This window comes from Acinetobacter sp. 826659, from assembly GCF_000588515.1.
Lineage (GTDB): Bacteria > Pseudomonadota > Gammaproteobacteria > Pseudomonadales > Moraxellaceae > Acinetobacter > Acinetobacter pittii.
Genome location: NZ_JFYD01000005.1, coordinates 115,344 through 173,014, shown reverse-complemented (window position 1 = coordinate 173,014; position 57,671 = coordinate 115,344). Strand labels below are relative to the sequence as shown.

The window sequence follows — 57,671 nt, the reverse complement described above, 5'->3', positions numbered from 1 at the left end:
TATACATTTGGTGCAACATAATCTTTTTGAGAATCATCTAATGATAATTTTGCGCATAGAAGCCAATTCTCACGATCGAGATCTTTTAGACTAATCAAATTCAAAACCTTTTAGCTATTAATCTATATTCCATAAGCACAAAATATACCGAAAATAAAAAAGCCTCCGAAGAGGCTTTTTTTCAAAACAGGATGAAATTAATCACCTGTATAACCTTTTAACTTCAAACGAGCCGCATGAAGTAAAGGCTCAGTATAACCAGAAGGCTGTTCACAACCTTTGAAGATAAGATCAGAAGCTGCTTGGAAAGCAATATTTGTTTCAAAGTTAGCTGCCATTGGTTTATACAATGGATCATTCGCATTTTGCTCATCAACAATTTTTGCCATACGTTTAAGCACTTCTTCAACTTGTTCACGAGTTACAATACCGTGACGTAACCAGTTCGCAACGTGTTGAGAAGAAATACGTAATGTTGCACGGTCTTCCATTAAGCCCACGTTGTTAATATCAGGAACTTTCGAACAACCCACACCTAAGTCAACCCAACGAACAACATAACCTAAGATACCTTGGCAGTTATTTTCAAGTTCATTGTTGATCTCTTCTGCTGACCAGTTTGTTTCTGGTGCAAACGGCGGGGGTAACAAGTCATCTAATGACAACATTTCTTCAGCTTTTAACTGATCTTGACGTGCTTTTACATTCACTTGATGGTAATGCATGGCGTGAAGTACCGCACCAGTTGGAGATGGAACCCAAGCACATGAAGCACCAGCATTTGGATGTGCAGCTTTAGTTGCTAACATATCTTTCATGCTATCTGGTTTTGGCCACATACCTTTACCAATCTGTGCTTTACCTTGTAAACCGCATTTCAAACCAATTGCAACGTTACGGTTTTCGTAAGCAGCAATCCATTTTTGTGTTTTAACCGCTTCTTTACGAACAACTGGCGCAGCTTCCATAGAGGTATGGATTTCGTCACCCGTACGGTCCATAAAGCCAGTATTAATAAAGATCGTACGGTCTTTTGCAGCAGCAATACAGTTTTTCAAGTTTACAGATGTACGGCGCTCTTCATCCATAATACCGATTTTTAACGATTTAGGTGGTAATCCAATCGCCTGTTCAGCACGTTCAAATAACTCTACAGCAAACGCAACTTCTTCAGGACCATGCATTTTTGGCTTAACAATATACATAGAACCTTTACGAGAGTTTTTATTTTCGTTTGTACTACGGATATCAGCAATTGATAACAATGGAGTTACCAATGCATCCATAATACCTTCAAAAATTTCTTCACCATCTACCAAAATAGCTGGGTTAGTCATTAAGTGACCTACGTTACGAAGTAACATAAGTGAACGACCATGAAGTTTTGTTGTACCACCAATTAAGTTTTTAATTTCGCGATCTTTATTGAGATCACGAAGAATCGTTTTACCATTCTTTTCAATAGATTCTTGAAGTGTACCCTTCATTAAACCTAACCAATTACGGTAACCTTCAACTTTTTCTTCTGCATCAACAGCCGCAACCGAGTCTTCCAAATCTTGAATTGTGGTTACTGCCGCTTCAAATGTTAAATCTTTAACACCCGCTGAATCAGTTTGTCCAATTGGGCTATTTGGATCAATTTCGATAATGACATGAAGACCATTACTTAAAAGTACAACTTCTGAAGGATTTGCTTCTTCACCGTTGAAACCAACGAACTGAGCTTCATGGGCTAAACCTGTTTTTGAACCATCTTTCAAAGTTACAACAAGTTTATTTTGCTCAATTGCATATTTTGTTGCATCTGCATGTGAACCTTGAGCAAGCGGGAAAACTTCATTTAAGAAATTCTTAGCGAACTCAATAACTTTTGCACCACGAACAGGATTATATCCTTTACCCTTTTCAGCTCCACCTTCTTCAGAAATTACATCGAAGCCGTAAAGTGCATCATATAAAGAACCCCAACGGGCATTTGCTGCATTTAAGCAATAACGTGCATTACGTACAGGTACAACTAACTGTGGTCCTGCCAACAAAGCAATTTCTTCGTCTACGTTTTCAGTAGTAATTTGAAAATCTTCAACTTCTGGTAATAAATAACCAATTTCAGTTAAGAACGCTTTATAAGCACCTAATTCAAATTTATTGTTACGGTGCCATTCATCAATTTTTGCTTGTAATTCATCACGCTTAGCCAATAATGCTTTATTTTTTGGGCTAAGATCGACAACAACTTGCTCAAAGTTCTTCCAGTAAGTTTCACTATCTAAACCAGAACCTGGTAAAGCTTCATTTTCGATAAAATCGTAAAGTTCTTTAGCAATCGCTAACTTGCCTTTTTGAATACGTGCAGTCATTGTCTTTCCTGAAGTTGCTACTTTTTATACCAAGAGAATCCTAGTATACCGATTTAAATTAAGCTGAATACTAATATCACATTCCTAAATAGTAAGCATTTTCCATTGCAAAACTATTGACAAAGATAAATTTTTCTATATAGGAAATATTAAAATTCTAACTAGGATTCCCAACAATTTATTCAATATTTAAAGATACCGAAACTAGACTTTTTTGTTAACAGACAAAAAAATTTCACTATCTTGTTTTTCTAAAGCGTATTTAGTTATATCAAACTTTACAGCGTGAAAAAGCACTATTTAACTAAATTTATCAATTTTTGTTGTAAAAAAAGCGCCCAATTTAGAGCGCTTTTCATATCTACTTTCTTAAGAAGTTTTAGTAGCATCAATATGACGATGTTCAGAATGTAAATATTCATCAGATTGCATTTCTAGCAAACGTGAGCGCGTACGTTCAATTTCAAATGCTAATTTTTCACCTTGATAGATATCAATAATACTATCTTGGGACGTTAAAAGTAATTTCACTCCACGATCATAGAATTCATCGACTAGATAAATAAAGCGACGAGTACCTTCTGACAAGAAATCTGTCAAATGAGGAACATTACTGACTAGAACCGTATTATAAATATTTGCAATTTCAATGAAATCTGCTGGGCTACGTGGTTTAAAGCAGAGTTCAGAAAACTCACACCACAACACATCTTCTGTATGCCCCAGAGTCTCGACAACACGATTATTAATCACAATCGGCTCTTGAGAATGAGCTTGTGTATGAGTTAATGCACTAAAACGTTCAGCCATCCAGCTTTGTGCTTCATTCGTTAATGGCGATTTGAATAATTGAGCTTGTTTTAGTACGCGTAAACGATAGTCCACACCTGCATCTACGTTTAAAACAGCACAGTTCTTTTTAACCATTTCGATGGTTGGCAAGAAACGATCACGGTGAATACCGTTTTTATATAAGCCATCTGGTGCAATGTTTGATGTTGCAATTAATGTCACACCACGTACAAACAATTTTTGGAATAAATCGCTCAAAATCATTGCATCTGTTACATTTGATACAAAGAACTCATCGAAACAGATAACGACAGCATCTTTATAGATTTGGTCAGCTACGATTTCAAGTGGATTACGTTGGCCCGAAAGCTTATTTAGCTCTTTATGAACATGTTGCATGAAATGATGAAAATGCATACGCGTTTTACGACGAAATGGCACAGACTCGTAAAATTGATCCATAAGCCAAGTTTTACCACGGCCTACTCCGCCCCACATATATACACCTTTAGGTGAAGTTTGGCGGCGAAAACGACGGAAAGCTTTTTTTGAGGCTTTATAACGGTTTAAAAGTTCTTTCCATACGCGATCTAATTCTTGCACTGCCTGTGCTTGCGCTTCATCTGCCATAAATTGACCTGAAGCTAAAGCCTCAGCATAGCGTTCTGCTGGGGAAGAAGGTGTGAATGCAGTACTATGAGAAGATTTTAAATTTAACATATCGTTTTATTTCAATTTTAACTGATGAGAGTATAGCGAACATTTTGTTCAACCACATTAGCTTTTAGCATCAAGAGTTACGACGATGACTCTTTTGCATATTGTCGAGGACTCTGTCCAAACCATCGTTTAAATGCATGATTAAATGCCGCTGGTTCAGAATAGCCGAGTAATTCGGCAACAACTTCTATTGAGTATTCCCTATATTCCATAAGCTTCAATGCCTTATTCTTGATAATTTGTTCACGAATTTGCTTATAACTCGTATTTAGCTGTTGCAGTTGATGCCTTAATGTCCTTTCAGGCATTTTCAATGCAAAAGCCGTTTCCGCCATGCTCGGGATAATTCCTTGTTGCAGTTCAAGATAATCTTGCACACATTGTATGATATGTGGAGTTTGATGATCTTGTTGATTTAATCTTGTTATTTCTGCAATACATTTTGATTCATAAATACGATGTGTAATGATATCTGCAGAAGGAATCTTGATTTCAAGTACATCCTTACTTAGGCTAAATGCCGCATATTTACCATTAAAATGCACATCTTCGCCATAATATGCAAAATAGCATGACAAAGTATCTATATCAGTAGGCTTTTCAAATGGAAGTTCTATACGCATCGCAGGCATTTGCAATCCCATCATCGTATAAATATCTTGAATAAACTTATAAGTTCCTGAGACTTCACATTGTGCCCGTAACTGCCCAATTTCCGTTTTTAAATCAACAGGCAAATAATTTAAAATGGTCCGCTCATCAGTTTCGTATAAAGCTAAACTACCAAATAAATGCGTAAGCTTTTGATATTTTATACCCTTATTTAAAGCAGTTTGAATATCATTACTTGTGACAAGTAGCATAAGCAATGGGCCGTAACCGGCTAAAGCATAATGCTGTCCAATAAATAAACCCTTTTCAGGCTCTACATTTTTACTAATTATTTGTTGAATGTCCCATTCAAGGCGATCATGAATTGTAGAACTCGGGTCTAAAGCATCAACTTTAATACCTATATCAGCCAAACGTGAGTCGACATCAATGCCAGCATTGCGCATTCCTTGAATTAAATAGATTAAACCAAGTATCGACCGTTTCATTCTTCTATCAATTTCCCTAGACTGAAATGTTTTACTATAAAGAAGCAAGAAAATTAATTGCCGAATCTATCAATTTTCACGTCGTTACAATCATGTTTAAACTGATTAAAAAACGCTAGTCTTGCGAGCAATCCTCTTTTCAGCTTATGCAGGGTTTCCAATGCTAAACACAAAGCAAGATGCTATTCAAAAAACTAAAATCGCTATTATTGGTGCTGGCTTTGGTGGCCTAGCAATGGCAATCCGTTTACTACAAAATCAACAGCAAGATTTTGTTATTTTAGAAAAATCAAACGATGTCGGCGGAACTTGGCGAGAAAATCGTTATCCAGGTGCAGCATGTGATGTTCAATCTCATATGTATTCATTATCTTTTGCACCAAAAACAGATTGGACAAAACGCTATGCTGAGGGGCCAGAGATCTTTAATTATATTCAAGACATTACACAGAAATATAAAATTAAAGATTACTGCAAGTTTAACCATGACGTAACTCATGTCGAATATGATGAAACACGTCATGTGTGGATTCTAGATTTTAAGAACCAACCTTCTATAGAAGCGCAATTTGTAGTTTTTGCATCAGGCCCCCTACACATCCCACAAATTCCTCCTATCAAGGGGATAGAGAAATTCAAAGGAAAAGTATTTCATTCCTCAAAATGGGAACATGACTATGACTTAAACGGAAAGTCAGTTGCATCTATTGGTACAGGTGGTAGCGCAATTCAATATATTCCTGAAATAGCCAAAGATGTTAAACAGCTCTATGTATTTCAAAGAACAGCTGCATGGGTAATACCACGAGATGAGCGTAAATATTCAAGCTTAAGTAAAGCATTATTCAAATCTTCTAATATTTATCGCCAGCTTCATCGTAGTCGACTTTACTGGAGTAATGAATCTCGCGTTGTACCCATTGTTCAACCTCAAATCATGAAGTATGGCCAAAAATTGGCAGAAGCATTCATACGTTTTCAAGTTAAAGATAAAGAGTTAGCAAAAAAACTTACACCTGATTTCGTTATGGGATGTAAACGTATTCTTATCTCAAATAAATACTTTCCTACTTTTAACCGAAAAAATGTTGAGCTAGTAACTGATAGTATTCAAGAGATTAAAGAAAACAGTATTGTTACCAAAGATGGACAAGAACGACCTATTGATTGTTTAATTTACGGTACAGGTTTTATTACTGACCCACGTATTTATTTAAAACATTTCACATGTATCGGACGTAATCAAATCGAGTTAAAACAAGCATGGAAAGATGGTGCTGAAAGCTATTACGGAATTATGACCAAAAATTTTCCCAACCTATTTCAATTGGTAGGTCCTAATACAGTTCTAGGTCATAATTCGATTATTTTTATGATTGAATCTCAAGTAAATTACATTTTACAGCTTATTCAGTTAGTAGAAGAGTCTGGTCAAAAAGCAATTGAGATCAAACCAGATGTTCAAGATGCTTTTAACGAACGTGTTCAAAAGCAGCTTCAAGGAACTGTATGGCAAGCTGGTGGGTGTAGTAGCTGGTATCAATCTGCCGATGGTAGAAACTTTTCACTATGGCCAACTTACACATGGAAGTATTGGTTAGAAACTCGTAAAGTTAAGCCCAATGACTACTTACTTTTAAATAAAAGCTCACAGAGCTATGCAGCTTAAAATGTTCAAGACATAATAGGTAGGTTAATAACAATCTACCTATTATATGCAATCTTTTTATCTCATTATTCAAATCTTTTTAGCACTTGCTTCCGGTTATTTCCTAGCACCCAAACTATCTCTAAATATCCGACACTTTATATTTAAAATACTGCCCTATTTTTCTTATATTCTCTTAGCGAGTGTCGCTTTGGAATTAACCTTGGCACTTGATCAAATCGAGAATCCTTCTGCCATACTTCCACCCGCTATTATCATTGCTCTTACAACATCTTTTGGTTCGTTCTTTACGTGTTTATTGGCTTATACAATTTTTGATAAACAAAGCGTCAAAGGAAAAATCTCCCTACAACTTTTTGTAAATGCTTTAAAGAATATTGCGAAGGCTTTTTTTGCATTAGGTGTCGGTGTTTTATTCGGCGCTATCATTACTCAATACACCTCACATATCGCATTTAATAGCTGGTATTTATTATTACTTTTTATTTTCTTAATTGGTATTGAACTTGCCTTTACCCACTTTAACCGCACTTGGTTAAGCTGGAAGATTTTAATTGTACCGTTAGCTGCTTTTATAGGGTCATGTATAGCGGGCTTTTTGAATTACTATTTACTTCACAAACATTTTACACTTAATGAAACTTTAGCTTTAGCACAAGGTTATGGCTGGGATTCAATGTCAGGGATTTTATTTACACAATTACACTCGGCAGAACTAGGTGGAATTGCCTTATTAACTGACTTATTTAGGGAAATCGTTGCTATTTTTCTAATGTATACGATGGGATGGCGTTTTCCACGCCCTGCTATCTCAAGCGCTGGAGCAACCTCAATGGACGTTACCTTAGCCATGGTAAAACAGTCATGCGGTACACATTATGTACCACATGCCATGATGAGCGGCTTATTATTAAGCCTACTCGCGCCGTTATTAATTAGCTTATTTCTAAATTTTTAGGCAATTGAAGCCAGAATAGATTTCAACATTTCTGTTGGGTTTTCTGCTTTAGTAATCGGTCGACCAATAACCAGATGTGTGGAACCATCAAGCATAGCTTGCTTCGGAGTTACAATACGTTTTTGGTCGTCTGCATTAGAACCCTCTGGACGAATACCAGGTGTTACTAAAGAGAAGTCTTGCCCAATTAATTCACGAAGAATCTTAGCTTCCTGAGCTAAACAAACTACCCCATCCAAGCCACTTTCCTGAGTTAATTTAGCTAAGCGCTTTACATGTTCAACAGGTTCAACATCTAGACCAATATCTCTTAGATCTTCACGGCCCATTGATGTGAGTACTGTCACAGCAATAAGTTGGGTTTGATAGTTACCTACTTTTAAACGCTCCACACAGGTTTCCATCATTTTACGTCCACCTGAAGCATGAACATTTACCATCCATACTCCTAAATCAGCTGCTGCACATACTGCTTGGGCTGTAGTATTAGGAATATCATGAAATTTAAGATCAAGAAAAACTTCAAAATTTTGTTCTTGCAGTTTTTTTACAACAGATGGGCCTTCATGAGTAAAAAGCTCTTTACCCACTTTTACACGACATAAAGCAGGATCAAGCTGTTCAACAATTTTTAAAGCGTCATATTGGCTTTTTGCATCTAACGCAACAATGATACTCAAGAGACTTTCTTCCATCATATAAAATCAGCGTTATTATAATAGACAACTCATGAAGGAATAAAGGAATGTAGAGAGCTGCTTTCTAAAATTAAAGCGATAAGAACAAAAGCGTTTATATTTAGAAGAATAAAAGAAGAGATAAAACTAGAGAGATACTACTCCTTACTCATTAATAAAGAGTAGTATGGGGATTATAGCGGAGTAGAGTTTTTATCTTGCGGATAAATATCTACAACGGTTTTTTCATGTCTTACATTCGCAGCTGCTTCAGCTGCCGCTAATTGAGCACTTTGGATTTGTTCTTTTCTCAAATGGTCAATATCTTTACGCAGGCGCTTAATTTCCCAACTTTTTTGGAATACTCTGAAAACTTGCACACCTAATAAAAGACCAACCACAGTTCCTAGTACTAATGTGAGTAGCAATAATAAGCCTAAACGCATAGCTGGAACTTGGGTAAATAACAAATCAACAGAAAGTTCTGTTGGATTCTGCAAAACAAGTGCTAAAGAATAGCCAAATACAACAATAAGCAATGCAATTAAAATATAACGCATAGGCACCCCGACTTATAAATTTTATTTATTTCCCAGATTCGTTTACTGCATCTCGAAGGGCTTTTCCGGGTTTAAAATGTGGAACAGCTTTAGCTGCAACTTCAACTGATTTTCCTGTTTTAGGATTGCGACCAACTCTTGGATCACGGTGGTGTAAAGCAAAGCTACCAAAACCACGGATTTCAATTCGATTATCAGTTGATAGTGCTTCTATCATCTGATCAATCATAATTTTAACCGCCTCTTCCACCAAAGGTTCAGCTAAGTGTGGGTTTTTTAGCGCAATGCGTTCAATCAAATCAGACTTATTAAGAGCTTCAGTAGTCATCTACGACCTCGTTATTTATTGCTACTCTATGTCGTTCGATAATAACCTGTTTAAATACAAAACGGTAGCGCAGTATGTTGAATACTAGGCTACCGTTTACAGTAATTTGTATAAAAAGTACAATTCCGTTACATGAAACTGTACTTTGTTAACTTATTACTTCATTTGTGCTTTGATCAAGTCACCAATAGTCTTAGGACCATTGTCTTGACTTGTAGTTGCTGTACGCAAGCTAGCAACTGCTTCTTTCTCTTCAGCTTCGTCTTTCGCTTTGATAGACAAGTTGATAGAGCGAGATTTACGATCAACGTTGATGATCTTCGCTTCAACTTCTTGACCAACTTCTAAGAATTTAGTCGCATCTTCTACGCGGTCACGGTTGATTTCAGAAGCTTTAAGAGTTGCTTCAACTTCGTCAGCTAACTTAACAGTTGCGCCACGAGCATCAACTGCAGTTACAGTACCTTTAACTAAAGCACCACGTTCGTTAGCAGCTAAGAAGTCATTAAACGGATCGCTGTTCAATTGCTTGATACCAAGGCTGATACGGTTACCTTCAGCGTCTACAGACAAGATAACAGCTTCAACAGTGTCACCTTTCTTGTAACGACGAATAGCTTCTTCACCTTGCTCGTTCCAAGAAATATCAGACAAGTGTACTAAACCGTCGATACCACCGTTCAAGCCAATGAAGATACCAAAGTCAGTGATAGACTTGATAGTACCAGATACTTTTTCGCCTTTCTCATGAGCTTTAGCAAACTCTTCCCATGGGTTAGCACGAGTTTGTTTGATACCAAGACTAATACGACGACGTTCTTCATCAACTTCAAGAACCATAACATCAACTTCATCACCAATCTGAACAACTTTAGATGGGTGGATGTTTTTGTTAGTGTGGTCCATTTCAGAAACGTGAACTAAACCTTCAACGCCTTCAGCGATTTCAGCGAAACAACCGTAGTCAGTTAAGTTAGTTACGCGAGCTTTAACGATAGAACCTTTAGGGTAACGGCTCATGATCGCTAACCATGGATCTTCGCCTAATTGTTTAAGGCCTAAAGATACGCGGTTACGTTCACGGTCAAATTTAAGTACTTTAACAGTAACTTCTTGACCAACTTCAACAACTTCTGAAGGGTGCTTGATCCGCTCCAAGCCATATCTGTGATATGTAGAAGACCATCAATACCGCCAAGATCAACGAATGCACCGTAATCAGTAAGGTTTTTGATTGTACCTGTAACTGTTTGACCTTCTTCAAGTTGAGCAAGTAATGCTTCACGGTCAGCAGAAGATTCAGCTTCCATAACAGCACGACGAGATACAACAACGTTATTACGTTTAGCATCAAGTTTGATTACTTTGAACTCTAACTCTTTACCTTCAAGGTGAGTAGTGTCACGGATAGGACGAGTGTCAACTAATGAACCTGGTAAGAATGCACGAACAGGACCGATGTCAACAGTGAAACCGCCTTTAACTTTACCAGAGATAACACCAGTAACGATTTCGCCATCTTCAAAGATTTTTTCAAGTTTAGTCCAAGTTTCAGCACGCTTAGCTTTTTCACGTGATAAAACTGTTTGACCCATACCGTTGTCAAGAGCTTCAACAACTACGTCAACAGTATCACCAACCTGAACTTCAAGTTCACGTTGTTCATTTAAAAATTCAGCACGGTCAACAATGCCTTCAGACTTTAGGCCAGTGTCAACAGTTACCCAGTCGCTATCGATGTTTACAACAACACCTTGGATGACTGCACCCTTTTCAACGTTGAGGTTTAATTCACTTTCTTCAAAGAGGGCTGCAAAAGATTCGGTCATGATATACCTGATAAATTCAGCGGTCTTGGATCAGACAAGGCCGGTTTAGTTAAGTATCAACATAGTCTTTATAGACTGATCAAGCTATGCTTCAACTGATAATTCTATTTACTAAATAGTACGGCTATCGACATAATCAACCATTAACTTAAATACCTGATCGATCGTTAATTCCGAACTATCAATGATATAAGCATCTTTGGCTGGCTTGAGCGGAGCAACTTCTCGCTCCATATCTCTTTTGTCTCGTGCCTGTATATTAGCTAAAATGTCGTTTATTTTAGCATCTAGCCCCATACCCTGCAACTGTTTTACTCTTCGCTCAGCGCGCGACTCAGCCGAAGCTGTCAGATAAATTTTGGCATTAGCTTCCGGAAAAATAGATGTTGCCATATCACGGCCATCTGCAACTAAACCAGGGCTTTGCGCAAAAGCTCTTTGTCTTTCAAATAGTGCCTGTCTAAGCTCTGGAACCACTGCAACTTTTGATGCGTACTCACCAACTCGTTCTGTACGGATTGTTTGAGATACATCTTCACCATCCAAGAAGACCAAAATCCCTGAGGTAGACGTTTCAAATTTAATGTCCAGTTGACTTGCATATTGGATGCATTCATCAAGCTGACTATCTAATTTCTCTAATAAATCGTGTTTATGTAATGACAACCCTAATAAACGATATAAGGCACCCGAATCGAGTAAATGATATTGATAATGTGCTGCAAGTTTTGCAGCCAATGTTCCTTTACCCGAACCACTCGGACCATCAATAGTAATAATTTGAACTGTCATTGAACTCTCACTAAGAAGCAAATGCTTTAGCTAATCTCGAAAAGCCTAGTGTAATGGCTAGTTTTAGCTGTGCAAGGATTAATTTACTTACCACTGGCGCTTTTGCCGTTAACTCGATGCGGTATGTAACTAATGTAATGTATGGGGTAATCTCAGAAAACTCGATTCTGCCTAAATGGTGTTTAATCAAAGGATTGTCTATTAATTTATACTCAATACTTTTATTTTCTTCCAACAATGTAATTTCTTCTTTAAGTGGCTTAATTGGACCAAATCCCATACGTCGAATTGAGCCTAAACCATCAGGTCTTTTAGAATCTGCGGAGTCTTTAACACGTACAACTTGTAAAGGGGCAAAAGCAGTATTGTAAGTTGAATGCTTAGAGAGCAAGTTAAATACATCAGTAAGAGGAGCATTAAATTCTTTTTTTACGGTAATTACATTACGCATTGGATCGTCCTTATTACATGGAATCATGGTATTAAAACCGCATTAGTTTGCCATAAGAGTAAGTTGATTTTTAATCATTTAAGGACGTTTTTTGTTGTTTCTCTTGTTTCTTCTGCTCACGTCTTTGTTTAAAAAAATGGCTAAGTTGTTGAGCACATTTTTCTTGTAGACAGCCATTCTGAAATGTAAACCTATGATTATAATAGCCTTGCTGTAATAACTGACGTGCACTCACCAAAGAACCTGCTTTAGGTTCTGGTGTACCAAAAACCACATGTTTAATTCTTGCATGTACGAGTGCACCTACACACATAGTACATGGCTCAAGAGTGACATATAAAGTTGTGTCTTCAGGTAATCGATAGTTTTCTAGAGAGGAACACGCTGCACGGATAGCTTGAATTTCTGCATGTGCAGTTGGATCTAATAAAGTAATTGGAGCATTATAACCAGATCCAATTACTCGATTTTGGCTCACCAGAACCGCTCCAACAGGGATCTCCCCCTGCTGAGCAGCTAATTCAGCTTGCTCGTAAGCAAGCTGCATCCAGTATTCATCACTATAGTCAGTCATTTATTTTAGGTGATCACACCGTGTTGTCTAAGTAAGGCATTCCAGCTATCAATTGAGGTTACTGGTGGACAATCAGCCAATATACCTCTCAAGCTTAGATCGTCACATGGTTTCCACTCAGGTGATAAATCCTTATCAACCAAGCGTGCGCGAACACCTTCCACAAAGTCAGGATGACGTATTTTCCACTCAGAAATCTGAGCCTCTAGATCAAAGACTTCATCCCATGAGTGGATTTGTTTACCCCATTGCCACAGTAACCAAGTAATTGCCGCGGTACTAGGAGATCCTTTTTGCAAATTCTCACTCGCTTGGCGTAACCAATCACTGCTCGCATCACGCAAGCTAACAATAGCTTGATAGTCTTGTTCAAAATTAAAACCACGACAAACACTATGAATTACATCAAGTGAGTTCTGCAATGGGCCTGCCGCAACAGGACGGTGCAAGCTATTTAAAGTATCATCAATTGCTCGGAAATCCCCTGCAGGATAATGAGCCCAATTAATATTTAAGACTTTTTGCAGAACATTATCACGCTGTGCTTCACAAATATGTGTTGCCCAACCGATGCTATATGCTCCAGCAGCAGTCATGATTGAACCAGTTAAACCCGTAAACAAACCAATTGGACCACGATCTGCCAAGAAACGGCTCGCACCAACGTCAGGATATAAACCAATATTAATTTCAGGCATTGCTAAACGTGAATACGGCGTCACTAGACGGAATGGTGCAGCCATAAACAAGCCTAAACCACCACCCATCACATAACCTTCACCCCAGACCACAACCGGTTTAGCATAGTTATGTAAAAGTAGATCTAAAGCATATTCCTGCTGAAAGAACTTATTTGCAGAATCTACTTCTTGATTTATAACAAGTTGGCGTAATTTTCTAACATCACCACCTGCACAAAAAGCTTTTGGTGTAGTTGAGTCTAACCAAATTGCTTTAACTTGTTCATCGTCACGGAAATCTTCAAATACACGCAATAATGCCGTTACGATTGATTCGTCTAAAGCATGTAACGATTTAGGACGATTCAAACGTACTATACGCCAGCCGTTTTTTGCTTCTTCAACCACCAAGTCCGGGTGATAGTTATTTACATTGGGAGAGTTCATCATGCGTCCAATTGCCAGTCTATGGGCTCAATGCCATGTTGTTTCAAATATTGATTTGTTTTTGAAAACACTTTGCATCCAAAAAAACCCCCTCTATTTGCAGCAAGAGGTGATGGATGTGCGGCTGTTAAAACCAAGTGTTTATCTCTATTTATACGTTGTCCTTTGCGCTGTGCATAAGCACCCCACAAAATAAATACTATATGTTGTCTCTGTTCATTTAGAACATCGATAACTTCATCAGTAAAGGCTTCCCAACCCTGCTTTTGATGTGAAGTCGGCTGTCCAGCCTCAACCGTAAGCACACTATTGAGTAAAAGCACGCCTTGTTTAGCCCATTTTGTTAAGTCACCATGGCGAGGAGCCGGAATACCCAAATCTGTATGTAATTCATGAAAAATATTGCGCAAAGATGGTGGTAATGCAATACCTTTTTGAACAGAGAAACTTAATCCATTCGCTTGGTTTGGCCCGTGATATGGGTCTTGCCCTAAAATCACAACTTTCACATCAGCTAGTGGTGTGGTATTTAAAGCATTAAAGATCTGTTTACTAGGCGGATATATTATTTTCTGAGCTTGTTTCTGTTGAAATAAGAAATCGCGCAAACTATCCATCTGAGGACTTAATAGAAAAGGTGCTAAAGATCTTTTCCAACTTTCTTCTAATTGAACTTTACTGAGTTTATCTTGCTGTTGCTCAGTTAATTGCATTAATGTCATCCTAGATCAATTTTCAATTCTACAAATAAAATAAGTAATTCGATTTATACTTCGACTTGCAAATCAACTTGAGGATTATTAAATTTAATCCCTTTTTTCAAGTCTTCATACATTTGTGGATTTGCCCACTCTATCTGAATTTGTTCTGAAAAAACAATTCCATCAAGACTTAAAATACCCATTTGTTCGTTTTGAATATCTTCAATAAAGCTTTGAGCATATCCAGTATCAGTCTCATGAACAATAACAGAATATACTTCAACATCACCTTCCCCATTTTGAGTGACTGTTGATTGTAAAACTTGCTGAGCTAGATAAAAGAAAATACGTGAAAACTGTTCAGCCGACGGTGAAACAGGTAAAGAAATCCAACGAGCACTAAAAGTCTGACATGCATCAATATATTGAGAATCATCTTTTTCCCAAAAACAGATTGCGTGATCAAAGCTGTCGAATAGGTCTTTTATTACTCCTTTTAGGAGTCCAAAATCATAAACCATTTGCCCATGATCTAATTTCGAAGCTTTAAGCAATAACTCAACTTTATAGCTATGTCCATGAATTGATCGCTTACAACGATCCGATGTACAGTTACGTACAACATGTGCATTTTCAAACTTAAATAACTTACGAATTAACATGTGCCAAATCGATCATTCCTTCTAAGAACATTATTATAAAGCAAAAGACGAAAATTTCGCACCACTTTTCAATTAGAAACAATTAGCAAAAAGTATGATAAGACTTATGAAGAAACATTGGAGATACACATATAGAAAGTTTATATTTACTTTAACGCTTAACCTGAGAAAAATTTATAATTACAAACTTCAAAAAACATCCAAAGCAAATAAATCATAAATTTTCAATTAGTTAAATGGTGCCATATTTCTAGAATATACATAAATCTGCTTATCACTCCGCATCAAGGCACTTGTAAACTGTCTTTTTCTATTATTCAACACAACCTCAATTTGTGCTTGAAAAAAGTTCGACTTCACATCTAAAAGGCTACTAACTTCAGTTTTCTTTTGTGGATCAACTGTTGAAAAAGCATTCAATTGCCATAATTCATCAATATTTTGAAAGAACTTTAAATTCTGTTGGCGTAATTGAAGTTCTTTTTCTATAGTCCCTAAATCTAATTTTTGATCAATACTCGCTAATACTAATGGTGCTGCGGTATTAATATTCACTTTTGTATTTTCAGGTAATGCAGAAATGTATGGTGCAATTAAATCATATTTCTTACCTTCAAAACCTCTTACCAATTTCAACTCTTCTATACGATGAAATTTAGCATTTGAAACTAAATAACCAGGATCAAGACCTTCATAATAATTACTTTCTGCCCCCATAGGTCCAGATGGTTCATCATCTGGGTCTTGCCAATCAATAACTGCTTGACTTAACTCTGCTGGCAATCCTACACGCACAAGCAATCGCTCAAACCAATTTTTAGCAGCTTCGTTTACCTTGCCTTCATTGGTCGTTAAATTGTTTAGATTAAATTTTCCTGACTCATCTAGTAAACGCCCCGATACAGCTCCATCTTCTATTGGAAAAGGTGGCATTGGCTGCGCCCAGCTTTCCTTTAAATGATCGATACCACCAGCATTATTTGCATCTTGAATTAATAATTCTGAAAAAAAAGCTTCTGCACTTTTTGCATAAAGTAATGACTGATTTTGACGCATCAAATAACCCGTATTTTCCATTGTATTAGTTTGATGCTTTGCAATAGAGGCAGCTAAAATTGTAGCCAAAGCAACCATTATCAAAATTGTGAGTAACGCTACACCTTGCTGATTTTTTTTATGCAGTAACACTTATTGCACTCCTTGTTTGGAGAGCGATAAGTCGCCTTGGTTTAAGCTATAAATCCACTCATAACTTACACCTGCAACCGTAAGTTGCATTTTTATTCCTTTTGGCAACTTCCTAAACTCATCAGGTTTTGTGGGATCAATATTAACTTCTGGCCACTTTGTCACTTCTTGAGGTGTCAACACCATAATTTGAAATTGTTCAACTTGGCTCAACAGCGTACTGGATAAAGGTTGCTCTCTATTTGAAGTATTTAAGTTACTATATTTAAGACGATAAAGCTTTTTTTGATCAGGATCATATCGATATTCGATACGCTCAAAAGGTGATAATCCTTGCTTTAATGGATCAGTAACACCCGCCTTACTAAAGCGAAGAACTTGATTATCAACTTCTAAAGCTGGACGTAATTGCCCGCCTTGATTGGCTGATAAAGGTATAATTTGCAATGTATCACGCAAAACTTGTTGATAAGCATCTTGTAATTCAAATAGCTGCACTTCATGTTGAGTATTACGATCGCGAACTTTTAATAAATAGTCAAAAACCTTCCAACCCAACAAAGATAAAATAGCAAAAATTGCAATTGAAACTAAAAGCTCAACTAAAGTAAATCCTGAGCGAGGATTAACAAAGCGAAGCTTTGTCTGAGCGCAAGACGAAGAGCTTTGCTCGGAGTAACCCCTCATCATCTGCTCCGATCGTACCGCAAGACGTGAAGCGGTGCTTGGATAGCGAAAACATTTATTCTTTATCATTATTTTGCTTTCATTGGATAATTAAAAAACACCAAGTGAGTAATACCATTTTGAACTTTGCCCTTATCAGAATCATATAAGCTAATTTGCAAATCAACTTTCTGAACATTCGGGCTAATTGTAGATTGTGCAGATTTGTCAATCTGCCATGTTTCGCCTTGAGAAGTAACTTGCTTACTTTGAGTACCTTCAAGCCATTCCTGATTTATCTCCATTAAAGCAATTTCATTCATTGCTACAAACTGAGCTTTGGTTCTAAGAATTGCATTTGAGGTAGATTGAGTATATTGCATGGCTACTTTAGTTAACGCGACAGCCGCTACTGCAAAAATTGCTAAAGCAACCATTACTTCTAATAGAGTAAAGCCTTTAGATTTCATTTATTTTACCCAAATGATCAATTTGTATTTCTGAACCAATTGGTTTTTGTTCAAAGTAAAACTGTATTTTCACAGTTTTAGCTTCACCGTTACCGAACCAGATTAACTGGGGAGCCTGCCCTCCAATTAGATCGGTATTCGTAGCTTTTGAATAGTTTTGCTCATCTAAAGGTTGTATTGTAAACGATACATGTTTAGGCAACTGGCGTGTATTAAACTCAGAATATTTCTGCCAGCGATTTTTTAAATCTTGGACCTGTAATTTACTCTGGTCGTGATACTCATACAATTCATAAGAAAATGGTGAAACATCTGTTTCACTGAGAGTAGATAAAGCTAAAACACGAGACTGATCAAGCGACTCTTTACCAATCTTATGCATATCAAGCAAAAATAACTCTCTTGCTTGCATCGCTTTCTTTTGGTCAACCCCACCTATGTTGAGTACAACTAGAGAGGTCATAATCGTCATAATAACAATCACCACCATCACTTCTATGAGAGTAAAACCTTTTTGGGATTTAAGTGGTGATTGAGATTTCATATCGACCTAAGCATATTGCTCAACAGCTTGTTTAGGTAAGGCTAAAGCCTGATCAATATAAGCCACTCTTAAAGTGTCTCTTGAACCTAAATATCGTTGATAAAAACTTGAATTGAGAATAGCTGCCGCACCATGAGTTAATGACCAAATAGAAGCAAGATAATCTCGTGTAGGCATACTGCTTTGAATAGATTCTAAGTAGTGGTCTGTCATGCGAATGATAATTCGCAATCTCTGTTTACGCACCTGATAAAGTTCGTGAAAAAGATGATGTACGCCTTGAGCAGTGATTGAGAGTTTTTCCTCAATTTGATGGAATAAAACTGTTCGCTCAGGATGATGTAAATGATGCAACATGAAAAAGGCTAAATGTTCCGGAAAGGCTTTTTCAGTATCTTGAACCATTTCAAGTAACATACGCTCATTACGAATGATCAACAGCATGTACAACTCATCTTTACTTTGAAAGTGTTTGTACAAAGTTCCTTTTGCTAGATCAAGCTCAGCAGCCAAGACATCAAGTGTCATTCCGGCTTCGCCATTTTCTAGCAATAATTGTTCCGCAACCTGAAATATTAATACTTCTCTTGCTCGGAACTGAGCCTGACGATCCATCTTCACGCAATTACTCTCTTATATAGTTTCTATAACCTAAATCGCTTTTAGCAAGTTCTCAAAATTTTGTGAGGTGATCATTGCAATTTCCTCAACCGATTTATCATATACATCACTGAGCGCTTTGGCTACATAAGGCACATATTTTGGTTCATTTGTTTTACCACGATATGGGACAGGTGCTAAATACGGGCTATCTGTTTCAATTAAAAGGCGATCTAGTGGGACCTGTTTAGCTACATCGCGCAAATCCTGTGCATTCTTAAATGACACAATACCGGAAAAAGAAATGTAATAACCACAATCAAGCACAGCTTTAGCAGTTTCCCAATCTTCAGTAAAACAATGCAGAATCCCACGTGTTGAGTGTTCAGCACGTATAATATCTACCGTATCATGCTTTGCTGATCGGGTATGAACGACAACTGGTTTTTTTACAATTTTTGAAGCTTGGATATGTCTTGCAAAACATGCTTTTTGCTCTTCAATAAAATCTGTACTGTGATAATAGTCCAGTCCAGTTTCACCTAAAGCCCATACTTTTTCTGATTGAGCCAATTCAACAAAATTTTCAGTTGTTGCAGGAGCCATTGTGTCCACATCCTCACAAGGGTGTACACCTACCGTATAACCAACATCTGCATGTTTCTTTGCAATCTCAGATAGTGCAATATGGTCATCGAGATCAACGGAAATTGCCATAAACTTAGACACTCCTTCTGCTCGCGCCGCTGCAAGCGCAAGGTCCAGATCACCGTTATAAGGCGTTAAATCTAACATCGTTAAATGGCAATGCGTATCAACAAACACTTTTCTTTCCTATTTAATTACATCGTATAACTTGGACGATCTAGAGACATACTACCAGCCAAAACTCGTTCTGCCTCAGTTTTATAGTAAATTCCCTTATCTCCGCTTAACTGAATAGCAAAACCTTGAGGTTTAAATCCACTTTGCTTATGGGAGATCCAGATTACCTTACCTGTTAGAGGAATTTTTTGAGACTGCTCAGGCAAAGTCGCTAAAATGAAAATTTCTTGTCCCATCTTTACCTTTTGTTTTGATGGTACGAATAGGCCTCCACCTTGCACATATCCCATATAGCTTGCTTGCAAAGTAGCTTTATCAGGAATATTTACCTGAATAATCCCCCCCATCTGCGGCTGCATAGTTTTCCCCTTAAATATTCATTAACGTTATAAATAATTGATCAATAATAAGTTGGCTTTGTACATTTTGTTCAACAAGCTTTTTTGCTTGCTGTAATTCACTATAAATATTAAATAAGCTTTCTAAATCATAATATGGGCTTAACTGATCAAAATCTAAATCAGTATTTTTCTGTGGTTGGTTTAGCTTGACATAAATTAAATCACCCAACAAGTATTCAAAAAGCATTATAAAATCATTAAAACTTAATTCCTTTTGCCATTTGCCTGAGAAAAATAAAGGCATATTTTTTTGAGCAACAATTTTAAGCCAATCATTTAAGAAAACTTGCCTTTTCGCAAACCAGTCACTTTGAGCAATTTCTATTGCTTGTAAAGGCATATCATTAGATAAGCCAAGCAGTAAATCAGGCTGCACTTCCGCAAGTTCAGATGAATGCTCATTCAAATAAGAAGTAGCTTGCTCATATGAAATACGATCTAAAGCGAAATGTTGCAATCGGCTACGAATAGTGGCCGGTAATTTAAGATAGTGATCAGCTAATAAAATTAAAACAACACGCTCGCCTGGTTCTTCTAAAGTCTTTAGCAAAGCATTTGAAGATGCCAAATTAAGTGCTTCTGCAGGCTCAATCACAATAACGCGCCAACCTTCTCCCGTTTGTTGTACGAAAGGTAGTAAGTCACGGATCTTTTCTATTTTAATTTTTGCATTCTGTTTTTTATTTTCTTCATCCGTTGTGATATGAACATAATTGGGATGAGTGTCTGATTTTAACCATTGACAACTACTACATTCACCACAAGGGCCCTGCGGCTGCTTATTTAAACAAAGTACCCATGCCAAAAACTGCTTAGCAAAAGCATGTTTTCCACAACCTTGCCTGCCGTAAAATAAGAGACCATGTCCAATATTGGGAAACCTTGTTGTCAAGGTGTCCCATGTTGTTTGCTGCCAAGGATAAACCTTTGAAGTTACATTCGGATTCATTAAAAATTAACGCTTATTCAAAAGATTCAACAGGCATACTATTTAAGCGATCAAGATCAGCTTGAGTATCCACACCTGGTGGCAAATTGGCTTCGGCTACAGCAATTGCAATTTGATGACCATTTTCCAAAACACGTAGTTGTTCAAGGCTCTCTAACTTTTCAAGCTTCCCCATATCCCATGTTACGTATTCTTGTAATAAGTTCACTCGATAAGCATATAAACCTAAATGACGAAATGCTTGTGAATGTAAAGTCGGTTCATCATGCTTAGCCCCATCTCGATCATAAGGAATGGTAGCCCGGCTAAAATATAAAGCTTCATTTTGTTTAGACATTACTACTTTTACAATACTGTCACGCTGGAACTCATCTAAGGTATGAATCGGCTCACACAACGTAGACATTGAACAATTTGGTTTATCAGCCAAAAGTTCTGCAACTTGCTGAACAAGTTGAGCTGGCAATAAAGGTTCATCACCTTGAACATTTACAATAATATCGTCTGCATCCCAACCCTTAATGCGAGCCACCTCACTTAAACGGTCTGTACCCGAAGGATGATCAGCACTGGTAAGAACTACATCAATTCCATCTGCACGGCAGATCTCAGCAATACGTTCGTCATCTGTTGCCACGCACAAATCATCAAAACCTTCGACTTTTTTTGCCTGATCCACTACACGTAAAATCATAGGACGGTTATGAATAAGCAACAATGGTTTACCTGGCAAACGTGAACTTGAGAAGCGTGCTGGAATGACGATGTGTTTCATTTTTTCTTCCTAAGATAATTGAATATCAAGTTCTTGCAATTGCATTTTTAAAACCTGATAACACTGTGTAGACAGGACAGCTTTAACAGGAACTACCCAAATAGATTGTTTAAATTCAGGATGTTTTTCAAGTAATGGTAATAGTTTAACTGCATCTTTTTCAGTTGTAATAAGTGGCAGCTCGTCATTAAAAATTAAATCATTGATTGTGTAATCATGATGATCGCGAAATGCATGCTCTTGGAATTGCTTCAACCCTAGATCTTTAAGTGTTTGATAAAACCGTTGAGGAAAACCAATACCAACTACAGCATGATAATTATTCTCAAGATTAAAGCTTGTTTTAGAATTAGATAAAGGGTTAAGTAAATATGGCTGTCCTGTCTCGAGATGCATGTTTAATTCTGTATCAGGTTTATGAGTATGCTCAATCACTGTTCCTGTTTCTAAACGCTCAACAGGCTCCCGCAGATAGCCTTCAGGTAATAGTTTTTTATTCCCTAAACCACGATTTTCATCCAGTACAATCCACTCGATCTGTCGATCTAATGCCCAATGCTGCAACCCATCATCACTAATAATCAAATCTATTTCTGATGACTCAAGCAATAACTCTATTGCGGCCTGCCTATTAGGACCTACTGCCATTGGTACACTTGTAGCCTGAACAATTAATGCTGGCTCATCCCCAGCTTGAGCTACTTGGCCGCCCGAGGTAACCAGCATTGGAAAAGGACCATTACCCCCATATCCCCGACTAATTACCCCTACTTTTACATTATGCTGCTTTAGATAATTCACTAGTTGTATGAGCAATGGCGTTTTTCCACTTCCACCTACTGTGATATTACCTATAACCATCACAGGTACGGGCGCTTTATAAATTTGCTTAAAACCTGAATTATAAAGATTACGATTTAGTAAAAACCCAGCCCGATACAAACAAGACAATGGACGTAGAGCAATCAACCAACTCGATTGTTTATTCCATGCATTCTGGATCAGCTGGGCTAATGACATGCTTAGTTATCCTCGAAATTACGCTGATGTAATTGATAATAAGCACCATGTTTTGCAAGAAGTTCTTGGTGGGTACCTTGTTCAACAATTTGCCCTTGATCCATTACTACAATACGATCAGCATTTTCAATTGTTGATAAACGATGAGCAATAACAATTGTAGTGCGGTCTTGCATCGCTTCATCAAATGCTTGCTGAATAAAATGTTCAGATTCATTATCAAGAGCACTTGTAGCTTCATCTAAAATTAATATTGGAGCATTCTTTAAAATTGCTCGAGCAATAGCAATTCGCTGACGCTGACCACCGGATAAGTTTAGGCCCTGTGCCCCTAAAACAGTATCATAACCATTTGGTAAATTCATAATGAAGTCATGTGCATATGCAGCTTTTGCAGCAGCATGAATTTCCTCATCTGAAGCACCTTGCAACTGACCATACGCAATGTTTTCACGAACAGTACGGTTAAATAATACAACTTGCTGATTTACCATTGCGATTTGTGTACGCAGACAAGAAAGTTCAATGTCATTAATTGGCAAACCATCTAAGTAAATTTGCCCACTTGATAGTTCTTGGAAACGAACTAACATATTAACCAATGAACTCTTACCAGCGCCTGAACGACCAACTAACGCTACGGTTTGACCTGGAAGAATATCTAAAGAAAAATCTTTAATAGCCTTCACGCCATCAGCATAATTTAATGCCACATGATCAAAACGAATCGCACCATTTAGTTTAGGTTTCAACTGACCGTTATTTTGCTCTTCAGGTAAATCTAATAGTTCAAAAACAGAATGAGCTGCCGCCAAACCACGTTGTAACTTTTCGTTAACATCAGTCAGATTTTTTACTGGTTTTGCTAATAAACCAGCAGCTGTAATATAGGCTACGAACTCACCCGCACTTGTATTACCTAAAATCTGCGGTCGTAAAGCTAACCATACAATAAGGGCCATCGCACAAGCCATCACTACCTGAACCACCGGGCTATTCAGGTTTTGTACAATTACCATTTTTAAACCACGTTTTAAGTTTTCTTCCGATGACTTATAAAATCGTTCTTGTTCGGACGCTTCACCAGCAAAAGTTTTTACTACAGCATTACCATTGATACTCTCTTGAACAACGTGGTTCACATCACCCATCGTATCTTGAACCTGTAATGAGAGTTTTCGCATACGTTTTGAAGCTTTACGTACCAATACACCAATTAAAGGTAAAAATACAAAAATACATAGAGTAAGACGCCAATTGGTATAGAACAGGTAACCCAATAATCCGAGAGTAATCATCCCATCTCTAACAATGGTTCTTAATGACTCAGAAGAAGCGGCTGTTAGCTGCTCAACGTTATACATAATTTTGGCAGTAATATGGCCAGATGAATTATCTAGATAATATTGTGCCGGTAATCTTAAAAGTTTGGCATAAACTTCTTGGCGAATACTAAAAACCAAACTACGTGAAATTACCGCAGTATAGTACCCTCCCATAAAAAGCCCTAAACCGCGAAAAAAAACCAATAAAATAATTAACAAGGGGAACCAATCCAAATCAGCTCTACTACTACTTTGGATTGCATCAATAATAAATTTAATCAGTTTAGCAACAGAAACTTCTGTTGCTGAGTTAATACCGAACCCGATAAGAACTAATAAGGCCACGCCCCAATAAGGTTTTAAATAGGCTATGAGACGTATATAAACCTTAAAATCTTGATTCACTCAGAAAAACCTCTAGAAGGAACTTTGGTACTAATATTGATGTTAACAAAACCGAGTTGTCCTGCTACATCCATAACGCGAATTACATCCTGATGAGACGCTTTGGCATCCGCAGCAATGATGAACATAAAATCACGGCGCTCTTGAGCAACTTGCTTAATCGCAGTACTCAGATCAGCAACCTCTTTAGACGAAAGTGCCTGACCATTTACAGCATAATGACCAGAAGAGTCTATCACGACTTCAATTTTGTGATCGTACTGTTTTAGTGGAACACCTTGTGCATCTGGTAACGTTAAATTGAGGCGACTTGGCTGATTAAAAGTAGTCGATAGTAATAAAAAAACCAAAATGAACAACAAACAGTCAATCATAGGTGTTAAATTGATATGAATGTCTTCAACCTGAGAACGTTTAAATTTCATCTGGCTATTCACCCATCACCCAACACGACGATGTTCTGCTATAGACGAAGAACGTTTATAGAACAATGAGGCATGAAATAAAGTCGATTGCTGTTCTAACTCCGCAACATAATCTTGCACCACTCTTTGGAAATAGCGATATGCGATTAGAGCTGGAATCGCAATTAACATTCCAACAGCTGTGGTAATAAGTGCTTTAGAGATACCTGGAATCATTAAACTTGGGCTACCAGCCGATCCAAAATCAATCACAAGAAATGATTCAATAATCCCGACTACTGTACCAAGCAGCCCTAATAAAGGTGCCACCGCACTCAAAGTTCCTAAGAAATTAATATTTTTCTCTAAATAAGAAATTTCTTGAGAAGCGGCTACTTCCATTTGTGCACGTGCAAATTGCTCACCATGCTCACGATGATCAAAACCTGCTTTTAAAATGTGAGCCAATGCGCTGTTTTGCACTTCTACATTTTGTTCCAAATTTTCCACAATATCTTCAGTTCTTAACGAACTATCATCAATTAATGCTTTGGGTAGAACTTGTGAACGTCTTAACCGAACAAAACGTTCAATGCTGATCGCAACAGTTAAAATTGAGCATAGAATTAAAGGCAGCATCAACCAGCCACCCGCTCTCACAAGTTCCCACATATCTTCTTCCCCAAGAATATAAAATTAGAAATATATGACCCAAATGCAAATTAATCAGGCAAACAAATATTTAAAATGCCATCTAACTCATCTAAGGTATGGTAATGAATAACAAGCTTACCCTTACCTTTTTGATTATGATCAATTTTCACATTAGCACCAAAACGCTCTGATAATTTTTGTGTCAATTGTTCAATATCTGGTGCTACAGGTGCTTTTTCCTTCTCCTGCTTCGGCTCACTTCTATCACGCACCAATTGCTCTGTTTGACGAACAGATAGTCCTTTTTCAATTACGATTTTAGCAACGTCTAATTGATCTTTACCCTTTAACGTCAAGATAGCTCGAGCATGCCCCATATCAAGCTGGCCTTGCTGCATGAAATCTTTAATTTCATCCGCCAAACTCAACAAACGAAGTAAATTACTTACTGTAGTACGTGCTTTCCCTACTGTGTCAGCAATTTCTTGATGGCTCAAACCGAATTCATCATGAAAACGCTGCAAGGCTATAGCCTGATCAATCGGATTTAAATCTTGACGCTGAATATTCTCAATAAGCGCCAGTGCAATAGCAACCTGATCATTTAAATCACGAACAATTGCAGGAATTTCAGTTAAACCCGCAAGTTGCGCTGCACGCCAGCGTCGTTCACCAGCAATGATTTCGTATGGATGTGATTCATCATCAACTGGACGAATTACAATAGGTTGCATCACTCCATGTTTTTCAATAGAAGATGCTAGCTCTTGCAAATCATGCTCATGAATAAAGCGACGTGGTTGATATTCACCACGTTTCAATAAATTTACATCAATTTGTTTCAACTGCCCGTGGTCAAGTGCCTGTGCTTCCAGCTGTAATTTTTCTTTTTGAATTGAACCAAGTAATGCATCTAAACCACGTCCTTTAGCCAATCCGCGTTTTTTGATGCTCATACTTTACTTCCTTTCTTCACTTTACTTTTCTTCAACATCTCAGCTGCAAGATTTAAGTATGCAACTGCACCTTTAGAACTTTTCTCAAAATAGATAACAGGCAAACCATGCGCCGGCGCTTCTGCTAAGCGAACATTACGTGGAACGACAGTATCATAAAGTTTTTTTCCGAAATACTGTTCTAACTCAGCAGATACATCACGTGTTAAAGCATTTCGTGCATCGTACATTGTACGTAATACACCAATAATCTCTAAATCAGGATTTAATGCCTTTTGAATACGATCTATAGTCTGGGTTAAATCAGCTAAACCTTCTAGCGCATAATATTCGCATTGCATTGGAATGATTACACTATCTACAGCTGCCAAAGCATTAACAGTAATCAAGCTCAAGCTTGGCGCACAATCCACAATGATAAAATCAAATGAGTTTCGGATTTCATTCAAAGCATTTTTTAGAATGAATTCACGGCCCTCTTGTTCTGCAATAGCAAGCTCAACACCAGAAAGTTCACGATTAGACCCTAAAACTTTATATCCGACTTCTGCTTTTTGAATGGCCGTTTCAATTGGTACTTCACCAAGTAGAACATCCGTAATGGAATACAAAAGATCGTTCTTTTGAATACCAGACCCCATCGTAGCATTACCTTGTGAATCCATATCTACAAGTAATACACGTTTCTTTAATACAGCTAGAGACGCTGCAAGATTTACTGCAGTCGTTGTTTTACCAACACCACCCTTTTGGTTTGCAATCGCAATAATTTGAGCCATGGTAACCCTAATACTTTTTATTTAAATACGTTGAAGTAAAAGTAAATGACGTTGTTCATCAAGTCTTGGTACGCGCAGCTCAATCACTTTACATGAAAAGTCCTGCTTAAGTTGCTCAATTTCCTCAACTGGCACAACTCCTTTCATTGCTGCAATTATACTGCTTTGATGCAAGTATGGCTGAGCTGCATCCACAAAATCCGTTAAAGAAGCAAAAGCGCGACTTGTAATCACATCAAATTGACCAAGCTCATCAATTGTATCTTGATTTTCAACACGTGTTTGCACGGCTACTACGTTTTTTAACTTAAGGTCAGCAATAAACTGTTTCAAAAAACGAATTTTCTTACCATTTGAATCAAGTAATACACATGAGCGTTCCGGCTGACATAAAGCAATGATCATGCCCGGCATACCACCACCTGTACCTACATCAAGCAAACGGCCTGTTGGCAAATCTTTCAAAATACTTAGGCTATCTAACAAATGCTTCACTAACATTTCTTTCGGATCACGAATCGCTGTTAGATTATAAGCTTTGTTCCAAAGTACCAAAGCATCTTGATACTTCAACAATAATGTCAAAGCTTCATCGCTAAGCGATAAACCTAATTTTTGACTACCCTGTTGTAACTCTTGAAAAAACGGATGCATAAACAGATAACATCTAAGTAAAATTTAAAACAAAGTATACCCATTTATGCATCGTGGAACACTAGTTAACGATTAGGGATTACACACTTAATCGTAGAAGCCTTCACGAATTTGCAAATCTAGCTCCATTAAACGCTCAGGCGTTCCCACATCTACCCATGCACCTTTAAGCTTTTCACCAGATATTTTCTGATTATGCATCGCTTGCTTCAATAGTGGAGCTAAAGGACGCTTACCCGCTTCCAATCCGTCAAAAAGTTTAGGATGAATAACTGATAGACCACTAAAAGTGAGGTTTTCGCCCGTCACATCTTGATCGAATGTAAAAGCGCGCCCATCCAATAATGTAAAGTCGCCTTCAGGATGCTGTTTAGGATTATCAACCAACACAAGATGTGCCAAATCATCATTTAGCTTAATATGGCGCAGACCTTCAAAATCCATTGTGGTCCATACATCCCCATTCACCAGAATAAAAGGATCTGTTCCAAGCAGTGGCAAAGCATTAATAATTCCACCAGCTGTTTCTAGCCCTTCATCCTCTCGTGTCCAACGGATATCCACACCAAATTGAGAGCCATCACCTAAACTACTGATGAGCTTGTCGGCCAACCATGCAGAATTGATGACTATTTCAGTCACACCAATTTTCTTAAGTTTTTCAATATGCCACACAATCAGGGGTTTACCACCCACCTCAAGCAGAGGCTTTGGTGTATATAGCGTAAGTGGACGCATACGATTGCCCAAGCCAGCAGCAAGAATCATTGCTTTCATTATGCTGCTACCTCATAGCTACCATATTTCTCGATAAATTTAGGCATCACGATATTATTTATAAATGCCATAAACTCTTCAAGCTCAGCGTAACCACGGCTTTCTTCGAGCAAATACCACATGACACGTGGTAAATCCTTCAAATAACCTGACTTACCATCACGTTCAAATAAGCGAACAAAAATGCCTAAAATTTTAATATGGCGTTGGATCGCCATTAAATCTGCATCACGTTTAAATTGATCAAAGCTACGGTTTTGTTTAGTCGACGCTGGCAACAGGTCATAAAACACTTTAAACCATTGATAAACACGATCAGCGTTCCATTGAACATATGCATCACGAGTAATCGAAATTAGGTCATATGTATCAGCGCCAATAACAGCATCTTGGAAGTCGATTACCCCTAATTCTTGCTCATCGGTAATTTTCATCAAATTTCGACTATGAAAATCTCGATGTACAATAACTTGCGGTTGGGCTAATGCAGCATGAGCCAAGAAGTCAAATGCATTATCAATCGTTTTTTTCTGTTCAGCAGTCGGCTGAATAGAAAGCGACGGTAACATCCAGTCTGTGAGTAGATGCATTTCCGACATTAATTTTTCGTAAGAATAAGCTGGGAACTGATTAGTCCCATCAATAGACTGCAATTGAATAAGTTGTTTAAAACTTTGTTCGTAGTATTTATCAACAGTTTCATTAGTTAATAATGTCGACAAAAGCACATCACCAAAATCTTCTAACAATAGAAAACCTTGAGCCAGATCTTTCGCGACGATCTGAGGCACACGTACGCCATGGCTCGCAAAAAACTCGTCAATGGTCACAAACGGAACACAGTCTTCTTTTTCTGGAGGGGCATCCATGAGCATATACGTTTTATTTTGTAACTCGATACGCGCATAACGGCGGAAGCTTGCATCACCTGCTAAAAAAGCGATCTTAAATTGATCATTTTCAAGAACAGATGTAAGCCATGTATATATCAATTGTTCACGTTGTGTATTCATTTGCAATAAAATCTAAAACAAGCTGAGATTTTTGAAGGGTTAAGTGTAGCCACTTATAAACTTTTTCTCTATGATGCGACAATAATTAATTGTGAATTAGCATACTTGGTTAATGAGACAATGAAGCATCAGTTTAAATTTAATCCTTTAGCGACAGCTATTTTTACGCTCTTATGTGGCTCCATACAATCAAGTTATGCTGAGTCAACTGATGTTGTCTCCAATATAGACAATAATCAACTTAAAGCGAGCATTAAGGAAGCTTACCCAGGTCAAGAATTCTTTCAGCAATATTATGTTGATAAATCTGCACCTGAAGCTCAACTTCGTGACAATAAATATTTAAGCTCGGCATTTTGCCAAGGCACATGGGTTACACCAATTAACCCTGAAACCAAAGCTTTAGATGCCGACAAAGCGACTTCTGTCGTTACTGCTAACTACGGACATTACAACCCAGCGGGTGATTCTGTTTTAGAAGGTGATGTCGTTATTGATCAGGAAGGACGCACAGTTCGTGCTGACAAAGTAACGATTGATAAGACCCAAACCTTTGCGCATGCACAAGGTCGAGTACAGTTAGCTCAAGGCGGGTTACTTTCACAGAGTGATGAAATTAATTACAACCTAAAAACCCAAACCGGGAATTTAGACAATAGTTTTTATATTTCTGAACAGCAACACGCCCATGGTCATGCAGGAAAAATCGAAAGAACCTCACCAAACGTTATGGTTCTTAATGATGCAACCTATACGACTTGCCCACCAGGCCAAAAACCTGGTTGGAAAATCCAAGCCAATAAAATTGAGTTAAATCAGGAAACAGGACGCGGCGTAACTCGTGGAACAAAATTATATGTTAAGGACGTTCCTGTTCTAGCTGTTCCCTATTTTAACTTCCCGATTGACGACCGCCGTACTACAGGTATTCTTAACCCACAATTTGGTTTCTCAAACGATGGTGGTGTTGAGCTTTCTGTTCCAGTTTATTTAAATCTTGCACCTAACTATGATCTGACACTTACTCCGCGATATTTAGCAGACCGCGGTGCAATGCTAAAAGGTGAGTTTAGATATTTAACCGATGGCTTTGGTGCTGGTGAAATTTGGGGTGGCATCTTGCCATCTGACAAAGGTTATGATGACAAAGATCGTAAAGATTTCCATTTTTTACATAATTGGGATATCAATGATCAGTGGTCTACTAACCTCGAATATAACTATGCATCAGATAAAGATTATTTCTCTGACCTAGATAGTAACCCGAACTCCAAAACAGATCTTAACTTACGTAGAGCTTGGGAACTAAACTATCAACATGGTATTCCTGGTTTAAAAGCACAGCTTAAGGTGGAAGATTTCCAGACACTTGATCCTGAAGTTAAAGATGTCAATAAACCATACGCACGTTTACCACAATTCTTATTAAATTATGTCACTGGTAATCCACTAGGACTACAATACGAATTTAATAACGATACTGCTTACTTTAAGAAATCAATTAATGATGGTTCTGCTCAAGAAAGTAGTGGTACACGTATTTATAACCAGTTTGCAACGCGTTATAACTACCGTACACCAGCAGCATTTGTGATCCCTGAGGTCTCTGTACGTTCTATTCAAACGTTTTATGATAAAGACACTCAGTTAAATAATCCTGGCGGTTCTGAAAATAAATCAGTCGTTGTACCTCAATTCACGTTAGACACTGGACTGAACTTTGAACGTGATGGTAAGTATTTACAAACACTTACACCACGTGCTTTCTACGCTTACGCTCCATACAAAAATCAAGATGGTTATCCTAACTTTGACTCAACCACTGCGTCAGTAAGTTATGATCAATTATTTAACCCTTACCGTTTTTATGGTCATGACCGCCTAGAAGATAATAACTTTTTATCATTAGGTGTGAGCTATAGCCTCTTTGACACAGTAGGTTTAGAACGTTTACGAGCAAGTGTAGGCCAAAGTTACTATTTCGAAGACCGTCGTGTCACCTTACAACGACAACAAGATGAAATTGATACTGAGCGCAACACCGGTCCTGTGGTGAGTCTATCAAGCCAGCTTAACCAAAACTTTACCATTGCTGCCAACTCAGCTTGGATGTCAAATGGTGACAATGCTCAACGTGACTTCCAACTTTACTACACAGGTGATAAAGGAAATCTATATAACCTAGGCTATTTCTATCGTAAAGATATTCTTGGTCGTCAAGATACTTATGACCAAGTTGTTGCATCGTTTATACAACCAATTAAAGACAATTGGCGTATTATGGGCCACGTACAATATGACATGGATAATGATGTTGCCCGTGAACTCTTGCTAGGAGTTAACTATGAGTCATGTTGCTGGGGTATTTCTGTCTATGGCCGTTCATACTATAACGATCTAGACGATCCAAAATCTCCAGATGTTAGTGAAAAGCGCGCGATCATGGCCGAAATTACACTAAAAGGTTTAGGTGGTTTAAACAATAAACTCGCGTCTTTACTTGAAAATCGCGTTTTAGGTTTTAACAAAATTAATCAATCTTGGACACAACGTTAATGAAGACAAAGCATCTTAAACAGTTTTTTAAAGCAACTACACTTGCTGCCCTAATCTCTTCATCAATGCATAGTTTTGCCCAACCCGCTGATGAAGTTGTGGCAATTGTGGACAATAGCGTAATTTTAAAAAGCGATCTTCAACAAGGTATGGCTGAAGCAGCTCATGAACTGCAAGCTCAAAAGAAAGAAGTGCCACCTCAGCAATACTTGCAGTTTCAGGTATTAGATCAATTAATTTTGCGTCAAGCCCAACTTGAACAAGTTAAAAAATATGGCATTAAACCTGATGAAAAGAGCTTAAATGAAGCTGTACTTAAAGTAGCAGGTCAATCTGGCTCTAAAAGTTTAGAAGCTTTCCAGCAGAAGTTGGATGCTATGGCACCAGGAACTTATGAAAGTTTACGTGGCCGAATCGCTGAGGATTTAGCGATTAGCCGTTTGCGCCAACAACAAGTGATGTCTCGTATTAAAATTAGTGATCAAGATGTAGAAAACTTCTTAAAATCACCTCAGGGACAAGCTGCGTTAGGTAATCAAGCACATGTAATTCATATGCGCATTTCTGGTGACAATACACAAGAAGTTCAATCTGTAGCTCAAGAAGTGCGTTCAAAACTTGCGCAAAGTAATGATATAAATGCTTTGAAAAAACTTTCAACTGCAAATGTAAAAGTTGAAGGTGCTGATATGGGTTTCCGCCCACTTTCTGATATTCCTGCTGAACTTGCAGCTCGCATTACTCCATTACAAGATGGTCAAACGACTGACTTAGTTTCAGTACGTGATGGTGTACATGTTTTAAAGCTTCTTGAACGTAAACAAAATGAGCAAAAAGCTTTAGTCCCTCAATTTCAACCCCGCCACATTCTCATTCAACCATCTGAAGTAGTCACTCTTGAGAATGCTAAGCAAATTATTGATAACATCTATAAACGCTTAAAAGCTGGTCAAGATTTTGCAACACTTGCAGCAACCTATTCAAATGACACAGGTTCAGCACGTGATGGGGGAAGTTTGGGTTGGGTAACACCTGGAATGATGGTTCCTGAATTTGATAAAAAAATGCAGGAAATTCCTGTAGGTGAAATTAGCGAACCTTTCCAAACTCAGTTCGGCTGGCATATCTTACAAGTAACGGATAAACGTGAAAAAGATATGACGCATGAATATCAAGAGCGTATGGCACGTCAAATTTTAGGTGAACGCCAATTCAACACTGAAATTGATAGCTGGTTACGTGAAGTACGTGCAAATGCATATGTAGAAATCAAAGATCCAAGTCTAGACAAAAAGAACTTACAAAAGTAACTCTTTTTCTCTTTATTAAAACCTGTGTTTGTCACAGGTTTTTTTATGCATGAAATTTACCTAATAAAAAAACCGGTTATATAAATAACCGGTTCCTATAAATTAAACCCTGACGGGAATTATTTATAGCGATCAACCATTTTCTCTAAAGAAATCGGACGAATCTTGTCAGCATTTCCAGCTGTACCAAACGCTTCATAACGATCAATACAAATTTGCTTCATTGAATCTACAGTTTTAGCAAAGTATTTACGTGGATCGAATTCAGCTGGGTTTTCAGCCATAAACTGACGAATTGCACCAGTAGATGCTAAACGTAAGTCTGTATCGATATTGATCTTACGCACACCATGTTTAATTGCTTCTACAAGCTGTTCAACAGGTACACCATAAGTCTCTTTAATATCACCGCCAAACTCATTGATTACTTTCAACCACTCTTGCGGCACAGAACTTGAACCATGCATAACAAGATGAGTATTTGGTAATGCCGCATGAATTTCTTTAATACGGTCAATTGCCAAGATATCACCTGTAGGTGGACGAGTGAACTTGTAAGCACCATGTGAAGTACCTACAGCAATCGCTAATGCATCTACATTTGTATCGGCAACAAACTGAGTCGCTTCTTCAACAGAAGTAAGAAGTTGTGAGTGATCAAGTACACCTTCTGCCCCACCCCCTTCTTCCCCCCCAGCCATACCAGTTTCAAGGCTACCTAAACAGCCAATCTCACCTTCGACAGAAACACCACATGCATGTGCTAAAGCAACAACATTACGAGTTACATCAACGTTGTATTCGTAAGAAGTAGGTGTTTTACCATCTGTACCTAATGAACCGTCCATCATCACTGAGCTAAAGCCAAGCTGAATTGAACGCTGACAGATATCAGGGCTTGTTCCATGGTCTTGATGCATTACCACTGGAATATGTGGCCATTCTTCAATTGCAGCCAAAATAAGATGGCGTAAGAATGGAGCGCCTGCATATTTGCGAGCTCCAGCTGATGCTTGAACAATTACAGGTGAATTGGTTGCATCCGCGGCAAGCATAATTGCACGCATTTGTTCTAAGTTATTTACGTTAAATGCTGGTACGCCGTAGTTATGTTCAGCAGCGTGATCCAAGAGCTGGCGCATTGAAATGAGTGCCATAATATCCTCCCAGGTAGTGCGGCTTATTCTACCCTGTCATTTATTTCAATTCAGCAACAAATCACAGTATTTCAAAAAAAATCCCTGCATTTGCAGGGATTTTTTAACAAAAAACAACAAATTAATGTGTTTCTGAAGCAGCAGCCTCACTTGGCACACTACCTTCAACCACATCTGTATTCTTTTCATCTAGGACTGGCTTATCAATCGCATCAATTGCTGCTTGTTGCTCAGGGGTTACTTTTTCAGAAACAGCAGTAGATGCAGCTGATTCTTGCCCCGCTTGAGATGCGTCATCTTTCTTAGCACAAGCAGTCAACATCATCGGTACAATTAACATAGCAGCAAATGTAAGCTTTAAATTCATCACTATTTTCCACAGTTGGTGATTTAATACTCGACATTTTATTGCAAATATATGACAGTTTAATGACTTATCAATGAAAAAGGGATTGGTTACCCAATCCCTTCTTATTTTTATATAACAGTATTAAGCACGTTCAAGCAAAACAGCAACTGCTGGCAATGTTTTTCCTTCAACAAACTCAAGGAATGCGCCACCACCTGTAGAAATATAACCAATTTGATCAGCTACGTTATATTTATCAATCGCAGCTAATGTATCTCCACCACCAGCAATCGAGAATCCTTCAGATTGAGCAACCGCAAGAGAAAGCGCTTTAGTACCTTCACCAAATTGATCTACCTCAAATACACCTACTGGACCATTCCAAAGGATTGTTTTTGATGTTGTTAAAATATTAGCAAATGCTTTAGCTGTTTCTGGACCAACGTCTAAAATCATATCATTTGCAGTCACATCTTCTACTTTCTTCACAACAGCTTGAGCTGCTGCTAAAGAACCTAAGAAATCTTCAAAATTAATTTGCGATGCATCAGCAACTACAACATCTGTAGGAAGTGGAACACTTACTTTAGCAGCAATTTGTTTAGCAGTTTCAACCAAGTCAGCTTCATATAATGATTTACCAACGTTAAAACCAGCAGCTGCTAAGAATGTATTTGCAATACCGCCACCAACGATCAGTTGATCACAGATACTAGAAAGTGAGTTTAAAACATCGAGTTTAGTTGAAACTTTAGAACCAGCAACAATTGCAACCATTGGTTTTTCAGGAGTTTGCATTGCACGGCCTAGTGCATCTAACTCAGCAGCCAACAAAGGACCAGCAGCAGCAACTGGAGCGAAACGAGCTACACCTTCAGTAGATGCTTCTGCACGATGAGCAGTACCAAATGCATCCATAACAAATACGTCACATAATGCAGCATATTTTTGAGCGAGCTCTGAATTATTTTTCTTTTCGCCATGGTTAAAGCGTACATTTTCAAGCAATACAACTTGACCAGCTTCAACTTCAACGCCTTCTAAATAATCTGATAATAATTTAACTTCTTGGCCCAATACTTCTGTTAAATAAGCAGCAACTGGTGCAAGTGATTGTTCTGGCTTTGGCTCACCTTCAACAGGACGACCTAGATGTGAACATACCATGACTGCTGCGCCTTTATCTAAAGCAGCTTTAATGGTTGGTAATGCTGCACGTAAGCGAGCATCGCTAGTAATCACACCATTTTTGACAGGAACGTTTAAATCTTCACGAATAAGGACACGTTTGCCTGTTAAGTTAAGGTCAGTCATACGCTGAAAATTCATGTAAAGCTCTCTTTATGATTTTAAAAACGCGCCAATTTTAAATGATTACATCAAAAAAGGTTAGTTTTTTTGCATAAAAGCTGTAGAAAGCCCCAGTTTTGATTATGATAGAGGTAGTTATTTGATATTTCACCCATTATGTCTATTCATCCAGATCCACAAATCAATCGCTTAAATGTTTTAGGGGAACCTTTAGCAAGTTGTTGCTTTGACCCTATTACAGGCTATTTTAGAAATGGTTTCTGCCACACTGCACTAACAGACCTTGGTCAACACACCGTATGTGCACAAATGACCTCTGATTTCTTAAATTTTTCTCAGAAAATTGGTAATGATCTTATTACTCCTTTACCAGAAGTAGGCTTTCCTGGCTTAAAACCGGGTGATTTCTGGTGTATCTGCGTAACTCGCTGGGTAGAGGCTTATCAAGCTGGTGAAGCGCCTCCTATTAAAATACATGCATGTCATCAAGCTGTATTAAGCTATGTACCTTTAGATGTATTAATGGAATTTGCAGTGTGATGGTTCAGCCACAAATTATTTTGGCTTCGAGTAGTCAAACTCGCAAAGACTTAATGGACCGTATTGGAATTAATTATATTTGTATTAGTCCCGATATTGATGAAAGTCCTCGCGATGAAACCCATGCCGATGAACTTGCAAAAAGGCTCGCTTTCACAAAAGCTCAGGTAATTGCTGAACAGAACCCATCAGCCATCGTTATTGGTTCAGATCAAGTTGCTTGGCGAGAACATGCCCCGCATGACTTTATTGGCAAACCGATGACTAGTGAAAATGCTAAAGCACAACTAGCCGAGAATTCTGGTCGAACTGTTTTTTTTAGTACAGCGCTTAGCGTGCAATGGCTCGATAGAAACTTTGAACAAACGCTCGTTGAACATTATCAAGTTAAATTTCGAAACCTGAATCAAGCTGAAATTGAACGTTACGTTTTATTAGATCAGCCACTACATTGCGCAGGTAGCTTTAAGTGCGAAAGTTTAGGAATTAGCTTGTTTGAAAAAATGATAGGCCAAGACCAGACCACACTTATGGGTCTTCCTATGATTCAACTTTGCCATATTTTGAGGCAACTTGATCTACAAATTCCTTAATTCTAGATATTTTATAAATAGGTTATTTCCATGACAGAACCTTTAACAGTTTTAGGCGGCATTACTGCCGAGCAATTTTTAGCAGAGTATTGGCAGAAAAAACCTTTACTGGTGCGTAACGGATTGCCAGAGATTGTAGGTCTTTTACAACCACAGGATGTGCAAGAACTTGCTTTGGAAGAACATGCAAGTGCCAGACTGATTCGCCAAAAAGATAAAAATCCAAATGAATGGCACGTAAAGTCTTCACCTTTAACCAAAGGCGACTTTCAAAAGCTACCAAAATTATGGTCAATTTTAGTACAGGCAGTAGACCACTACTCTTTTGATCTTTCTGAACTTTGGAAAAAATTTCCTTTTATTCCTCAATGGCGCCGCGACGATATTATGGTGTCTTATGCACCTAAGGGTGGTTCAGTTGGGAAACATTTCGATTTTTATGATGTGTTTTTAGTTCAGGGTCATGGTCATCGTCGCTGGCAGCTAGGTCAAATGTGCGATGTAAATACTACATTTGTACCCAATCAACCATTAAAACTTTTGCCAGAAATAGATGTGCAATTTGATGAAGTTTTAGCACCAGGTGATTTACTATATGTTCCACCTGGAATGGCACATTATGGGGTTGCCGAAGATGACTGCTTAACTTTCTCATTTGGCTTTCGCATGCCAAACATTGCAGGAATGATGGAACGCATTAGCGATCAATTTTCAGCCAATACTTTACTTCAAAATCCTGTTATAGACATCGCACGCAAACAAATGAGTCAAATTGGTGAAATTAACTCAACTGAACTAAGCTATCTAAAAGACTTAGTTTTAGCTCAGTTGCAAGACTCTGCAGCACTTGATGCAGCAATCATGTCTTATATGAGCGAATCTAAATATCCAGATAATATTCCAGAACCTGATGAGATCGAAGCCGATGATCTTCAAGAGATCTTACATGAAGGTTATGAAGTTCTATTAGAACCTGCCTCTCGCCTACTTTATACAGAAAATAACGGAATTCTAAACTTCTGGGGAAATGGCGAAGCGCTATGTATAGCTGAAACTTTCGCACCAAAATTAAAAGCTATTGCTGATGGAGAAAGCTTAGCTTTCGATAGCGAATTTAATGAGCTTGAAATCCTTGAAAATGTTGCTTACTTACTCAATGAATCTATTTTGATGCTTTTGCCACCTTCAGAGTAAGAAACTTAATAAAAGTGGACTTTTCAAAGCAACGGGAAGTCCACTTTTAAATTGGCCGACAAACTCAAAAATAAATTTGTTTTTTGTTTACTAATTTTCCTTTTTAAATTTTAAAATCGACTTATCGCAAAAATATTGGAGTTAAAAGATTTTGGAAAAGGAAGTATAATTATTTAAATATATAGCCTAAAACTCTTTACCATTCCCTTAAAAGTAAAACTTCAGCGTTTAAAAAAATAATATCTTTTTTCTATCAATAACAAACAATACCTTGTAAAATTAAATTATCTAGATTCTCATTGATAAAGATCACCGTTCAAGCTAATAGCAATTCATTTGTGAGAGGCTAAAATATGTCGAAAAAAGATGACATTATTAATACCGCATTAAGACTTTTTAACTCGTATAGCTATAATTCTATAGGTGTAGATCGCATCATTAATGAATCTGGCGTTGCAAAAATGACTTTCTATAAGCATTTTCCATCAAAAGAAAAATTAATTGAAGAGTGTCTACTTCTTCGAAATACGCTTCTACAAAACTCTCTTACTTCTGCCTTATCAAAACATGATGAGTTAGACCCTCTTGCGAGAATTAAAGCAGTATTTTTATGGTATTCCGACTGGTTTAATAGCGAAGATTTTAATGGCTGTATGTTTCAAAAAGCTTTGGAAGAGGTTTTAAAACAATATCCTTCAACACATCAACCTGCCACTTTGTATAAAGCTTGGTTGACCCAACTCATGCAAAATCTTCTTAACCAGTATGATGTAAAAGAGCCAGTTCCCCTATCTTTACTACTCGTTAATATTTTGGAAGGTATGACCATACAGGCTCAAGTCGAGCATGGTTCAATAAAAATTAATGATTACTGGACTCGAGTAGAAAAATTAATCGATTTCGAAAGAGCAGCATAAAAATAAAGCGTGATATTCTTCTTCTTATATTTAATGATTCTTCTTATGTATCACGCTGCGTCTGAAAGTCATTTTGGTTCACAATTAGACGTTTTTTTCGACCTTACTGAACCAAAATATACAGACCTGTCTGTACAAAACAGATTATATATTTAAAAAATAAAAACTCAATCCTTTTTTATGATTTGTCTCAAGATAAATTAGATTTAACTATTTATTGGATGCAAATTGGAATTATTTTAGGTTGACTTCGTTTCACTTATACTTAACAATTACACTTATAACACAAAGCAACATTTTAGACACAAAAGAAATACAAATAGTTGTTTTTAATTAGAAAGGCTACTTATTTATCAATTCCCCTTATATTGCTTTTCAACAAAAACAATTGGATTGATTAGTTTTGCTACATTCATTTTCATAAGATCAATCTATACTATGCCCGCTATATTGATATAGGTATAAAGTATGAAAGATGGACTCCAAATTGAAGAAATGAAAAATGCGGCTGATTCAGTCGTTGGAATTCTTAAATCTTTGGCTAATACAGATCGTTTATTAATTTTATGTCACTTAGCTTATGAGGAGTTAAATGTTTCTCAAATTGAAGAGAAGACCCAAATTACCCAGCCCACTCTTTCACAGCAGCTTATGATGCTACGCAAAAGTGACGTTGTATCAACTCGTCGTGATGGCAAGCAAATTTTTTATTCAATTAAGGATGACAATATGCATTCAATTTTAAATACGCTTCATCAGCTGTACTGTGCAAGTAAATAATATTTTTTAAATTATAAATTTATAATAATAGTAGTAACTTCCTGAAATATGCGATTTTTCAGCTTGAAAGCTTAGAGTCCAATCCAAGCACAAAGTTTTGAAAATTCGCGTAGCTTTTCTAAAAAGCTCAACCACATTTAACTTTTTGCCACTCTATTTTCTTTAGCCTATTCCATGCGTTCACAGCTTTTTGATATACCTCGTTTTTTAATGAGCAATTAACAAGCAAAACCACCAACTACAAAATTAAAAATATCAAATTAAGATCAATAAAAACAAATATTTAATATTACCATTAATTATAAATACTTATAGGTGCTATAAAAAAGCTTAAGATTCACATCACTTAAGTATAAAATACTCCGCTTGTTCAACCTTTAGCCATGATTAGGTTAATAAGGCCTTTATATGCTTGCATTCTTTTCTCGATTAAGCTTAGTCACTAAGATTATTATCGCCATTATTCTAGGGATAGGCGTTGCATTACTATTTCCGAACGTTACGCCTTACTTAAGTTTATTTGGTGAGCTTTTCATTAAAGCCTTAAAGTCGGTTGCCCCTATTTTAGTTTTTGTATTGGTGCTTTCTTCTATTGCCAACTTCCAAGTGGGTCATAGCGCCAATTTACGCCCAATCATGATTCTATATGTAGCAGGTATGTTGCTTGCAGCTTTCACAGCGGTGATTGTCAGTCTTTCTTTTCCAAGCACATTATTCCTCAATACAGTTTCACATAATGATTTACAAGCACCTGGTAGTCTCGCAGATATATTAAAAAACTTGCTCTTAAGCTTTATTGCAAACCCTGTTCAAGCAATTAGTGAAGCCAACTTTATTGGTATTTTAGCTTGGGCAATTGGCCTAGGTTTAGCTATGCGTCATAGCTCAGACACCACAAAACAAGTGATGCAGGATGTTTCACATGCTGTAAGTGCTATTATTCATAAAGTAATTGCTTTTGCACCAGTCGGTATTTTCGGATTAGTTGCAGTGACTTTTGCCGATGCCGGTCTTGCAACACTTGAAAGCTATGCACAATTATTAGTGGTATTGTTAGGTACCATGTTCTTTGTTGCTTTAGTTATCAATCCTATTCTAGTTGCCCTTACTATACGTGGAAATCCATACCCTCTCGTATTTAAGTGTCTAAAAGAAAGTGGTATTACAGCTTTCTTTACTCGAAGCTCAGCAGCAAACATTCCAGTTAACTTAGATTTGGCAGAGCGTTTAGGTGTTAACCCATCTACAGCTAGTGTGTCTATTCCTTTAGGTGCAACAGTAAATATGGCAGGGGGAGCAGTCACGATTACTGTACTGACATTAGCTACAGTACATACGCTTGGTATTCATGTTGATTTTGCGACAATGGTTATTTTATCAGTTGTTGCTACTGTTTCAGCTTGTGGTGCTTCTGGTGTTGCTGGTGGTTCTTTACTACTTATTCCTGTAGCTTGTAGTCTATTTGGTATTTCAACAGAAATTGCGATGCAAGTTGTAGCGGTTGGTATGATTATCAGTGTATTGCAAGACTCTACAGAGACAGCCCTTAACTCATCTACAGATGTATTATTTACTGCAGCTGTAGATATTCGCTCTAAACAAACGTCTTAATCAAAATGCCATTTCAACGTCTACCAAACTGGTTCCAACTTGGAGCCTTTTTGCTGGCATTTAATGCCGGAATGATTAATGTCTTAGGGTTAATTACTCTTTTGCATCAATCTATTTCACATATGACTGGCAACGTTAGTATGCTGGCTATGAGTTTGGTAGAGTGGCAACCAGAACATATCATTTTTTTACTTCTGGTGATTATTTGTTATGTTTGCGGTTCATTTTATAGTGGTTTTATTTTAGGTAGCAGTCATTTTCGACTAGGTCGTCGTTATGGCTTACCTTTGAGCCTTGTTGCCTTATTCATTTTCCTTTGCTGGCTATTGCTTCCTTATTTTCCACGCTATGGATTATTATGGGCTTGTACGGCAATGGGGTTACAAAATGCGATGGTAAGCCACTACAAAGGAACAATTATTCGCACTACCCATCTATCTGGTGTGCTGACTGATATTGGTTTAGCACTTGGGTATAAAGCCAGAGGCTTAATTGTAGAAAATCGTCGTATTGTTTTACATTTACTTATTCTTGCTGGCTTCCTGCTGGGTGGAATTCTTGCCGCTTCAGTACATCCATATTTGAAACTACAATCATTTTTATTGCCAGCAATTCTAAGCTTAGCCTTAAGTATTTCTTACTGGATAGTTTATCTCTATAGTACTTCAACTTCACACAAGGACTAAGACATGGTTAAAAATGCCTTACAAGCACAGCTATTAAAAGCTGGTTTAGTTGATAATAAAAAAGCAAAAAAATTAACAAAGCAAGCTCATCACGAACAACGTCTTGGGCTAAGCAATGAAGCTGAAATCAAAGCAAATATTGAAAAAGCTCAACAAGAAAAGTTAGCTAAAGATCAGGCTTTAAATTTAGAAAAACAGAAACAGCTTGAAGAAAAAGCACTTAAAGCATCAATCATTCAGATGATTAAGCAGCACAAGATTACTGATTTTGCTGGGGATGTGGCTTATCAATTTATTGATGAAAATAGAATCAAAAAAGTGTATTTATCTCAGCAAGTTTATAATGCACTTGTTGCAGGTAGCCTAGTTATTGCTAAAGATCAAGATCAATACGCCTATCTTCCAAAAGCTTTAGGTGAAAAAATTGATAAAAAAATGCAAGGTTTCATTTTAATAAATAATGCGGAAAAAAACAAAAAAGCCACTGATGAGGAAGATCCATATGCAGCATATGTTATTCCAGACGACCTAATGTGGTAATACAATACTTAGGCCTTTAGGATATAGATCTAAAGGTCTTTTCTAATTAATGTATAGCTGTAATAATTTAACAGATGTTCAAAATACTAATAAAAAATACTTAAAGAATAAATTCCTTCACCCTTTATCTATTAATCTCGATATAATGAATAATATTTTTAGTCCTCGCGACGTTCTTGAGATTTCTTCGAGTCTCCATTTTTGCGTCATGTATTAATTTAAGACGTACAACATTATCAGTTCATGTGTATTTGCATATATTCACAAGATCGAGACCCTAAGTGATATTGATCTAACTGACTTTTTGCAAATTAAATTGCAAAGATTTAATTAAGTGGCTTTTGTGTCAAAGGTAGTAATTCATGCTGAAGTGGTTTGAAAAACTTGTAGATCCCTACCCAACTAAAGGTTTAGATGAACCTTTACCGACTCGTTTTTTCCCATTTGTGTGGCAAGCTACGGAAGGCCTACGCCCTTATTTATTCTTACTCATTCTTTTTACAGCAGGTGCTGCAAGCTTTGAAGCCTTACTTTTTTCAAAGATTGGACAACTCGTAGACTGGTTAAGTAAAAGTCATCCGGAAAGCTTTTTAAGTCAGCATGCTACTGATTTACTCATTTTGATTGCGGTCTTATTTACCAACATCTTTTTTGTAAATATTCAATCTATTATCAAACATCAGATTTTATATAGCACCTTCCCAATGCGTTTGCGCTGGCGTTTCCATAATCTTTTATTGAAACAAAGCTTAGACTTTTTCCATAACGACTTTGCAGGACGACTTTCTGCGAAGGTTATGCAAACAGCATTAGCAATCCGTGAGTTCTGGATTATTTTGGGTGACATGTTGGCCTACGTCAGCATTTACTTTATTACGGTCAGCATTGTTCTTGGCGCAATTTCACCAATTTTACTTATTCCACTTTTAGTTTGGTTAAGCCTATTTTTATTAAGCGCATGGTTCTTTATCCCCCGCTTAAGTAAAGTTTCTCAGCAACAAGCCGATGCTAGAGCAATCATGACGGGCCGTGTAACAGATGCATACACCAACATCCAAACGGTAAAGCTATTTGCCCATGCTGGTCGTGAAAGCCAATACGCAAAAGCATCTATGAAAGAGTTTATGACTACAGTCTATGCTCAAATGCGCTTAGGTACCCTCTTTGAAGTCAGCATTAATATGTTGTCTGCTGTTTTGTTTGTAGGTGTAATTGGTACCTCTGTTTGGCTATGGACCCAAGGTTTAGCAGCATTAGGTGTAATCGCAGCAACTACTGCAATGATTTTAAAACTTAATAGTATGGCTGAATTTATGATGTGGCATATGTCAGCCTTATTTGAAAATGTTGGAACCATTCAAGATGGTATGCAAACATTAGGTAAAAAAATCAATATTCAAGACAAACCAGATGCGAAACCACTTGCAGTGACCAAAGGTGAGATTGTATTTAAAGATGTAAGCTTTGCTTATAACAATAAAAATGTGATTGATCACTTCAACTTGCATATTAGAGCAGGCGAAAAAATAGGAATTGTGGGCCGTTCTGGCGCAGGAAAGTCTACGCTAATTCAGTTGCTTTTACATTTTTACCATCTTAAGCAAGGTGCTATTTTAATTGATGGCCAAAACATCGAAGATGTAACTCAAGATAGTCTAAGAGCTAATATTGCTTTAGTTACTCAAGATACGTCTTTATTACATCGCTCAGTTGCAGAAAATATTAAATATGGTCGCCCTGATGCCTCTGATGCAGACATGGAGAATGCTGTAAATAAAGCCAAAGCTGCTGAATTTATTCCGCAATTAGTTGATTTAAAAGGACGTAGTGGTTATAACGCTCAAGTAGGTGAACGTGGTGTTAAACTTTCTGGTGGTCAAAGACAGCGTATTGCTATTGCACGTGTTTTCTTAAAAGATGCTCCTATTCTTATTTTAGATGAAGCAACTAGTGCATTAGACTCGGAAGTTGAAGCAGCAATCCAGTCAAGTTTAAATGACCTGATGGTTGATAAAACCGTTATTGCAATTGCACACCGTTTATCTACTATTGCACAAATGGACCGTTTAATCGTTCTTGATGAAGGTCGAATTGCTGAGCAAGGAACTCATGAAGAGTTAATTGCGCAAAATGGTATATACGCACAGTTATGGAAACGTCAAACAGGCGGTTTCCTAATTGAACAAAAAGTATTACAGGGTCAAGATTAATGCTTTATTTAGAAGATTTGAAAATTGGTGATCGTTTCATTAGCCGTGAATATGAAATTACCTTAGATGAAATCAAAAAATTCGCAAGCTCCTATGACCCTCAACCCTTCCATATAGATGAAGAACAAGCGAAGCACGATCCAATTTTTCAAGGAATTGCTGCTAGCGGTTGGCATACTTCTGCAATTACTATGCGGTTATGGACGGAATGTATGCCGATTCATGGTGGCCTGATTGGTTCAGAGTCTAGCTTACGGTGGCCACGCCCTACTCGACCAGGTGATAAAATTCATGTGGAAGCCGAAATTTCAGCGATCACACCATCCAAAACAAAATTAGATCGTGGTATTGTAAGTTACGTTACGCAAGCCTTAAATCAAAATGGCGACGTATTACTTATTTCAACAACAAAAATTGTTGTCTTTAAAAAGAATGTTTAAAACATGGTTGATATGATTGTCTAACAGTTTTTATAAACTCAGATTATATTTCATGACAAGATGTGTAAGAAATGCATGTGACAAATTGATGAGAGCAATGGAACGCATATGAAAATTACCTCAGCTCGTCAAGATCAAGGTATTCCGGGTGTCTATGGCTTATTGCTATTAGATGTTGTTTCACGTTGGGGATATAACGATGAAACATTATTTGCTCCATTTCATCTTACTAGTGAGCAACTGGCCGATCCTGATTATCGTATTTCTACACCTGTAGCAAATGAACTGGTTAAACACGCGCTTAATTTAACTGGTGAAACCACGTTGGGGTATCATCTTGGTACTCAAATGCGTATTTCGATTCATGGCTTCATTGGCTATGCAATTATGACAGCCAAAGACATTACTGAAGCAATTGCCCTTGCAGCACGCTTTATTCAACTACGACTACCTTTTTTACAACTCTATTTTTCAACGTTTGGGCCTAAAGCAACCCTACAATTACAGTGTGACATCGAACTTGAACCTCTAAGAACAGAAATCGTTTTAGGTTTGACCATTGGCATCATGAGTATGGCTAAAGCGATTACGGGTATCGAAGATTTAGCTGGTGATGTAGATTTGGACTTTCCTGAACCAGAAGGCTTTGAAAAGTATAGAAATAAACTAAGCAGCACAATTCGCTTCAACCAGCCACATCTGATTTCAAGTTTTGATAAAAAATACTTAGGAATTAAATTAGTTAATGCTGATCCTATCGCAAGTCAGGTTGCTATTAATCAGTGCGAAGCCGAACTTTCCGCTTTAGGTGAGCGCCGTCGCTTAGCAATGCGAGTTCGTGATATTTTAAGTAATTCTGAACAACATTATTTAAGCATTGAAAATGTAGCTGAATGTCTACACATGTCAGACCGCACACTAAAGCGCCAATTAGCGGCTGAAGGAACTTCATTTTCTACATTGGTTGATGAAGTGCGCTATCGACATGCAACATCTCTACTTTCACGTACAGATTATAGTCTTGAACAAATTGCAGATGAACTTGGCTATTCAGACGTTGCAAATTTTAGCCGTGCTTTTAAACGCTGGAGTGGCCGTAGCCCAAGCAACTGGCGTAAAGACCCATACTTATAATGTTTAAAACTATTGGACACAAGCTTAAGGAGTTACCATGAATCATCCTTCTGAACTGAAGTATGCACGTACACATGAGTGGGTAAAGATTGAGGGTGATCTTGTTATTACAGGGATTACCGATCATGCACAAGATGAACTTGGCGATTTGGTTTACGTTGAAACTCCGGAAGTTGGGAGTAAAGTTACTGCTGGCGAACAAGCTGGTGTGGTTGAATCAGTAAAAACTGCTTCTGACATCCATGCTCCTGTTTCAGGCACTGTAGTAGAAGTAAATACTGACCTTGAAGATGATCCTGATTTTGTAAATGACGATCCATATGGAAAAGGCTGGATTTATAAAATCAAACCAGACAACATTGCAGATGTTGAAAAACTTTTAACAAATGCAGAATATGAAGCTGGCTTATAAAAGATAGCTATAGCTTTTCATATTTAATAAAAACCAGTTTAGTCTTAAACTGGTTTTTTTCTTTATCTATTCAAAATCTATTCAAATTCAGTTTTACGAATCGGTGACTTCTATGACAAAGCTTGTTGTATTCTCTGGCGCTGGCATGAGTGCTGAAAGTGGAATTAGCACTTTTCGTGACAGTAATGGTCTATGGGAAAATTACGACATCCAACAAGTTGCCACACCTGAAGCATGGCAAAAGAACCCTGCTCTAGTTCAACGCTTTTATAATGAGCGACGTAAAAATATTTTAGAGGCTGAACCCAACGAAGCTCATCACTATATTGCCAAACTACAAGACTACTTTGACGTACAAGTGATTACTCAAAATATTGATGATTTACATGAACGGGCTGGAAGTTCTAACGTTTTACATTTGCATGGAAATATTCGTTTAGCGAAAAGCTCTGGCCCGAATACACAATTTACAACACAGTTTTACCATATTAATGGTTGGAAGCTAGATTTAGAACAAGACTTTTGCCCAGATGGCTATCCCCTGCGTCCACATGTAGTCTGGTTCGGTGAAGCTGTCCCTGCCTATGAAGAAGCAATTCAATTAGTACAGAGTGCAGATATTTTTATTGTGATCGGCTCGACATTAAGCGTATATCCAGTTGCAGCTTTAGTTCATGAAATTTCAAATCAATGTAAAGCCTACTATATAGACCCAAATGCGGATCATCTGCGTGTTCCTCACCAATATGAATTATTAAAGATGTCAGCGACTCAAGGAATGCATAGACTTTTTGAAAATTTAATCGGCTAATTGCTATTTTTAGACACTAAATAAACCCAACGTGCATAAAAAAAATTATTAACTGAACAAAAAATTGTCGATTTTTTTAACTTTATTCTAAATTTCTATAAATTTTTTTTGACCAATAGCCTATTTATAACTCAATATCGATTTATTTTTTTTAGAAAATGACATTTTTTTGCTGAAAAAATTTAAAAAAATAAATATTAAAAAATTATAAGTTAATGATTAATATTATAATTTTATATCCTTAAAATCAATTTATTTTAATTTACACAAAGATACAAAAGTACAATATAAAAATAACAGTGCAAAAAAAATCTTTTGTGGTTGAATCTCAACCTCTTGGATGCCGTACAAGAAAACAGCGACCTGGATTAGGTTACAATCACGGATTATGGATATAAGGACACACATCCATTATGAGTTATTTTGATCCCACCCTCATCATGTTTATGGTGTACATCGTAGCAATGGTACTTATCGGCTTATTTGCCTACCGTGCTACAAGCGACTTCTCAGATTATATTCTCGGTGGTCGTCGTTTAGGCAGTTTCGTAACTGCATTATCCGCAGGCGCATCAGACATGAGTGGTTGGCTGCTCATGGGTTTACCGGGCGCGATTTATCTTTCTGGTTTATCTGAAGCGTGGATTGCAATTGGTCTTATTATCGGTGCTTGGCTTAACTGGCTACTGGTTGCTGGTCGATTACGCGTTCATACTGAAGTCCAAAATAATGCACTCACGTTGCCAGATTATTTTACAAGTCGTTTTGACGATCAGAAAAAAGTACTTCGTATTTTCTCTGCCGTTATCATCTTGGTTTTCTTCGCAATTTATTGTGCTTCAGGCATGGTAGCAGGCGCCCGTTTATTTGAAAATTTATTCGGAATGTCATACACCACTGCTATTTGGCTCAGCGCAATTGCAACCATCAGTTATGTTTGTATCGGTGGATTCTTAGCGATTAGCTGGACAGATACATTCCAAGCTGGCCTAATGATTTTTGCTTTGTTATTAACACCAATCGTAACTTATCTTGCAATTGGCGATACAACACAATTTGTGACACTCATTGAAACTGCTCGTCCACATGCATTCAATATTATTTCAGATTTAAGTGTAGTGGCAGTTTTATCTTCCATGGCATGGGGTTTGGGTTACTTTGGTCAACCACATATCCTTGTACGTTTCATGGCTGCTGACTCTGTAAAATCAATTCCTGCTGCGCGCCGTATTGGTATGACTTGGATGATTTTATGTTTAGCTGGTGCAGTCGGTGCTGGTTTCTTCGGTATTGCTTACTTTGAGCAACACCCTGAACTAGCAGCAGTTGTAAGCAAAAACCCTGAAACAGTATTTATGGAATTGACTAAAATCTTATTCAATCCATGGATTGTAGGTATCATTTTGGCTGCAATTTTAGCAGCCGTGATGAGTACATTGAGCTGTCAGCTTTTGGTATGTTCAAGTGCATTAACAGAAGATTTATACAAAGGTTTCATTCGTAAGAATGCATCTCAGAAAGAGCTTGTATGGGTTGGCCGTGTTATGGTTCTTGCGATTGCTGTTCTTGCGATTGCTCTTGCTGGTAACCCAGACAGTAAAGTTCTTGGCCTTGTTGCTTATGCATGGGCTGGTTTCGGTGCTGCATTTGGTCCGCTTATCATCTTGTCATTATTCTGGAAACGTATGAATTTACAAGGTGCTTTAGCAGGTATGATCGTTGGTGCAGTTGTAGTGATTGGCTGGAAAAACCTTTTCGCAGACACAGGTGTTTACGAGATTATTCCAGGCTTTATCCTTGCATTTATCAGTATCATTGTAGTGAGTCTTTTAACTAAAGCGCCAAATACAACAGTAACTGGACGCTTCGAAAAAGCAGATGAACTCTACAAAGAAAGCGTATAATTCATTGAAATAAATCAAGGGGCTTCGGCCCCTTTATTTATTTTTGGTTTTAATTTTAATTTTTGAAGTATCTTTTACAACTTGCATGACGGGATAACTACGAGTCTCTTTTACCCCCGGCAATTGCCACAGCACCTGCCCTGCAATACGTCTAAATTCTTCCATACTGCCACTTCGTAATTTAATTAAAAAATCAAAGCCACCGCTCACCATATGACATTCAACAATTTCTGGATAGTGAACCACAGCATCAATAAACTCATCTAAAACATTAGGTGTGGTTTTATCTAGTAATACTTCAACGAACACCAAAAAATTTGCGTTTAACTTAACCGGATTTAATTTAGCTTCATATCCTAAGATGAATTCATCTTTCGTTAATTTTTGAACTCGGGCCATCACTGCTGTTGGTGACAAGTTAACAAGTTCCGCCAATTTACTATTAGAAATTCGCCCATCTGTTTGAAGAATATCCAAAATTTTTAAATCAGTGCGGTCAAGGCTTAAAATTGGGCCATTCATCTGAATTTTCCTCTAAAAAATGGGCTAAATATAGTGAGTTATTCGGTGTTTCTTCTGTAATGATAAATTATCTAAACCTCTCTACTCAAGATGAGTTTACGAGAGCTGGTTGGCGGAAACAGATATGAACACAATGGATACTTTTCATCAAATGGATAAATCTCACCAAGGCTATATCACCGAATTCAACGATAAAAGTGAGTTTGAACAACGCATCAATACAGCTTGGCGACGTGCTGAACCAGAAGCGGTAGAAGAGCTATTACAAGCTGCTGCGGTATCTGATGATTTAGATCATAAAATTTATGACCTAGCTTTTAATCTTGCTAATAATTTACGTGAACGCAAGACCTCTTCGGGTAAAGCAGGTATTGTTCAAGGGTTATTACAAGAATTCTCTCTTTCTTCACAAGAAGGCGTGGCGCTCATGTGTCTAGCCGAAGCTTTGCTTCGTATTCCAGACTCAGCAACACGTGATTTGCTTATTCGAGATAAAATCAATCAAGGTAACTGGAAAGAACATGTTGGCCAAAGCAGCTTAATGTTTGTAAATGCTGCTGCATGGGGCCTTATGTTAACTGGTAAGCTCATGGAAACTCCAAAGCAAACCAGTCTTTCAAGTGTACTTACTGGCCTTTTAGCACGCAGTGGACGTGGCATCATTCGTAAAGCTGTTGACGTTGCAATGCGTATGATGGGTGAACAGTTTGTGACTGGTGAAACCATTGAAGAAGCTGTAGACCATGCGAAAGTACTCGAAGACAAAGGTTTCCGCTATTCTTACGATATGTTAGGTGAAGCAGCCTTAACCGAACATGATGCTGAACGCTACTTTAACGATTATACACAAGCCATTCATGCAATTGGCAAAGCGTCTAATGGAAAAGGCGTTTATGATGGCCCGGGCATTTCAATTAAGCTTTCTGCTTTACACCCTCGTTATCAACGCGCGCAAATTGAACGTGTTCATCAAGAACTTTACGGCAAAGTATTTGAACTCGCTCGTTTGGCTAAAAAGTACAATATTGGCTTAAATATCGATGCTGAAGAATCAGAACGTTTAGAAATTTCTCTTGAGTTACTAGAACGTCTTTGCTTCGAGCCAGAACTTGCAAACTGGAAAGGTATTGGCTTCGTTATTCAAGCTTACCAAAAACGCTGTTTCTTCGTGGTTGATTATATTATTGACCTTGCTAAACGCAGCCAAAAGCGTCTCATGATTCGTCTTGTGAAAGGTGCATATTGGGATAGCGAAATTAAGAAAGCGCAAATCGAAGGTATGGATGACTACCCTGTCTTTACTCGTAAAGTACATACTGATTTATCTTATATCGCATGTGCTAAAAAATTACTTGCAGCGCCAGAGTTCATCTATCCGCAATTTGCCACTCATAATGCTCAAACATTGGCAACGATCTATCATTTAGCGGATCCAAGCAAATATTATGCTGGTCAATATGAATTCCAATGCTTACATGGCATGGGTGAACCGCTTTATGAACAAGTTGTTGGTCCACGCGAGCAAAATAAATTAGGCGTGCCATGCCGTATTTATGCACCCGTTGGTAACCATGAAACTTTGTTAGCTTATTTAGTTCGTCGTTTACTCGAAAATGGCGCGAATACTTCATTCGTTAACCGTATTGCCGATAAAACACTTAAAGTTGAAGACCTTATCCAGTCTCCAATTTACGATATTCGTCATGCAGCTAAGCTTGAAGGTTCAGTTGGTTTAAAACATCCATCAATTCCACTACCTTTAGATATGTACGGAACACTTCGTAAAAACTCTAAAGGTTATGATTTAGCAAACGATACTCCACTCGCTGCTTTAGACAGCACAGCTCAAGAATTACGTAATCGTATTTGGCAAAGTTATCCATTATTGGCAAATAACGATTCATTAGAGCAAGGTCATTCTGTTGCAATTACAAACCCAGCACAAAATGATGAAATTGTTGGTTATGTGCAAGAAGCTGATCTTAAGCATGTTGAAATTGCGCTTAATGCAGCTGAACAAGCTCAGTCAGAATGGTCAAATACGCCTAAAGAACAGCGTGCTCAACACTTAAAACATGCAGCTGACCTAATGGAAAGCCGCATTCAAGAGTTGATGGTATTACTTTGCCGTGAAAGTGGGAAAACTTATGCCAATGCGATTGCAGAAGTTCGTGAAGCTGTAGATTTCTTACGTTATTACGCAACTCAAGTTGAGAATCTTCCTGCAAATACAGCTATTCAGCCTTTAGGTACTGTACTTTGTATTAGCCCGTGGAACTTCCCTCTTGCAATTTTCTCTGGCCAAATTGCTGCAGCATTAGTCAGTGGTAACTGCGTTATTGCTAAACCTGCTGAACAAACCCCATTAATCGCAGCTCAAACAGTTCAGATTTTATGGGAAGCTGGTATTCCACATGGTGCTGTACAGCTACTTCCTGGCCGCGGTGAAACAGTAGGTGCTCAGCTTAGCCAAGATAGTCGTATTGATGGCATCATGTTTACTGGTTCGACTGAAGTTGCAAAAATTTTACAGAAAACCGTTGCGAAACGTTTATCCGAAAATGGTCAATCTATTCCTCTGATTGCAGAGACTGGCGGTCAAAACGCAATGATTGTGGACTCATCAGCATTAACTGAACAAGTCGTACTTGATGTTGTAAGTTCTGCTTTTGATAGCGCGGGTCAGCGTTGCTCTGCTTTACGTATTTTATGTGTACAAGAAGACAGTGCTGCAACCGTTATTAAAATGCTTAAAGGTGCAATGCAGCAGTTGATTGTAGGTAACCCTGCGATTTTAAAAACTGACATTGGTCCTGTTATTGATGACGAAGCAAAACAGACGATTGATCAACACATCCAAAAAATGAAGTCGAAAGGCTATCCAGTACATCAGTTGATGTTTGGTTCAACAAGCCAGAATGAACTGGATAAAGGAACCTTTGTTGTACCAACAGCAATTGAACTCCCTAACCTTGATGACTTGCAACGCGAAGTCTTTGGTCCAGTTTTACACATCATTACCTATAAGTATGGTGAGCTTGAGCAGTTGATCTCACGCATTAATGCCAAAGGTTATGGTTTAACAATGGGTCTACATACCCGTATTGATGAAACCATCCAAACAGTCATTCAACATGCAGAAGTGGGTAACCTTTATATCAACCGCAATATTGTTGGTGCTGTCGTTGGTGTACAACCATTCGGTGGTGAAGGTTTATCTGGTACAGGCCCGAAAGCTGGTGGTCCGCTTTACATGTATCGCTTGATGCAGCAGTGTTCAAACAAAGTATTGGCAACACCATTTGCTATGAAGAATGAGCAAACTGCTTTTGAAGGCTTTAACCGTGAGGTTTATCAGAGCTTACAAAATTGGGCGAAACAGCATTTACCGCAAGCAAATCGTGATATCGAACCATTTGGTGTTGGTAAATTCTATGAGTTACAAGGCCCTACTGGGGAAAGTAACCAATATATTATTTTGCCACGTCATCGTGTTCTTTCTATCGCTGACACAGAACAGAATCAGTTGCATCAATTGCTCGCAATTTTTGCAGTAGGTAGCCAAGCAGCAGTAATGCCAAATAGCCCATTATTGGCAAAATACAAACAAACTTTGCCAAAAGATGTACTTGCAGCAATTACTACGGTTAAAAATATCGCATCAGATGATTTTGATGCAGTTTTACATCATGGTAACCGTGAAGAAATCTTCTCATTACAACAAGAAGTTGCTACGCGTTCTGGCGCAATTGTTGGTATTACTCACGTTGAGCCGAATGAGAATATTCCACTTGAGCGTTTAGTGATTGAACGTGCAATTAGTGTGAATACAGCTGCAGCTGGTGGTAACGCAAGCTTAATGACAATGACTGATTAATATATAACTTTCTAAAAAGCCCAAATCTCAGTATTTGGGCTTTTTTATTTAATAAAGTAATCTATTCTTAAATATATAGATTTTATAAACTCGAGATTTTAATAATGATCTTTTTAGAACCAGAACAATATCAACAAAGATGCGCTCAGCTTTTTAATTCATATCAAAAAGACATTTCCACACTTCTACCATTTGCCCAAATTGAGCATATTGGTTCATCCGCTATACCGAATGCAATTTCAAAAGGTGATTTAGATATTTATATTGAAGTTATGTCTGAGCAATTTGAATTCGCAATAGAACAATTAAAAACACTTAACTTTATCGAAAAACAAAACACATTAAGGACACATGAGCTTTGCATGCTCGAGTCACTCAACAATGATGATGTAGCATTTCAAATTGTAGTCACGGATTCAATATTCACATTTTTCTTAACATTTAAAAATAAGCTTATAAACTCACCCACGTTGGTTAATGAATATAATGAATTAAAATTACAGTGTAGTCATTTAGACCCCGATCAATATAGAACAATAAAATCAGATTTTATTAATCGCGTTTTAAATCATCTCTAGTTTAGGTACCTCTTTTCTCTTATGTATATCTGGTTAAAATTGGCTCCTGTAAGCTCAATTTTTTTGATACCATTCACTATTTGATTCTGTCTAAATTTTCTTTGTCTATGACCTCTTCTTATCGTCAACAACTTCAAGCTAAAATTGAACGCATTACTACTCAATTTTCTGAATTTACACCACCTACATTAGAAGTGTTTGAATCACCTGAACAACATTTCCGTATGCGTGCTGAATTTCGTATCTGGCATACAGAAAATGATATGTTCTATGCCATGTTTGAGCGTAACGATGACGACAAGCAAAAAACCGTTGTACGCATTGATGAGTTTCCAATTGCAGATCATAGCATCAATGATTTAATGCCAAAACTTTTGGAAGAACTCAAAGCTGAACCCAAGCTTTCTAATCGTTTATTTGAAGCTGATTTCCTCGCAACACTTAGCGGAGAAATGTTGGTTACCCTCATTTATCATCGTAAACTGGATCAAGAATGGGAACAAGCTGCTAAAGCACTTGCCGATAAATTAGATATTAAAATTATGGGCCGTAGTCGTGGCCAGAAAATTGTTATTGGTGATGATTTCGTTGTTGAAGAATTCGAACTATTAAATCGTTCATTTAAATATAAACAAATTGAAAGTAGCTTTACCCAGCCTAATGCGCAAGTTTGCAAAAAAATGCTGCAATGGGCATGTGATGCAGCTGAGGGTTCGAAAAAACACTTATTAGAACTTTATTGCGGTAATGGTAATTTTACGCTTCCGCTCTCTTTAAAGTTCGAACGAGTATTGGCTACCGAGCTTGCAAAATCCTCTGTTTATGCAGCTCAATGGAACATTGAACAAAACCAAATTGATAATATTCAGGTAGCACGTCTATCTGCTGAAGAGTTTACTCAGGCTTATCAAGGTGAACGAGAATTCCGTCGTCTACAAGAAGCAAATATTGATATTCAGAGCTATGACTTTGACACCGTATTTGTAGATCCTCCACGCGCAGGAATTGATGATGAGACTTTAAAACTTTTACAAGGTTTTGAACGTATTATCTACATTTCATGTAACCCTGACACGCTATATGAAAATTTAAAAACTCTCAGTCAAACTCATCGAGTGACTAAATTCGCCTTATTTGATCAGTTCCCTTATACGCATCATGTCGAGTCTGGTGTTTTACTTGAGAAGATTTAAACAAAATCTTTCATTGTAAAGTTTTAAATAAGGAGGCTACATACCTCCTTATTTTTTAACGTTTTATTAGTTAAGTATTTAAATTTTCAAAAAATATCAAGTCATCTATTCGTCATAATTTCGTTTAATTCAAGCATTCCCATCGAAAATTCTCGAGTTCAATTGGTGGATTTATCACTTATGGAGTCTTGTATTTTATTTTAGATTGGCTATATTTCGAGCTATGTTAGGTTGTATATGAAGGCTCTATGAGTTTTTGGCAAAAGCTGTTCTTGGCAGATCAACAGCATAACGAGCATAAAAACCAAACTGCTTGTGTTGAAAATGACTGCTCATGTAAAACTAATGAACAACTTCTAAGTGCACTTGCACAAGCAACAGATGAAGATGTCATTAAGGGAATTAAAAAAGTTCTTATTTCCCGTGGTTATAGCCGAAAAGAGTTAAATGAACTCACTCAAAAACCATCTATTCATTAATTAAAAAGCCAGTCTTGTACTGGCTTTTTTTATATTTCACTTCAATGCACAATTGGACTCGTCTACCCAACCGACCATTGGTCCCATTTGAAATTGCTGATCATTCTGATTGTTCTTTTGCATATATAAACTAGAAATAGAACCATCAAGATATAAGGCCTGCTCTACTTTAAGATTTCCTTGAAAAAACTTGGCAAAATTATAGAAATTCACCCTATTTTTCGATATTACAAAGTAGAGTTTATTATCCCGTATACCAACTCCATTACGAATTTTCTTTGATTGAGAGTCTGGTAAAAAAAGAGGATTTATCTTTCCATCAATAACTAACATTGGCCCAGATTGGGTTGCATAATCAACTTTCAAATTTTGTCGGCTATATTTTTGCGTAGTTAAAACAAAGGCCTGTTTTTTATTCCAAGCTAATACACCATTCGGCTGTAAAAAGAAATTTCCCAATCCTTTATGCTCATTTAAGGGTTGAATTACCTTAGCTCGTTCAACATACAACCCTACTGGAGAAAATCCTAAATGAAACATCCCCGCATTCATTGCAAAGCTAAGCTGCTCGCACTGCTTTAATTGTTCATTAATTTTGTTAAAGCTTTTATAGTATTGCTGATTATGAGGATTTCTTAAAAACAGGCGCAATGCTTTAAAATCTCTGATCGAGACCACATCGTACTGATCACCTTCTACCGTTTTAATCTGCTGATGTGCTATAGCATATGCAGACTGAAACAAAAGCCCATATAAAGCTAAGCACCCGACGACCCATTTCATTGAATAACACCTGACATGACATTTTCCCTTCATATTAAGTTCTTAAATTATATACAAGAAATATAAATAGATTGAA

General features: G+C 37.5%; 58 protein-coding genes and 1 pseudogene (1 of these 59 only partly in view). 22 read left to right on the top strand and 37 right to left on the bottom strand.

Annotation, left to right across the window (positions count from 1 at the left end):
* The 4 genes from J663_RS11865 to J663_RS11850 form a co-directional block, all read right to left on the bottom strand.
* Window positions 1–98 carry the 5' end (the start) of a GNAT family N-acetyltransferase gene (locus tag J663_RS11865; RefSeq protein WP_033849888.1) on the bottom strand. 352 nt of this gene lie to the left of the window's left edge, so 98 of the gene's 450 nt are visible here — the first part of the coding sequence; the start codon lies at window positions 96–98; the stop codon falls past the left edge of the window.
* Window positions 99–197: 99 nt separating this feature from the next.
* Complete coding sequence (locus tag J663_RS11860) at window positions 198–2,363, bottom strand: malate synthase G (RefSeq protein WP_033849886.1); 2,166 nt, start codon at window positions 2,361–2,363, stop codon at window positions 198–200.
* 369 nt (window positions 2,364–2,732) lie between these two features.
* Window positions 2,733–3,875, bottom strand: coding sequence for a cell division protein ZapE (gene zapE, locus J663_RS11855; protein ID WP_002117902.1), 1,143 nt, complete (start codon window positions 3,873–3,875; stop codon window positions 2,733–2,735).
* A 77-nt stretch (window positions 3,876–3,952) separates the two neighbouring features.
* Window positions 3,953–4,975, bottom strand: a complete 1,023-nt coding sequence (locus J663_RS11850) for an AraC family transcriptional regulator (protein WP_033849885.1) — start codon at window positions 4,973–4,975, stop codon at window positions 3,953–3,955.
* A gap of 121 nt (window positions 4,976–5,096) precedes the next feature.
* Between J663_RS11850 and J663_RS11845 the strand changes: the two genes are divergently transcribed.
* Together J663_RS11845 and J663_RS11840 are read left to right on the top strand one after the other, a co-directional pair.
* Complete coding sequence (locus tag J663_RS11845) at window positions 5,097–6,644, top strand: flavin-containing monooxygenase (protein WP_081404719.1); 1,548 nt, start codon at window positions 5,097–5,099, stop codon at window positions 6,642–6,644.
* A 46-nt stretch (window positions 6,645–6,690) separates the two neighbouring features.
* Window positions 6,691–7,602, top strand: coding sequence for a lysine exporter LysO family protein (locus tag J663_RS11840; protein WP_033849882.1), 912 nt, complete (start codon window positions 6,691–6,693; stop codon window positions 7,600–7,602).
* On the opposite strand, the gene pyrF is transcribed toward J663_RS11840, so the two are convergent.
* The 28 genes and pseudogenes from pyrF to J663_RS11700 all read right to left on the bottom strand — a co-directional run bounded on the left by pyrF (window position 7,599) and on the right by J663_RS11700 (window position 29,708).
* Window positions 7,599–8,297, bottom strand: a complete 699-nt coding sequence (gene pyrF / locus J663_RS11835; protein ID WP_033849880.1) for an orotidine-5'-phosphate decarboxylase — start codon at window positions 8,295–8,297, stop codon at window positions 7,599–7,601. The genes J663_RS11840 and pyrF overlap by 4 nt on opposite strands.
* Window positions 8,298–8,473: 176 nt before the next feature.
* On the bottom strand, window positions 8,474–8,839 hold the full coding sequence (locus J663_RS11830; RefSeq protein WP_033849878.1) for a lipopolysaccharide assembly protein LapA domain-containing protein: 366 nt from the start codon (window positions 8,837–8,839) through the stop codon (window positions 8,474–8,476).
* Window positions 8,840–8,864: 25 nt separating this feature from the next.
* The gene (locus J663_RS11825; RefSeq protein ID WP_002121337.1) at window positions 8,865–9,167 is read right to left on the bottom strand and encodes an integration host factor subunit beta; all 303 of its coding nucleotides are present in this window, start codon (window positions 9,165–9,167) and stop codon (window positions 8,865–8,867) included.
* A 156-nt stretch (window positions 9,168–9,323) separates the two neighbouring features.
* A pseudogene (gene rpsA, locus J663_RS11820) lies at window positions 9,324–10,996 on the bottom strand (30S ribosomal protein S1).
* Window positions 10,997–11,107: 111 nt separating this feature from the next.
* Window positions 11,108–11,788: a (d)CMP kinase gene (gene cmk, locus J663_RS11815; RefSeq protein ID WP_033849875.1), complete on the bottom strand. Its 681-nt coding sequence runs from the start codon at window positions 11,786–11,788 to the stop codon at window positions 11,108–11,110.
* A 10-nt stretch (window positions 11,789–11,798) separates the two neighbouring features.
* Window positions 11,799–12,239, bottom strand: a complete 441-nt coding sequence (locus tag J663_RS11810; protein WP_032007239.1) for an SRPBCC family protein — start codon at window positions 12,237–12,239, stop codon at window positions 11,799–11,801.
* A 70-nt stretch (window positions 12,240–12,309) separates the two neighbouring features.
* Window positions 12,310–12,813, bottom strand: coding sequence for a tRNA adenosine(34) deaminase TadA (gene tadA, locus J663_RS11805; RefSeq protein WP_033849873.1), 504 nt, complete (start codon window positions 12,811–12,813; stop codon window positions 12,310–12,312).
* Window positions 12,814–12,818: 5 nt separating this feature from the next.
* Window positions 12,819–13,943 (bottom strand): enoyl-CoA hydratase/isomerase family protein, encoded by a 1,125-nt coding sequence (locus tag J663_RS11800; RefSeq protein ID WP_081404718.1) that lies wholly within the window; start codon window positions 13,941–13,943, stop codon window positions 12,819–12,821.
* Window positions 13,940–14,653, bottom strand: a complete 714-nt coding sequence (gene ung, locus J663_RS11795; protein WP_017399503.1) for a uracil-DNA glycosylase — start codon at window positions 14,651–14,653, stop codon at window positions 13,940–13,942. The genes J663_RS11800 and ung overlap by 4 nt, the downstream gene beginning before the upstream one ends.
* A 53-nt stretch (window positions 14,654–14,706) precedes the next feature.
* Window positions 14,707–15,303, bottom strand: a complete 597-nt coding sequence (locus J663_RS11790; protein ID WP_002121363.1) for a 6-pyruvoyl trahydropterin synthase family protein — start codon at window positions 15,301–15,303, stop codon at window positions 14,707–14,709.
* 228 nt (window positions 15,304–15,531) lie between these two features.
* Window positions 15,532–16,491 carry a type II secretion system minor pseudopilin GspK gene (gene gspK, locus J663_RS11785; protein WP_033849870.1) on the bottom strand — a complete coding sequence of 320 codons (960 nt, stop codon included), beginning with the start codon at window positions 16,489–16,491 and terminating at the stop codon, window positions 15,532–15,534.
* On the bottom strand, window positions 16,492–17,247 hold the full coding sequence (gene gspJ, locus J663_RS11780; protein WP_033849868.1) for a type II secretion system minor pseudopilin GspJ: 756 nt from the start codon (window positions 17,245–17,247) through the stop codon (window positions 16,492–16,494).
* On the bottom strand, window positions 17,247–17,627 hold the full coding sequence (gene gspI, locus J663_RS11775; protein WP_002121425.1) for a type II secretion system minor pseudopilin GspI: 381 nt from the start codon (window positions 17,625–17,627) through the stop codon (window positions 17,247–17,249). Before gspI ends, gspJ begins: the two co-directional genes overlap by 1 nt.
* Window positions 17,617–18,171: a type II secretion system protein gene (locus tag J663_RS11770; RefSeq protein ID WP_002121405.1), complete on the bottom strand. Its 555-nt coding sequence runs from the start codon at window positions 18,169–18,171 to the stop codon at window positions 17,617–17,619. The genes gspI and J663_RS11770 overlap by 11 nt, the downstream gene beginning before the upstream one ends.
* 6 nt (window positions 18,172–18,177) lie before the next feature.
* On the bottom strand, window positions 18,178–18,786 hold the full coding sequence (locus tag J663_RS11765; protein ID WP_005069536.1) for a TetR/AcrR family transcriptional regulator: 609 nt from the start codon (window positions 18,784–18,786) through the stop codon (window positions 18,178–18,180).
* 36 nt (window positions 18,787–18,822) lie between these two features.
* Window positions 18,823–19,596: a TatD family hydrolase gene (locus J663_RS11760; RefSeq protein ID WP_033849867.1), complete on the bottom strand. Its 774-nt coding sequence runs from the start codon at window positions 19,594–19,596 to the stop codon at window positions 18,823–18,825.
* A 17-nt stretch (window positions 19,597–19,613) separates the two neighbouring features.
* Window positions 19,614–19,955, bottom strand: a complete 342-nt coding sequence (locus J663_RS11755; protein ID WP_002121335.1) for a PilZ domain-containing protein — start codon at window positions 19,953–19,955, stop codon at window positions 19,614–19,616.
* A gap of 10 nt (window positions 19,956–19,965) precedes the next feature.
* Window positions 19,966–20,946, bottom strand: coding sequence for a hypothetical protein (locus tag J663_RS11750; protein ID WP_033849866.1), 981 nt, complete (start codon window positions 20,944–20,946; stop codon window positions 19,966–19,968).
* A gap of 13 nt (window positions 20,947–20,959) precedes the next feature.
* Entirely contained in the window at window positions 20,960–21,721 is a 762-nt protein-coding gene (gene kdsB, locus J663_RS11745; RefSeq protein WP_033849864.1) for a 3-deoxy-manno-octulosonate cytidylyltransferase, read from the bottom strand.
* A gap of 9 nt (window positions 21,722–21,730) precedes the next feature.
* Entirely contained in the window at window positions 21,731–22,741 is a 1,011-nt protein-coding gene (gene lpxK, locus J663_RS11740) for a tetraacyldisaccharide 4'-kinase (RefSeq protein ID WP_033849862.1), read from the bottom strand.
* A gap of 2 nt (window positions 22,742–22,743) precedes the next feature.
* Window positions 22,744–24,471, bottom strand: coding sequence for a lipid A export permease/ATP-binding protein MsbA (gene msbA / locus J663_RS11735; RefSeq protein WP_033849859.1), 1,728 nt, complete (start codon window positions 24,469–24,471; stop codon window positions 22,744–22,746).
* A complete protein-coding gene (locus tag J663_RS11730) occupies window positions 24,468–24,896 on the bottom strand; it encodes an ExbD/TolR family protein (protein ID WP_033849858.1) in 429 nt (142 codons plus the stop codon). Before J663_RS11730 ends, msbA begins: the two co-directional genes overlap by 4 nt.
* A gap of 15 nt (window positions 24,897–24,911) precedes the next feature.
* Window positions 24,912–25,547, bottom strand: coding sequence for a MotA/TolQ/ExbB proton channel family protein (locus J663_RS11725; RefSeq protein ID WP_033849857.1), 636 nt, complete (start codon window positions 25,545–25,547; stop codon window positions 24,912–24,914).
* 50 nt (window positions 25,548–25,597) lie between these two features.
* Window positions 25,598–26,485: a ParB/RepB/Spo0J family partition protein gene (locus tag J663_RS11720; RefSeq protein WP_032034851.1), complete on the bottom strand. Its 888-nt coding sequence runs from the start codon at window positions 26,483–26,485 to the stop codon at window positions 25,598–25,600.
* Window positions 26,482–27,264 carry a ParA family protein gene (locus J663_RS11715; RefSeq protein WP_002121458.1) on the bottom strand — a complete coding sequence of 261 codons (783 nt, stop codon included), beginning with the start codon at window positions 27,262–27,264 and terminating at the stop codon, window positions 26,482–26,484. Before J663_RS11715 ends, J663_RS11720 begins: the two co-directional genes overlap by 4 nt.
* 21 nt (window positions 27,265–27,285) lie before the next feature.
* Window positions 27,286–27,918: a 16S rRNA (guanine(527)-N(7))-methyltransferase RsmG gene (rsmG, locus tag J663_RS11710; protein WP_002121443.1), complete on the bottom strand. Its 633-nt coding sequence runs from the start codon at window positions 27,916–27,918 to the stop codon at window positions 27,286–27,288.
* An 87-nt stretch (window positions 27,919–28,005) separates the two neighbouring features.
* Window positions 28,006–28,695, bottom strand: a complete 690-nt coding sequence (murU, locus tag J663_RS11705) for an N-acetylmuramate alpha-1-phosphate uridylyltransferase MurU (protein WP_002121402.1) — start codon at window positions 28,693–28,695, stop codon at window positions 28,006–28,008.
* Window positions 28,695–29,708: an aminoglycoside phosphotransferase family protein gene (locus tag J663_RS11700; RefSeq protein ID WP_017482278.1), complete on the bottom strand. Its 1,014-nt coding sequence runs from the start codon at window positions 29,706–29,708 to the stop codon at window positions 28,695–28,697. Before J663_RS11700 ends, murU begins: the two co-directional genes overlap by 1 nt.
* Before the next feature lie 120 nt (window positions 29,709–29,828).
* Between J663_RS11700 and J663_RS11695 the strand changes: the two genes are divergently transcribed.
* Together J663_RS11695 and J663_RS11690 are read left to right on the top strand one after the other, a co-directional pair.
* The gene (locus J663_RS11695; protein ID WP_033849855.1) at window positions 29,829–32,264 is read left to right on the top strand and encodes an LPS-assembly protein LptD; all 2,436 of its coding nucleotides are present in this window, start codon (window positions 29,829–29,831) and stop codon (window positions 32,262–32,264) included.
* Window positions 32,264–33,574, top strand: a complete 1,311-nt coding sequence (locus J663_RS11690) for a peptidylprolyl isomerase (protein ID WP_033849853.1) — start codon at window positions 32,264–32,266, stop codon at window positions 33,572–33,574. The genes J663_RS11695 and J663_RS11690 overlap by 1 nt, the downstream gene beginning before the upstream one ends.
* A 119-nt stretch (window positions 33,575–33,693) precedes the next feature.
* Here the strand turns inward: J663_RS11690 and fba are convergent, their stop codons facing one another.
* The 3 genes from fba to J663_RS11675 form a co-directional block, all read right to left on the bottom strand.
* Window positions 33,694–34,731, bottom strand: a complete 1,038-nt coding sequence (gene fba / locus J663_RS11685; RefSeq protein ID WP_033849851.1) for a class II fructose-bisphosphate aldolase — start codon at window positions 34,729–34,731, stop codon at window positions 33,694–33,696.
* 121 nt (window positions 34,732–34,852) lie between these two features.
* Window positions 34,853–35,098 carry a hypothetical protein gene (locus J663_RS11680; protein WP_033849850.1) on the bottom strand — a complete coding sequence of 82 codons (246 nt, stop codon included), beginning with the start codon at window positions 35,096–35,098 and terminating at the stop codon, window positions 34,853–34,855.
* A gap of 123 nt (window positions 35,099–35,221) precedes the next feature.
* Window positions 35,222–36,409: a phosphoglycerate kinase gene (locus J663_RS11675; RefSeq protein ID WP_033849847.1), complete on the bottom strand. Its 1,188-nt coding sequence runs from the start codon at window positions 36,407–36,409 to the stop codon at window positions 35,222–35,224.
* 138 nt (window positions 36,410–36,547) lie between these two features.
* Between J663_RS11675 and J663_RS11670 the strand changes: the two genes are divergently transcribed.
* The 14 genes from J663_RS11670 (at window position 36,548) to putP (ending at window position 50,163) form a co-directional block, all read left to right on the top strand.
* Window positions 36,548–36,931, top strand: coding sequence for a DUF2237 family protein (locus J663_RS11670; protein WP_033849845.1), 384 nt, complete (start codon window positions 36,548–36,550; stop codon window positions 36,929–36,931).
* Window positions 36,931–37,524: a Maf family protein gene (locus J663_RS11665; RefSeq protein ID WP_033849843.1), complete on the top strand. Its 594-nt coding sequence runs from the start codon at window positions 36,931–36,933 to the stop codon at window positions 37,522–37,524. The genes J663_RS11670 and J663_RS11665 overlap by 1 nt, the downstream gene beginning before the upstream one ends.
* 30 nt (window positions 37,525–37,554) lie before the next feature.
* Entirely contained in the window at window positions 37,555–38,718 is a 1,164-nt protein-coding gene (locus tag J663_RS11660; RefSeq protein WP_033849842.1) for a cupin domain-containing protein, read from the top strand.
* A gap of 353 nt (window positions 38,719–39,071) precedes the next feature.
* A complete protein-coding gene (locus tag J663_RS11655; RefSeq protein ID WP_002121343.1) occupies window positions 39,072–39,635 on the top strand; it encodes a TetR/AcrR family transcriptional regulator in 564 nt (187 codons plus the stop codon).
* 468 nt (window positions 39,636–40,103) lie between these two features.
* Window positions 40,104–40,415: an ArsR/SmtB family transcription factor gene (locus J663_RS11650; protein WP_002121379.1), complete on the top strand. Its 312-nt coding sequence runs from the start codon at window positions 40,104–40,106 to the stop codon at window positions 40,413–40,415.
* Between the two features lie 408 nt (window positions 40,416–40,823).
* The gene (gene sstT / locus J663_RS11645) at window positions 40,824–42,026 is read left to right on the top strand and encodes a serine/threonine transporter SstT (RefSeq protein WP_032012496.1); all 1,203 of its coding nucleotides are present in this window, start codon (window positions 40,824–40,826) and stop codon (window positions 42,024–42,026) included.
* A gap of 5 nt (window positions 42,027–42,031) precedes the next feature.
* Window positions 42,032–42,712 carry a YoaK family protein gene (locus J663_RS11640; protein ID WP_033849841.1) on the top strand — a complete coding sequence of 227 codons (681 nt, stop codon included), beginning with the start codon at window positions 42,032–42,034 and terminating at the stop codon, window positions 42,710–42,712.
* Between the two features lie 3 nt (window positions 42,713–42,715).
* On the top strand, window positions 42,716–43,252 hold the full coding sequence (locus tag J663_RS11635) for a DUF2058 domain-containing protein (protein ID WP_033849839.1): 537 nt from the start codon (window positions 42,716–42,718) through the stop codon (window positions 43,250–43,252).
* Window positions 43,253–43,614: 362 nt separating this feature from the next.
* Window positions 43,615–45,462: an ABC transporter ATP-binding protein gene (locus J663_RS11630; protein WP_014206581.1), complete on the top strand. Its 1,848-nt coding sequence runs from the start codon at window positions 43,615–43,617 to the stop codon at window positions 45,460–45,462.
* Entirely contained in the window at window positions 45,462–45,902 is a 441-nt protein-coding gene (locus tag J663_RS11625) for a MaoC family dehydratase (protein ID WP_002121358.1), read from the top strand. The genes J663_RS11630 and J663_RS11625 overlap by 1 nt, the downstream gene beginning before the upstream one ends.
* Window positions 45,903–46,010: 108 nt before the next feature.
* Window positions 46,011–47,036, top strand: a complete 1,026-nt coding sequence (locus J663_RS11620) for an AraC family transcriptional regulator (protein WP_002121430.1) — start codon at window positions 46,011–46,013, stop codon at window positions 47,034–47,036.
* Between the two features lie 37 nt (window positions 47,037–47,073).
* Window positions 47,074–47,448 (top strand): glycine cleavage system protein GcvH, encoded by a 375-nt coding sequence (gene gcvH / locus J663_RS11615; RefSeq protein WP_005069578.1) that lies wholly within the window; start codon window positions 47,074–47,076, stop codon window positions 47,446–47,448.
* 103 nt (window positions 47,449–47,551) lie between these two features.
* Window positions 47,552–48,259 (top strand): SIR2 family NAD-dependent protein deacylase, encoded by a 708-nt coding sequence (locus J663_RS11610; protein ID WP_081404717.1) that lies wholly within the window; start codon window positions 47,552–47,554, stop codon window positions 48,257–48,259.
* Window positions 48,260–48,672: 413 nt separating this feature from the next.
* Window positions 48,673–50,163 (top strand): sodium/proline symporter PutP, encoded by a 1,491-nt coding sequence (putP, locus tag J663_RS11605; protein WP_032052188.1) that lies wholly within the window; start codon window positions 48,673–48,675, stop codon window positions 50,161–50,163.
* Window positions 50,164–50,196: 33 nt separating this feature from the next.
* Here the strand turns inward: putP and J663_RS11600 are convergent, their stop codons facing one another.
* Window positions 50,197–50,685 (bottom strand): Lrp/AsnC ligand binding domain-containing protein, encoded by a 489-nt coding sequence (locus tag J663_RS11600; protein ID WP_004792785.1) that lies wholly within the window; start codon window positions 50,683–50,685, stop codon window positions 50,197–50,199.
* Between the two features lie 124 nt (window positions 50,686–50,809).
* Here J663_RS11600 and putA point away from each other — a divergent pair, with 124 nt between their 5' ends.
* The 4 genes from putA to J663_RS11580 all read left to right on the top strand — a co-directional run bounded on the left by putA (window position 50,810) and on the right by J663_RS11580 (window position 56,812).
* Entirely contained in the window at window positions 50,810–54,562 is a 3,753-nt protein-coding gene (gene putA / locus J663_RS11595) for a trifunctional transcriptional regulator/proline dehydrogenase/L-glutamate gamma-semialdehyde dehydrogenase (protein WP_033849832.1), read from the top strand.
* A 104-nt stretch (window positions 54,563–54,666) separates the two neighbouring features.
* Window positions 54,667–55,140, top strand: coding sequence for a GrpB family protein (locus J663_RS11590; RefSeq protein ID WP_033849830.1), 474 nt, complete (start codon window positions 54,667–54,669; stop codon window positions 55,138–55,140).
* 107 nt (window positions 55,141–55,247) lie between these two features.
* Window positions 55,248–56,333, top strand: coding sequence for a tRNA (uridine(54)-C5)-methyltransferase TrmA (trmA, locus tag J663_RS11585; protein ID WP_014206575.1), 1,086 nt, complete (start codon window positions 55,248–55,250; stop codon window positions 56,331–56,333).
* Window positions 56,334–56,581: 248 nt separating this feature from the next.
* Window positions 56,582–56,812, top strand: coding sequence for a hypothetical protein (locus J663_RS11580; RefSeq protein ID WP_000011679.1), 231 nt, complete (start codon window positions 56,582–56,584; stop codon window positions 56,810–56,812).
* A gap of 36 nt (window positions 56,813–56,848) precedes the next feature.
* On the opposite strand, the gene J663_RS11575 is transcribed toward J663_RS11580, so the two are convergent.
* The gene (locus tag J663_RS11575) at window positions 56,849–57,595 is read right to left on the bottom strand and encodes a phosphodiester glycosidase family protein (RefSeq protein WP_033849828.1); all 747 of its coding nucleotides are present in this window, start codon (window positions 57,593–57,595) and stop codon (window positions 56,849–56,851) included.
* Window positions 57,596–57,671: the final 76 nt, after the last annotated feature.

What these genes read in the sequence shown, in the direction of transcription:
- J663_RS11860 (WP_033849886.1), bottom strand. Translation starts at nt 2,363, where the DNA reads ATGACTGCACGTATTCAAAAAGGCAAGTTAGCGATTGCTAAAGAACTT.
- zapE (WP_002117902.1), bottom strand. Translation starts at nt 3,875, where the DNA reads ATGTTAAATTTAAAATCTTCTCATAGTACTGCATTCACACCTTCTTCC.
- J663_RS11850 (WP_033849885.1), bottom strand. Translation starts at nt 4,975, where the DNA reads ATGAAACGGTCGATACTTGGTTTAATCTATTTAATTCAAGGAATGCGC.
- J663_RS11840 (WP_033849882.1), top strand. Translation starts at nt 6,691, where the DNA reads ATGCAATCTTTTTATCTCATTATTCAAATCTTTTTAGCACTTGCTTCC.
- pyrF (WP_033849880.1), bottom strand. Translation starts at nt 8,297, where the DNA reads ATGGAAGAAAGTCTCTTGAGTATCATTGTTGCGTTAGATGCAAAAAGC.
- J663_RS11830 (WP_033849878.1), bottom strand. Translation starts at nt 8,839, where the DNA reads ATGCGTTATATTTTAATTGCATTGCTTATTGTTGTATTTGGCTATTCT.
- J663_RS11825 (WP_002121337.1), bottom strand. Translation starts at nt 9,167, where the DNA reads ATGACTACTGAAGCTCTTAATAAGTCTGATTTGATTGAACGCATTGCG.
- cmk (WP_033849875.1), bottom strand. Translation starts at nt 11,788, where the DNA reads ATGACAGTTCAAATTATTACTATTGATGGTCCGAGTGGTTCGGGTAAA.
- J663_RS11810 (WP_032007239.1), bottom strand. Translation starts at nt 12,239, where the DNA reads ATGCGTAATGTAATTACCGTAAAAAAAGAATTTAATGCTCCTCTTACT.
- tadA (WP_033849873.1), bottom strand. Translation starts at nt 12,813, where the DNA reads ATGACTGACTATAGTGATGAATACTGGATGCAGCTTGCTTACGAGCAA.
- J663_RS11800 (WP_081404718.1), bottom strand. Translation starts at nt 13,943, where the DNA reads ATGATGAACTCTCCCAATGTAAATAACTATCACCCGGACTTGGTGGTT.
- ung (WP_017399503.1), bottom strand. Translation starts at nt 14,653, where the DNA reads ATGCAATTAACTGAGCAACAGCAAGATAAACTCAGTAAAGTTCAATTA.
- J663_RS11790 (WP_002121363.1), bottom strand. Translation starts at nt 15,303, where the DNA reads ATGTTAATTCGTAAGTTATTTAAGTTTGAAAATGCACATGTTGTACGT.
- gspJ (WP_033849868.1), bottom strand. Translation starts at nt 17,247, where the DNA reads ATGATAAAGAATAAATGTTTTCGCTATCCAAGCACCGCTTCACGTCTT.
- gspI (WP_002121425.1), bottom strand. Translation starts at nt 17,627, where the DNA reads ATGAAATCTAAAGGCTTTACTCTATTAGAAGTAATGGTTGCTTTAGCA.
- J663_RS11770 (WP_002121405.1), bottom strand. Translation starts at nt 18,171, where the DNA reads ATGAAATCTCAATCACCACTTAAATCCCAAAAAGGTTTTACTCTCATA.
- J663_RS11765 (WP_005069536.1), bottom strand. Translation starts at nt 18,786, where the DNA reads ATGGATCGTCAGGCTCAGTTCCGAGCAAGAGAAGTATTAATATTTCAG.
- J663_RS11755 (WP_002121335.1), bottom strand. Translation starts at nt 19,955, where the DNA reads ATGCAGCCGCAGATGGGGGGGATTATTCAGGTAAATATTCCTGATAAA.
- J663_RS11750 (WP_033849866.1), bottom strand. Translation starts at nt 20,946, where the DNA reads ATGAATCCGAATGTAACTTCAAAGGTTTATCCTTGGCAGCAAACAACA.
- kdsB (WP_033849864.1), bottom strand. Translation starts at nt 21,721, where the DNA reads ATGAAACACATCGTCATTCCAGCACGCTTCTCAAGTTCACGTTTGCCA.
- lpxK (WP_033849862.1), bottom strand. Translation starts at nt 22,741, where the DNA reads ATGTCATTAGCCCAGCTGATCCAGAATGCATGGAATAAACAATCGAGT.
- J663_RS11730 (WP_033849858.1), bottom strand. Translation starts at nt 24,896, where the DNA reads ATGAAATTTAAACGTTCTCAGGTTGAAGACATTCATATCAATTTAACA.
- J663_RS11725 (WP_033849857.1), bottom strand. Translation starts at nt 25,547, where the DNA reads ATGTGGGAACTTGTGAGAGCGGGTGGCTGGTTGATGCTGCCTTTAATT.
- J663_RS11720 (WP_032034851.1), bottom strand. Translation starts at nt 26,485, where the DNA reads ATGAGCATCAAAAAACGCGGATTGGCTAAAGGACGTGGTTTAGATGCA.
- J663_RS11715 (WP_002121458.1), bottom strand. Translation starts at nt 27,264, where the DNA reads ATGGCTCAAATTATTGCGATTGCAAACCAAAAGGGTGGTGTTGGTAAA.
- rsmG (WP_002121443.1), bottom strand. Translation starts at nt 27,918, where the DNA reads ATGCATCCGTTTTTTCAAGAGTTACAACAGGGTAGTCAAAAATTAGGT.
- murU (WP_002121402.1), bottom strand. Translation starts at nt 28,695, where the DNA reads ATGAAAGCAATGATTCTTGCTGCTGGCTTGGGCAATCGTATGCGTCCA.
- J663_RS11700 (WP_017482278.1), bottom strand. Translation starts at nt 29,708, where the DNA reads ATGAATACACAACGTGAACAATTGATATATACATGGCTTACATCTGTT.
- J663_RS11695 (WP_033849855.1), top strand. Translation starts at nt 29,829, where the DNA reads ATGAAGCATCAGTTTAAATTTAATCCTTTAGCGACAGCTATTTTTACG.
- J663_RS11690 (WP_033849853.1), top strand. Translation starts at nt 32,264, where the DNA reads ATGAAGACAAAGCATCTTAAACAGTTTTTTAAAGCAACTACACTTGCT.
- fba (WP_033849851.1), bottom strand. Translation starts at nt 34,731, where the DNA reads ATGGCACTCATTTCAATGCGCCAGCTCTTGGATCACGCTGCTGAACAT.
- J663_RS11680 (WP_033849850.1), bottom strand. Translation starts at nt 35,098, where the DNA reads ATGAATTTAAAGCTTACATTTGCTGCTATGTTAATTGTACCGATGATG.
- J663_RS11675 (WP_033849847.1), bottom strand. Translation starts at nt 36,409, where the DNA reads ATGAATTTTCAGCGTATGACTGACCTTAACTTAACAGGCAAACGTGTC.
- J663_RS11670 (WP_033849845.1), top strand. Translation starts at nt 36,548, where the DNA reads ATGTCTATTCATCCAGATCCACAAATCAATCGCTTAAATGTTTTAGGG.
- J663_RS11665 (WP_033849843.1), top strand. Translation starts at nt 36,931, where the DNA reads ATGGTTCAGCCACAAATTATTTTGGCTTCGAGTAGTCAAACTCGCAAA.
- J663_RS11660 (WP_033849842.1), top strand. Translation starts at nt 37,555, where the DNA reads ATGACAGAACCTTTAACAGTTTTAGGCGGCATTACTGCCGAGCAATTT.
- J663_RS11655 (WP_002121343.1), top strand. Translation starts at nt 39,072, where the DNA reads ATGTCGAAAAAAGATGACATTATTAATACCGCATTAAGACTTTTTAAC.
- J663_RS11650 (WP_002121379.1), top strand. Translation starts at nt 40,104, where the DNA reads ATGAAAGATGGACTCCAAATTGAAGAAATGAAAAATGCGGCTGATTCA.
- sstT (WP_032012496.1), top strand. Translation starts at nt 40,824, where the DNA reads ATGCTTGCATTCTTTTCTCGATTAAGCTTAGTCACTAAGATTATTATC.
- J663_RS11640 (WP_033849841.1), top strand. Translation starts at nt 42,032, where the DNA reads ATGCCATTTCAACGTCTACCAAACTGGTTCCAACTTGGAGCCTTTTTG.
- J663_RS11635 (WP_033849839.1), top strand. Translation starts at nt 42,716, where the DNA reads ATGGTTAAAAATGCCTTACAAGCACAGCTATTAAAAGCTGGTTTAGTT.
- J663_RS11630 (WP_014206581.1), top strand. Translation starts at nt 43,615, where the DNA reads ATGCTGAAGTGGTTTGAAAAACTTGTAGATCCCTACCCAACTAAAGGT.
- J663_RS11625 (WP_002121358.1), top strand. Translation starts at nt 45,462, where the DNA reads ATGCTTTATTTAGAAGATTTGAAAATTGGTGATCGTTTCATTAGCCGT.
- J663_RS11620 (WP_002121430.1), top strand. Translation starts at nt 46,011, where the DNA reads ATGAAAATTACCTCAGCTCGTCAAGATCAAGGTATTCCGGGTGTCTAT.
- gcvH (WP_005069578.1), top strand. Translation starts at nt 47,074, where the DNA reads ATGAATCATCCTTCTGAACTGAAGTATGCACGTACACATGAGTGGGTA.
- putP (WP_032052188.1), top strand. Translation starts at nt 48,673, where the DNA reads ATGAGTTATTTTGATCCCACCCTCATCATGTTTATGGTGTACATCGTA.
- J663_RS11600 (WP_004792785.1), bottom strand. Translation starts at nt 50,685, where the DNA reads ATGAATGGCCCAATTTTAAGCCTTGACCGCACTGATTTAAAAATTTTG.
- putA (WP_033849832.1), top strand. Translation starts at nt 50,810, where the DNA reads ATGAACACAATGGATACTTTTCATCAAATGGATAAATCTCACCAAGGC.
- J663_RS11590 (WP_033849830.1), top strand. Translation starts at nt 54,667, where the DNA reads ATGATCTTTTTAGAACCAGAACAATATCAACAAAGATGCGCTCAGCTT.
- trmA (WP_014206575.1), top strand. Translation starts at nt 55,248, where the DNA reads ATGACCTCTTCTTATCGTCAACAACTTCAAGCTAAAATTGAACGCATT.
- J663_RS11580 (WP_000011679.1), top strand. Translation starts at nt 56,582, where the DNA reads ATGAGTTTTTGGCAAAAGCTGTTCTTGGCAGATCAACAGCATAACGAG.
- J663_RS11575 (WP_033849828.1), bottom strand. Translation starts at nt 57,595, where the DNA reads ATGAAATGGGTCGTCGGGTGCTTAGCTTTATATGGGCTTTTGTTTCAG.